The organism is Rhodococcus sp. 06-235-1A (genome assembly GCF_002258785.1).
Taxonomy (GTDB): Bacteria; Actinomycetota; Actinomycetes; order Mycobacteriales; family Mycobacteriaceae; genus Rhodococcoides.
Genome location: NZ_NOYI01000008.1, coordinates 57,672 through 113,559, shown reverse-complemented (window position 1 = coordinate 113,559; position 55,888 = coordinate 57,672). Strand labels below are relative to the sequence as shown.

Annotated in this window: 60 protein-coding genes (2 of these 60 only partly in view); 24 read left to right on the top strand and 36 right to left on the bottom strand. The window is 63.3% G+C overall.

Annotation, left to right across the window (positions count from 1 at the left end; translation table 11 throughout):
* The 4 genes in view from CH275_RS05555 to CH275_RS05540 are tightly spaced (at most 11 nt apart) and all read left to right on the top strand, a layout consistent with a single transcriptional unit that may run on beyond the window.
* Positions 1–1,090: the 3' portion of a cytochrome P450 gene (locus tag CH275_RS05555; protein WP_094676375.1), read on the top strand. 113 nt of this gene lie to the left of the window's left edge; the window shows 1,090 of its 1,203 coding nt (coding positions 114–1,203); the start codon falls outside the window, past its left edge; its stop codon occupies positions 1,088–1,090.
* A complete protein-coding gene (locus CH275_RS05550; protein WP_094676004.1) occupies positions 1,087–1,284 on the top strand; it encodes a ferredoxin in 198 nt (65 codons plus the stop codon). Before CH275_RS05555 ends, CH275_RS05550 begins: the two co-directional genes overlap by 4 nt.
* Entirely contained in the window at positions 1,281–2,423 is a 1,143-nt protein-coding gene (locus tag CH275_RS05545; protein WP_094676002.1) for an NAD(P)/FAD-dependent oxidoreductase, read from the top strand. Before CH275_RS05550 ends, CH275_RS05545 begins: the two co-directional genes overlap by 4 nt.
* Before the next feature lie 11 nt (positions 2,424–2,434).
* Positions 2,435–2,815, top strand: coding sequence for a hypothetical protein (locus CH275_RS05540; protein WP_094676000.1), 381 nt, complete (start codon positions 2,435–2,437; stop codon positions 2,813–2,815).
* Between the two features lie 21 nt (positions 2,816–2,836).
* On the opposite strand, the gene CH275_RS05535 is transcribed toward CH275_RS05540, so the two are convergent.
* Positions 2,837–4,141, bottom strand: coding sequence for a carboxylesterase family protein (locus CH275_RS05535; RefSeq protein WP_256990866.1), 1,305 nt, complete (start codon positions 4,139–4,141; stop codon positions 2,837–2,839).
* Between the two features lie 95 nt (positions 4,142–4,236).
* Between CH275_RS05535 and CH275_RS05530 the strand changes: the two genes are divergently transcribed.
* The 3 genes from CH275_RS05530 to CH275_RS05520 all read left to right on the top strand — a co-directional run bounded on the left by CH275_RS05530 (position 4,237) and on the right by CH275_RS05520 (position 7,304).
* Positions 4,237–4,788, top strand: a complete 552-nt coding sequence (locus CH275_RS05530; protein WP_179275999.1) for a TetR/AcrR family transcriptional regulator — start codon at positions 4,237–4,239, stop codon at positions 4,786–4,788.
* 102 nt (positions 4,789–4,890) lie between these two features.
* The gene (locus tag CH275_RS05525; RefSeq protein WP_094675998.1) at positions 4,891–6,480 is read left to right on the top strand and encodes a GMC oxidoreductase; all 1,590 of its coding nucleotides are present in this window, start codon (positions 4,891–4,893) and stop codon (positions 6,478–6,480) included.
* Positions 6,481–6,542: 62 nt separating this feature from the next.
* On the top strand, positions 6,543–7,304 hold the full coding sequence (locus CH275_RS05520) for an EAL domain-containing protein (RefSeq protein ID WP_094675996.1): 762 nt from the start codon (positions 6,543–6,545) through the stop codon (positions 7,302–7,304).
* Between the two features lie 137 nt (positions 7,305–7,441).
* Here CH275_RS05520 and CH275_RS05515 read toward each other — a convergent pair whose 3' ends face one another.
* The 5 genes from CH275_RS05515 to CH275_RS05495 all read right to left on the bottom strand — a co-directional run bounded on the left by CH275_RS05515 (position 7,442) and on the right by CH275_RS05495 (position 11,765).
* A complete protein-coding gene (locus CH275_RS05515) occupies positions 7,442–7,861 on the bottom strand; it encodes a DUF4234 domain-containing protein (protein WP_094675994.1) in 420 nt (139 codons plus the stop codon).
* 177 nt (positions 7,862–8,038) lie between these two features.
* Positions 8,039–8,650 (bottom strand): methyltransferase, encoded by a 612-nt coding sequence (locus tag CH275_RS05510; protein ID WP_094675992.1) that lies wholly within the window; start codon positions 8,648–8,650, stop codon positions 8,039–8,041.
* 23 nt (positions 8,651–8,673) lie between these two features.
* Positions 8,674–9,666 (bottom strand): Bug family tripartite tricarboxylate transporter substrate binding protein, encoded by a 993-nt coding sequence (locus tag CH275_RS05505; RefSeq protein WP_094675990.1) that lies wholly within the window; start codon positions 9,664–9,666, stop codon positions 8,674–8,676.
* On the bottom strand, positions 9,663–11,186 hold the full coding sequence (locus tag CH275_RS05500) for a tripartite tricarboxylate transporter permease (protein WP_094675988.1): 1,524 nt from the start codon (positions 11,184–11,186) through the stop codon (positions 9,663–9,665). The genes CH275_RS05505 and CH275_RS05500 overlap by 4 nt, the downstream gene beginning before the upstream one ends.
* A 3-nt stretch (positions 11,187–11,189) precedes the next feature.
* Positions 11,190–11,765 (bottom strand): tripartite tricarboxylate transporter TctB family protein, encoded by a 576-nt coding sequence (locus CH275_RS05495; RefSeq protein ID WP_094675986.1) that lies wholly within the window; start codon positions 11,763–11,765, stop codon positions 11,190–11,192.
* A 142-nt stretch (positions 11,766–11,907) separates the two neighbouring features.
* Here CH275_RS05495 and CH275_RS05490 point away from each other — a divergent pair, with 142 nt between their 5' ends.
* Together CH275_RS05490 and CH275_RS05485 are read left to right on the top strand one after the other, a co-directional pair.
* Positions 11,908–12,747: a MurR/RpiR family transcriptional regulator gene (locus tag CH275_RS05490; RefSeq protein WP_094675984.1), complete on the top strand. Its 840-nt coding sequence runs from the start codon at positions 11,908–11,910 to the stop codon at positions 12,745–12,747.
* Positions 12,747–13,916, top strand: coding sequence for an MFS transporter (locus CH275_RS05485; protein ID WP_094675982.1), 1,170 nt, complete (start codon positions 12,747–12,749; stop codon positions 13,914–13,916). Before CH275_RS05490 ends, CH275_RS05485 begins: the two co-directional genes overlap by 1 nt.
* A gap of 1 nt (position 13,917) precedes the next feature.
* On the opposite strand, the gene CH275_RS05480 is transcribed toward CH275_RS05485, so the two are convergent.
* The 8 genes from CH275_RS05480 to CH275_RS05445 form a co-directional block, all read right to left on the bottom strand.
* Positions 13,918–14,352, bottom strand: coding sequence for a GNAT family N-acetyltransferase (locus CH275_RS05480; protein ID WP_094675980.1), 435 nt, complete (start codon positions 14,350–14,352; stop codon positions 13,918–13,920).
* A 124-nt stretch (positions 14,353–14,476) separates the two neighbouring features.
* Positions 14,477–14,935: a hypothetical protein gene (locus CH275_RS05475; protein ID WP_256990865.1), complete on the bottom strand. Its 459-nt coding sequence runs from the start codon at positions 14,933–14,935 to the stop codon at positions 14,477–14,479.
* Positions 14,936–15,116: 181 nt separating this feature from the next.
* Positions 15,117–15,848, bottom strand: coding sequence for a TetR family transcriptional regulator (locus tag CH275_RS05470; RefSeq protein WP_094675976.1), 732 nt, complete (start codon positions 15,846–15,848; stop codon positions 15,117–15,119).
* A 46-nt stretch (positions 15,849–15,894) separates the two neighbouring features.
* A complete protein-coding gene (locus CH275_RS05465; protein WP_094675974.1) occupies positions 15,895–16,680 on the bottom strand; it encodes an SDR family NAD(P)-dependent oxidoreductase in 786 nt (261 codons plus the stop codon).
* Complete coding sequence (locus CH275_RS05460) at positions 16,677–17,669, bottom strand: NmrA family NAD(P)-binding protein (RefSeq protein ID WP_094675972.1); 993 nt, start codon at positions 17,667–17,669, stop codon at positions 16,677–16,679. Before CH275_RS05460 ends, CH275_RS05465 begins: the two co-directional genes overlap by 4 nt.
* A 161-nt stretch (positions 17,670–17,830) precedes the next feature.
* On the bottom strand, positions 17,831–18,691 hold the full coding sequence (locus tag CH275_RS05455) for a hypothetical protein (RefSeq protein ID WP_094675970.1): 861 nt from the start codon (positions 18,689–18,691) through the stop codon (positions 17,831–17,833).
* Between the two features lie 91 nt (positions 18,692–18,782).
* Entirely contained in the window at positions 18,783–19,760 is a 978-nt protein-coding gene (locus CH275_RS05450) for a bile acid:sodium symporter family protein (protein WP_094675968.1), read from the bottom strand.
* Between the two features lie 58 nt (positions 19,761–19,818).
* Positions 19,819–20,871 (bottom strand): YihY/virulence factor BrkB family protein, encoded by a 1,053-nt coding sequence (locus CH275_RS05445; RefSeq protein ID WP_094675966.1) that lies wholly within the window; start codon positions 20,869–20,871, stop codon positions 19,819–19,821.
* A 99-nt stretch (positions 20,872–20,970) separates the two neighbouring features.
* On the opposite strand from CH275_RS05445, the gene CH275_RS05440 reads away from it, so the two are divergent.
* A complete protein-coding gene (locus CH275_RS05440; protein WP_094675964.1) occupies positions 20,971–21,351 on the top strand; it encodes a VOC family protein in 381 nt (126 codons plus the stop codon).
* Positions 21,352–21,355: 4 nt separating this feature from the next.
* On the opposite strand, the gene CH275_RS05435 is transcribed toward CH275_RS05440, so the two are convergent.
* A complete protein-coding gene (locus CH275_RS05435) occupies positions 21,356–21,838 on the bottom strand; it encodes a hypothetical protein (protein WP_256990864.1) in 483 nt (160 codons plus the stop codon).
* Positions 21,839–21,864: 26 nt separating this feature from the next.
* Complete coding sequence (locus tag CH275_RS05430; RefSeq protein ID WP_094675962.1) at positions 21,865–22,545, bottom strand: FadR/GntR family transcriptional regulator; 681 nt, start codon at positions 22,543–22,545, stop codon at positions 21,865–21,867.
* Positions 22,546–22,722: 177 nt separating this feature from the next.
* Between CH275_RS05430 and CH275_RS05425 the strand changes: the two genes are divergently transcribed.
* Positions 22,723–24,483: a 2-isopropylmalate synthase gene (locus CH275_RS05425; protein WP_094675960.1), complete on the top strand. Its 1,761-nt coding sequence runs from the start codon at positions 22,723–22,725 to the stop codon at positions 24,481–24,483.
* On the opposite strand, the gene CH275_RS05420 is transcribed toward CH275_RS05425, so the two are convergent.
* Complete coding sequence (locus CH275_RS05420; RefSeq protein WP_094675958.1) at positions 24,480–25,202, bottom strand: SDR family NAD(P)-dependent oxidoreductase; 723 nt, start codon at positions 25,200–25,202, stop codon at positions 24,480–24,482. The genes CH275_RS05425 and CH275_RS05420 overlap by 4 nt on opposite strands.
* A gap of 73 nt (positions 25,203–25,275) precedes the next feature.
* Here CH275_RS05420 and CH275_RS05415 point away from each other — a divergent pair, with 73 nt between their 5' ends.
* A complete protein-coding gene (locus CH275_RS05415; protein ID WP_094675956.1) occupies positions 25,276–25,818 on the top strand; it encodes a MarR family winged helix-turn-helix transcriptional regulator in 543 nt (180 codons plus the stop codon).
* Positions 25,819–25,832: 14 nt separating this feature from the next.
* Here CH275_RS05415 and CH275_RS05410 read toward each other — a convergent pair whose 3' ends face one another.
* Positions 25,833–26,276 (bottom strand): VOC family protein, encoded by a 444-nt coding sequence (locus CH275_RS05410; RefSeq protein ID WP_094675954.1) that lies wholly within the window; start codon positions 26,274–26,276, stop codon positions 25,833–25,835.
* A 114-nt stretch (positions 26,277–26,390) separates the two neighbouring features.
* On the opposite strand from CH275_RS05410, the gene CH275_RS05405 reads away from it, so the two are divergent.
* Positions 26,391–26,798: a hypothetical protein gene (locus tag CH275_RS05405; RefSeq protein WP_094675952.1), complete on the top strand. Its 408-nt coding sequence runs from the start codon at positions 26,391–26,393 to the stop codon at positions 26,796–26,798.
* 2 nt (positions 26,799–26,800) lie between these two features.
* Here the strand turns inward: CH275_RS05405 and CH275_RS05400 are convergent, their stop codons facing one another.
* Together CH275_RS05400 and CH275_RS05395 are read right to left on the bottom strand one after the other, a co-directional pair.
* Positions 26,801–27,607, bottom strand: a complete 807-nt coding sequence (locus CH275_RS05400) for a hypothetical protein (protein ID WP_143546698.1) — start codon at positions 27,605–27,607, stop codon at positions 26,801–26,803.
* A gap of 242 nt (positions 27,608–27,849) precedes the next feature.
* Entirely contained in the window at positions 27,850–28,251 is a 402-nt protein-coding gene (locus CH275_RS05395) for a hypothetical protein (protein ID WP_179275998.1), read from the bottom strand.
* A gap of 65 nt (positions 28,252–28,316) precedes the next feature.
* On the opposite strand from CH275_RS05395, the gene CH275_RS05390 reads away from it, so the two are divergent.
* Positions 28,317–28,886 (top strand): CGNR zinc finger domain-containing protein, encoded by a 570-nt coding sequence (locus CH275_RS05390; RefSeq protein WP_094675948.1) that lies wholly within the window; start codon positions 28,317–28,319, stop codon positions 28,884–28,886.
* Here CH275_RS05390 and CH275_RS05385 read toward each other — a convergent pair whose 3' ends face one another.
* The 3 genes from CH275_RS05385 to CH275_RS05375 all read right to left on the bottom strand — a co-directional run bounded on the left by CH275_RS05385 (position 28,887) and on the right by CH275_RS05375 (position 31,489).
* On the bottom strand, positions 28,887–30,020 hold the full coding sequence (locus CH275_RS05385; RefSeq protein WP_094675946.1) for an FAD-dependent oxidoreductase: 1,134 nt from the start codon (positions 30,018–30,020) through the stop codon (positions 28,887–28,889).
* A gap of 100 nt (positions 30,021–30,120) precedes the next feature.
* The gene (locus CH275_RS05380) at positions 30,121–30,783 is read right to left on the bottom strand and encodes a TetR/AcrR family transcriptional regulator (protein WP_094675944.1); all 663 of its coding nucleotides are present in this window, start codon (positions 30,781–30,783) and stop codon (positions 30,121–30,123) included.
* Positions 30,784–30,850: 67 nt separating this feature from the next.
* Positions 30,851–31,489 (bottom strand): TetR/AcrR family transcriptional regulator, encoded by a 639-nt coding sequence (locus CH275_RS05375; protein WP_094675942.1) that lies wholly within the window; start codon positions 31,487–31,489, stop codon positions 30,851–30,853.
* Positions 31,490–31,603: 114 nt separating this feature from the next.
* Between CH275_RS05375 and CH275_RS05370 the strand changes: the two genes are divergently transcribed.
* Positions 31,604–32,506, top strand: coding sequence for a zinc-binding dehydrogenase (locus CH275_RS05370; RefSeq protein ID WP_256990863.1), 903 nt, complete (start codon positions 31,604–31,606; stop codon positions 32,504–32,506).
* A gap of 76 nt (positions 32,507–32,582) precedes the next feature.
* Here CH275_RS05370 and CH275_RS05365 read toward each other — a convergent pair whose 3' ends face one another.
* Together CH275_RS05365 and CH275_RS05360 are read right to left on the bottom strand one after the other, a co-directional pair.
* Complete coding sequence (locus CH275_RS05365) at positions 32,583–32,861, bottom strand: hypothetical protein (protein ID WP_094675938.1); 279 nt, start codon at positions 32,859–32,861, stop codon at positions 32,583–32,585.
* Positions 32,862–32,950: 89 nt separating this feature from the next.
* Positions 32,951–33,487 carry a hypothetical protein gene (locus CH275_RS05360; RefSeq protein WP_143546697.1) on the bottom strand — a complete coding sequence of 179 codons (537 nt, stop codon included), beginning with the start codon at positions 33,485–33,487 and terminating at the stop codon, positions 32,951–32,953.
* Between the two features lie 422 nt (positions 33,488–33,909).
* Here CH275_RS05360 and CH275_RS05355 point away from each other — a divergent pair, with 422 nt between their 5' ends.
* Positions 33,910–35,016: a cellulase family glycosylhydrolase gene (locus CH275_RS05355; RefSeq protein WP_143546696.1), complete on the top strand. Its 1,107-nt coding sequence runs from the start codon at positions 33,910–33,912 to the stop codon at positions 35,014–35,016.
* Between the two features lie 173 nt (positions 35,017–35,189).
* Complete coding sequence (locus tag CH275_RS05350) at positions 35,190–36,440, top strand: hypothetical protein (RefSeq protein WP_143546695.1); 1,251 nt, start codon at positions 35,190–35,192, stop codon at positions 36,438–36,440.
* Here CH275_RS05350 and CH275_RS05345 read toward each other — a convergent pair.
* Genes CH275_RS05345 through CH275_RS05320 form a run of 6 tightly spaced genes read right to left on the bottom strand, consistent with a single transcriptional unit; the run spans position 36,437 to position 42,424 of the window.
* Entirely contained in the window at positions 36,437–37,753 is a 1,317-nt protein-coding gene (locus CH275_RS05345) for a polysaccharide biosynthesis tyrosine autokinase (protein ID WP_094675930.1), read from the bottom strand. The genes CH275_RS05350 and CH275_RS05345 overlap by 4 nt on opposite strands.
* A gap of 2 nt (positions 37,754–37,755) precedes the next feature.
* On the bottom strand, positions 37,756–39,138 hold the full coding sequence (locus CH275_RS05340; RefSeq protein WP_094675928.1) for a Wzz/FepE/Etk N-terminal domain-containing protein: 1,383 nt from the start codon (positions 39,136–39,138) through the stop codon (positions 37,756–37,758).
* A gap of 43 nt (positions 39,139–39,181) precedes the next feature.
* Positions 39,182–40,042, bottom strand: coding sequence for an SGNH/GDSL hydrolase family protein (locus CH275_RS05335; RefSeq protein ID WP_143546694.1), 861 nt, complete (start codon positions 40,040–40,042; stop codon positions 39,182–39,184).
* Positions 40,035–40,745 carry an SGNH/GDSL hydrolase family protein gene (locus CH275_RS05330; protein ID WP_179275997.1) on the bottom strand — a complete coding sequence of 237 codons (711 nt, stop codon included), beginning with the start codon at positions 40,743–40,745 and terminating at the stop codon, positions 40,035–40,037. The genes CH275_RS05335 and CH275_RS05330 overlap by 8 nt, the downstream gene beginning before the upstream one ends.
* A complete protein-coding gene (locus tag CH275_RS05325) occupies positions 40,738–41,862 on the bottom strand; it encodes a glycosyltransferase (RefSeq protein WP_094675922.1) in 1,125 nt (374 codons plus the stop codon). Before CH275_RS05325 ends, CH275_RS05330 begins: the two co-directional genes overlap by 8 nt.
* A 1-nt stretch (position 41,863) precedes the next feature.
* Positions 41,864–42,424 carry a colanic acid biosynthesis acetyltransferase gene (locus CH275_RS05320; RefSeq protein ID WP_094675920.1) on the bottom strand — a complete coding sequence of 187 codons (561 nt, stop codon included), beginning with the start codon at positions 42,422–42,424 and terminating at the stop codon, positions 41,864–41,866.
* Between the two features lie 268 nt (positions 42,425–42,692).
* Here CH275_RS05320 and CH275_RS05315 point away from each other — a divergent pair, with 268 nt between their 5' ends.
* Genes CH275_RS05315 through CH275_RS05295 form a run of 5 tightly spaced genes read left to right on the top strand, consistent with a single transcriptional unit; the run spans position 42,693 to position 47,936 of the window.
* A complete protein-coding gene (locus CH275_RS05315) occupies positions 42,693–43,451 on the top strand; it encodes an acyltransferase (RefSeq protein ID WP_143546693.1) in 759 nt (252 codons plus the stop codon).
* Positions 43,451–44,761, top strand: a complete 1,311-nt coding sequence (locus tag CH275_RS05310; RefSeq protein ID WP_094675916.1) for a hypothetical protein — start codon at positions 43,451–43,453, stop codon at positions 44,759–44,761. Before CH275_RS05315 ends, CH275_RS05310 begins: the two co-directional genes overlap by 1 nt.
* Positions 44,758–45,669: a glycosyltransferase family 2 protein gene (locus CH275_RS05305; protein ID WP_094675914.1), complete on the top strand. Its 912-nt coding sequence runs from the start codon at positions 44,758–44,760 to the stop codon at positions 45,667–45,669. Before CH275_RS05310 ends, CH275_RS05305 begins: the two co-directional genes overlap by 4 nt.
* Positions 45,670–45,676: 7 nt before the next feature.
* The gene (locus CH275_RS05300) at positions 45,677–46,492 is read left to right on the top strand and encodes a glycosyltransferase (protein WP_094676367.1); all 816 of its coding nucleotides are present in this window, start codon (positions 45,677–45,679) and stop codon (positions 46,490–46,492) included.
* A complete protein-coding gene (locus CH275_RS05295; RefSeq protein WP_094675912.1) occupies positions 46,482–47,936 on the top strand; it encodes a lipopolysaccharide biosynthesis protein in 1,455 nt (484 codons plus the stop codon). The genes CH275_RS05300 and CH275_RS05295 overlap by 11 nt, the downstream gene beginning before the upstream one ends.
* Here the strand turns inward: CH275_RS05295 and CH275_RS29850 are convergent.
* Genes CH275_RS29850 through CH275_RS05280 form a run of 3 tightly spaced genes read right to left on the bottom strand, consistent with a single transcriptional unit; the run spans position 47,903 to position 51,316 of the window.
* Entirely contained in the window at positions 47,903–48,589 is a 687-nt protein-coding gene (locus CH275_RS29850; RefSeq protein WP_094675910.1) for an acyltransferase, read from the bottom strand. The two genes, CH275_RS05295 and CH275_RS29850, sit on opposite strands and share 34 nt — an antisense overlap.
* Entirely contained in the window at positions 48,586–49,866 is a 1,281-nt protein-coding gene (locus tag CH275_RS05285) for a glycosyltransferase family 4 protein (protein ID WP_094675908.1), read from the bottom strand. Before CH275_RS05285 ends, CH275_RS29850 begins: the two co-directional genes overlap by 4 nt.
* 1 nt (position 49,867) lies before the next feature.
* Positions 49,868–51,316 (bottom strand): sugar transferase, encoded by a 1,449-nt coding sequence (locus CH275_RS05280; protein WP_256990862.1) that lies wholly within the window; start codon positions 51,314–51,316, stop codon positions 49,868–49,870.
* 318 nt (positions 51,317–51,634) lie between these two features.
* Between CH275_RS05280 and CH275_RS05275 the strand changes: the two genes are divergently transcribed.
* Positions 51,635–52,714 (top strand): glycosyl hydrolase, encoded by a 1,080-nt coding sequence (locus tag CH275_RS05275; protein ID WP_094675904.1) that lies wholly within the window; start codon positions 51,635–51,637, stop codon positions 52,712–52,714.
* Here CH275_RS05275 and CH275_RS05270 read toward each other — a convergent pair.
* Positions 52,693–53,316: a serine O-acetyltransferase gene (locus tag CH275_RS05270; protein ID WP_256990861.1), complete on the bottom strand. Its 624-nt coding sequence runs from the start codon at positions 53,314–53,316 to the stop codon at positions 52,693–52,695. The two genes, CH275_RS05275 and CH275_RS05270, sit on opposite strands and share 22 nt — an antisense overlap.
* Positions 53,317–53,357: 41 nt before the next feature.
* Positions 53,358–54,560, bottom strand: coding sequence for a lipase family protein (locus CH275_RS05265; protein WP_179275996.1), 1,203 nt, complete (start codon positions 54,558–54,560; stop codon positions 53,358–53,360).
* A 246-nt stretch (positions 54,561–54,806) separates the two neighbouring features.
* Here CH275_RS05265 and CH275_RS05260 point away from each other — a divergent pair, with 246 nt between their 5' ends.
* A protein-coding gene (locus CH275_RS05260) for a sugar transferase (protein WP_094675898.1) crosses the window boundary here: on the top strand, positions 54,807–55,888 show its 5' portion. Its footprint extends 412 nt past the window's final position; the window shows 1,082 of its 1,494 coding nt (coding positions 1–1,082); it begins with the start codon at positions 54,807–54,809; the stop codon falls past the right edge of the window.

Sequence of the window (55,888 nt, the reverse complement as noted above, 5' to 3'; positions counted from 1 at the left end):
GTTGCCGCGGCAGCAAGTGTTCGCCATCTCGCGCTATGCCGACTGCAAGGCCGTTCTGCTCGACGACGAGACCTTCGTCTCGGGGGACGGAGTCGCACTCAATCCGGTGGCCAACAGGCTCGGACGCGGCACGACGCTCAACAGCGACGGTGAGGAGCACGCGACCAAGCGTGCGGTTCTCGCGCACCGCTTGACCCCGAAGGCTGTGCGAAAGATGAAGGCGGCGGTGGAGGAGAAGGCGGAGAGCATCGTCGACGCGGCCCTGAGCAAGACAATCGTCGACGGTGTCGACGATCTTGCGACGGCGCTGCCGATGTCCGTGGTGCCCGACCTGGTGGGGTGGCCCGAAGACGGGCGCGAGGAGCTACTTCGTTGGGCTGGAGCAACATTCGACTCACTCGGACCCGTCAATCGCCACTCCGTCACCGCGGTGAAGGCCGCCACCGAGATGCTCGCGTTCTCCAAACAGGTAGTGCGGCAGCGATCGGTGATTCCCGGGAGCATGGGCGACGACGTGCTGAAAGCCGCCGACGAGAACAGGATCGACAAGTCTGCATGCCCGGCGTTGATGATCGACTACCTCGGCCCATCACTCGATACGACGATCGGAGCGATCTCCGGTGCGCTCGATCTGTTCGCCCGCCACCCCGAACAGTGGCAGGCCATTCGGCAAGACCCTGATCTGATCCCGAATGCCGTCAACGAGGTCGTCAGGTACGAGTCACCCATCAGGGCGTTCTCTCGCAGAGCAGTGCGCGACGTCGAGATCGATGGATCGCGAATCCCGAAAGGTGCACGCGTGCTGGTCATCTACGCGTCGGCAAACCGGGACGAACGCGAGTGGGACAACCCCGATGCATTCGACGTCACCCGTGACGCCGCTCGGCAACTCGGCTTCGGATCCGGAGTGCACGGGTGTGCGGGTCAGGGTCTGGCACGCCTCGAAGCGCAGACCATGCTCCGGGTACTGGCGCGAAGAGTCGAACGGTTCGTCCCCTCGGGTACGCCGAAACGGGCCGTGAACAACGTCATTCACCGTTACGAACACTTGCCGCTGACACTGGTGGCCACAGAAGGGACACAGAAATGAGAATCGACGTCGACTGGGATCGGTGCGAAGGCCATGGCATCTGCGCCGAGCAGGCTCCGAAGGTGTTCAGCCTGGACGACGAGGGCGAACTGCACTACGCCTTCGACAACGACGAGATACCGGAGGGCCTTGCTTCCGCGGCCCGTTCGGCGATCGGCGTCTGTCCGGTAGCGGCCCTCCGAGAGAGCAAGTGAGCACCGCCCAACGCCGCATCGTCATCGTCGGTGACTCCATCGCAGGCTGCACCGCGGCCCGTGAGCTCCGCGCGCGGGGTCACGATGGCGCTCTGACGATGATCGGTGCGGACCCCGACGGCTACTACGCCAGGCCGCCGTTGTCGAAGCATGTCCTCAAAGGTGATGGGGCCGAGGCAGAGACATGGGATCTGACCGATCTCGACATCATCTCGATCGTCGATCTTGCTGTGTCGGTGAACACCGATCGCCGTACCGTGACAACGGCCGACGGCACCGACGTTCCCTATGACGCCCTCATCGTGGCGACAGGGGCGTCTGCACGGCGTATCGCCGGGGCGGATCAACTGGGCGAGAACGTATTGCGGACGTTCGCCGACGTCCGAGCGCTGCGCACCGAACTGGACACGGCTCGAACAGCAGTCGTCGTCGGGGCAGGCTTCCTCGGCTTGGAAGTTGCGAGTGCCTGCGTGGCTCGCGGCATCGCGGTGACTGTCGTCGATGTCGACCCTCCGTTGCGGCGGCTGCTCGGCCCCTTCCTGTCCGACGCGATCGCAGCACGCGCCGAGGCGGCGTCGGTGCAGTTTCTCCGTGCCGACAGCCCGGTCTCGTTGGTGGGCAGCCCCGTCTCCGGGATCGAGTGCGCGGGTCGCACCCTCGAGGCGGATGTGGTGGTCACCTGCGCGGGCGATGTGCCCGAGACCGGGTGGCTGACCGGCACCGGTATCGCTGATGCTCGGGGTGTCGCTGTCGACGAATGCTGCGCCACAGCAGTTCCCGACGTGTTCGCGGCAGGCGACGTCGCCTACTTGCGAACCGGACCCGGTCGGGCCCCGTTCTGGTCCAATGCCGTCGCGCAGGGCAAAGTGGCTGCTGCGTCCGCGCTCGGCCTCGAGCCGACGTGTGCACCCACCGACGACTATTTCTGGACCGAGATCCTGGGGCTGTCCATCAAAGTTGTTGGCCCCCTTCCGCTCGACGGAGAACCGACCGTTCTCGAAGGGTCCGTGGACGAGGGATCGGCTCTCCTGCAATGGAGTCACAACGACGGCCGCACCACCATCGTGGCCTTCGGCATCAAGAAACCCGTCGGCCTGCTCCGGCGGCTGGCCCGCGACAGCGCCGTCTCGACCAACTAAGGAACACACTCATGGCCATCGGCACCACACTCGTTCGACGCCTTCCCGAGATCGTCGGGTTGGGCCGCGCCGCAATCGGCGTCGCCCACATGATCGCCCCCACGCGGGCCAACGAACTCCTCGCCGGTCCCGAGGCCGCAGTGGCGACCACGCGAGCTGCCGCACGTACCTTCGGAATTCGAGAGATCTACATCGGTGGCGGGCTGTACGCGGCCACCAGGTACGCACCGAAGTTGGTGCGGCCCTTGCTGCGCGCCGGGGTGGTAGTCGATGTCTGGGACACCGGCGCCTTCGCTCTCACCGCGTATCTGCCGCAACGGACGCGCGTGGCAGGCTGCGCCATCGCCGGAGGTTTTGTTGTTGCCGGTGTGCTTGCCGACACGCAGCTCTGACGATCGGAGAGGGTGGGCCGATCAGAACACCATCGAGCGCCCGGGCAGCCCGGCCACTCCTTCTCTGGCGAACGCGGCCCATGTCTGCCGCACCGTGGCGGCCAACGCCTCCGGTGGAGTATTGCCGGCCAACATCGGCGCGTCCCACCACGCGTCACCGAACAGCAACGGCAATTCGATGCTGTGGCAGGCCCCCAACGGTGCGCCTTTCGGTGCCCAATCGATTCGGTACGACGCGACCTGACCGCCGGCGCGGTGCCACATCTTCACCATGCCGTCGACGCCGAACAGCAGGTTGGTGACGAGACGGACGACCGGTGCGGTCAGCGTCGAACTGATGATGCCGAACCTGTTCAACCGCAACGTGTTCGATACGACATTCACGAACGGTGAAGCATCGTCTCTGGTGTGACCGATCAGAAGTTCGACGCGAGGTGCAGTTCTGCGTAGGGCGGCCTCGGGGTCACCGGACAGGGGCTCGAGGTGAGCAACCGGCCCGAACGGCATTCCGCCTGCAGCACCGAACCTGCGCACGGCCTTCGTCACGGCACGCTCTGCATCGAGGACATCCGTCGCGGGAGCGGTGGCCGGGTCGGTACGAAAGTGTGCTGCGAAAGCCTTTCGGGCCGTGTCGTACAGAGCCGAACGGCCCGAACGCAACCCGAGAGGCGCGCTCTGCACGATTGCCCTCGAGAACAACCCTGCAGCCGACTCGCACGCCATCAGCGCGAGGACGGCATCGCCGCCCGCAGACTGCCCGAACAACGTCACGTTGTGCGGGTCACCGCCGAATCGAGCGATGTTGGTCGACACCCAGCGCAGTGCTGCGATCTGATCCTGCATACCGATGTTGCTGTCCCCTGAGCCTTTCGGGGTCAGGTAACCGAATCCGCCGAGCCGGAAGGTGACACTGACCACCACGACACCCTCCCGAACGAGGTGGTCGGCGTCGAATCTCTCGGCTTCCCCGCCACCGGAGACGTAGCCACCGCCGTGCAGCCACACCATCACCGGAAGTCCTTCTGCCTCGGTGGGAGCGGTCACCGACAACACGAGGCAGTCCTCGCTCTGTTCGAGCCCGTCGACCATCGGGCCCGTGACATTGTCGAGCCGGGAGGGCAGTTGGATGCACACCGGGCCGCGTCGGGTGGCGTCGCGCGTCGTGCCCGGGGTGTCGACCGGTTCGGGCCTACGAAATCGCGTGGCGGTGGCGTAGGGAATTCCCCGAGCGTGGATGAGGCCGTCGGCGTCGACCGCTTCGAGGTCTCCGCTGGTGGTACCGGTGATCGTTCGTCGCCCCGCCCCGGCTGTCGTTTCGTCGTTCACGTGTGACCCCCCATCTGTTGAACACGCGCGAGCTTATCGTCTCCGGCCCGTCGTCGGATGAGGTCGCAACGGTGGGGTGCCGTCATAATCGGACCATGCGGTCCAAGCAGAAGATTCTCGACGCAACGCTCGGGCTCATTGCCGAGGGCGGATTCGAGGACGTCACGATAGCCGCGGCCGCGCGTGCTGCTGGGGTGACGCGGCAGACGGTGTATTCGATCTTCACCACCCGTGAGGACATGATCTCCGAGGCGATGGTGGGCCTGGTCGTCGATGTGTTGGGTGCCATCAGGGAGAAGGCCGATCAGGCCGAAACGCCTGCGGAGTTCGTTGTCGAGACAGTGGTCGCTGCGCGCCATCTCATACGGCGAGAACCGGTTCTGAACTCGTTGCTGCGCTCGGGTAACGCGAACCCACTGTTCGACGCGGACGTGATGGAACGTGCCGAACCGGTGGTACGTCAATTCCTCGACAGATACATCGAGCGAAATCCCGGCTTCGATTCCACACAGTTCCACAATATCGATGCCGTCCTCGTGCGGGTGGCGCTGTCGGTCATCCTGTTCGACGACCCGTCGATCCACGACGACGACGGGTTGCGTCGCTATCTCGAGCGCTGGTTGATTCCCGTCCTGCCGTTCTCGTAGTGTCCAAAACTTGACACTTGATCCCTCCTCTGTCTAGTTTTGCACGGCATGTGCGCGTGACACAGGTCTCGATGCACGCTGCCGCACACCATTGGGGGGTACGTGGGGAACTTGAATCGGCGGTCGTTTCTGGGCGCCACCGCGGTTGCAGGCCTCGCCGCAGTGTCGGGTACCGGCGTTGCCCGAGCAGCCACCGGTGCCAGAGCGCAGGTTCCGCTCACCCGCGAGGATCATCGCGTGATCGTCATCGGATCGGGTTTCGGTGGTGGCGTCGCGGCGCTCCGCCTGGCCGAGGCCGGCATTTCCGTCCTGGTGCTCGAGCGCGGAAAGCGTTGGATCACAGGGCCGAATGCAGATACTTTCCCCAACGCGACCGCGCCGGACAAGCGGATGCTGTGGTACGGCTCGAGTCCAAACCTGTTCGGTAGGCCGGTTCCGTTCGATCCGTACGTCGGCTTGCTCGAGGCGGTGCCCGGAGACAACATGACGGCGCTGTGCGCTGCCGGCGTGGGTGGCGGATCCCTGATTTACCAGGGAATGACGCTGCAGCCCTCGCAGGCGGTGTTCGAGGAGCACTTTCCGGCCGGACTGGATTGGTCTGTTCTGAACCGTGTGCACTATCCACGAGTGGCGCGAATGCTGCAGCTCGAGCAGGCTCCCGACGAGTTGATCGCCACGCCCAATTACCGAGCGGCGCGGGTGTTCGCAGACAGTGCGCGCCGGGCGGGGCTGCCGGTGTCGAAGATTCCGATGCCGATCGACTGGAATTACGCCCTCGACGAGACGCGGGGGGTCATGAAGCCGTCGTACACCGACGGCTCCGGTGCGTTCGGAGTCAACAACGGCGGCAAGCATTCTGTCGATGTCACCTACATCGCCGCAGCCGAGGCAACCGGGCTGGCCACCGTTGCGACCCAGCACAACGTCACGCACATCGAGCGTGCTGCCGACGGTCGCTGGACCGTCCACGTCGACCGAATCTACTCCGACGGAACGGTGTTGGAGAACAAGATTCTCACCGCAGGTGCACTGATCATGGCCGCCGGCAGTCTGAACACCACCAAGATGCTCGTTCGGGCGAGCGCCACCGGGGCCATTCCCGATCTGCCGGACGAACTCGGGCAGGGCTGGGGAACCAATGCCGATCGCATCTACGTGTGGTCGAGCATCGAGCAACAGTTCGGTACGCCGCAGGGTGGTCCGGTGGTGTTCGGCAGCTTGAACTGGGACGATCCGCGTACCGCTCACACGGTCATTCAGGCATCCATTCCGCCGTTGGGTGTCGATGCCCACAGCACGATGCTCGTCGGCTACGGAGTCAGTGACGGTCGCGGCCACTTCGCCTACGATTCCGCACGCGACCGAGCTCAGTTGTACTGGCCGGCCAACGGCGACTCCATCATTCAGAACGGCTCCATCGATCCGACGGTGCGTCGCATCGCCGGTTCGGGCAGCATCCTCACCGACACCAATGCGCTGTTTCCGTCCACCTGGCATGCGTTGGGTGGGGCGAACATGGGTCCGGTGTGCGATCTGGACGGCCGCGTACACGGCCAGCGCGGACTGTACGTGCTGGACGGCGCATTGATGCCCGGCAACACCGCGGCCTGCAATCCGTCGATGACCATCGCCGCGCTCGCCGAGCGGGCACTGGACAACATCGTTGCCGGCGACGTCGGCTCCGTTATCTGATTCCCTCCGCAGAAAGAGACCGATGCATCTGTATCGCACCATGATCGGAGCCACCGCAGCGCATGCCGATCCCGTCGACTAGGGCCGCGTCCACACCGCTGCGCTCGACGTTGTTGCGGTCGAGGCGGCGGGTGGAGGCGGTGATCGCCGGCGGTGGGCCGAGTATCGTCTTCCAACCGATCGTGCGTGCGTGCGACGGCGAGATCGAGGGATACGAGGCCCTGTCTCGCTTTCCGGCCGGCGGCGGTGCCACCGAAGCGTGGTTCGCCGACGCGGCGCAGTGCGGCCTCGGGCCTGCTCTGGACCGATCGGCCGCCGTCAAGGCCTTGGACGAAGCCACTCGTCTGCCGGTCGGACCTTTCGTTGCGGTGAACCTCAGCGCGGCAACGCTGTTGGCCGATGCTGCACTGGTGGAGTTGCTTCGCGACGTCGCGACACGTCGGCCACTGGTCGTCGAGATCACCGAGCATGCCGCCCTCGACGACGAGGACGCGGTGCTGGCCGTAGTGGGCGAACTCCGACGGGGCGGGGTCGCGATAGCGGTCGACGATGTGGGATCCGGGTACGCGGGAATGCGTCACCTCGTTCTGCTCGAACCGGAGATCGTCAAGCTCGACGCCTTCGTCGTCCGCGACATGAGGAACAACAGAGCGAAGTCGGCCCTGGCCGAACTGGTACTCGAGTTCGCACGAAAGACCGAGGCTCGGTGCGTGTTCGAGGGCATCGAGACCGACGACGATCTCGAGGCGGCCACGTCGATCGGGGCAGACTTGCTGCAGGGCTACCGATTGGGCCGCCCTGCAGCGGTGGATCTGCTGGTCTGAGGCGGTGTTCAGCGGCTGCGGGCCGAGAAGTTCTGTCGTTCCGGCGCCTCGCACCCGCGGGGTCGGGGCTCAGCAAGTTCTGCTCCACTCGACGCCCCGGGATCTACACGAGGTGTGACCGAAGCCTGAGGAGTAGGTCAGACCGCCAGCGGCACTACGGTTCCCGGCTCGACATCGTTGTAGCGCGCCGTGATCTTGTTCAGCTCCATCTGGTAGTAGAGGCTCTGCAGTCCGAAGACGAAGGTGAGCAGAAGCCCCACGATCGAGCTGCACGTCGGCTGGAGGCCGGCCGCGCGTTGGGCGTCGGCGATGCGGTTTCCGGTGTTGTAGTAGCTGATCAGTGGCGCGATGATGGTCCAGCTCAGGAGCAGGATCACCAGTAGCGGCCCGGCGACGGGTGCATTCACCTTGCGACGGTCGAAGTCCGCCATCTCACGGTGAATGAGGTAGTACCAGACGAGGTGGTAGATGCCCAAGGTGATGAGGGGCAACAGGATCCAGACGACAACGGGGTTGCGCCGCTTCATCGCGCTTCCCTGGGCAACGGGGTTGGTCATGATGCTCCCAGCACTCGTCGAGTGCAACCTTTGCGCACTCATGGACCCGGCGATTCTGCCACGGCGACCGGTGTTGTGTCCTGGATTGTTTGCTCCACTCGACGGCCCTGGTTGCGGGGATCCCGCAACCAGGGCTCCGGAGTGGAGCAAAATTCGCCCATCCGGGATTCGACTTGTCTAGCGCATACCGGACGAGAAGCTCTCCCGCTTCGAGGCCTCACGTGCCACCACGTCCTCGGCCGCGACGATGACGTCGTCCACATCGACGCTCTTGACCACGACCACCCCGTCTGCGTCGGCGACGATGACGTCACCGGGGCAGACGACGACACCTCCCAGTGCGACAGGCTCGTTCAGGCGACCCGGTCCATTCTTGTAGGGCCCGGCCGGTGTGACGCTTCGGGCGAAGACGGGTAGTCCCAGTTCGGCCAACGCGTCGGCGTCGCGAACGGCACCGTCGATGACGAAGCCCGCGATACCCAGTGATTTCGCACGGATACCGATCAGATCTCCGATGAGGGCGCGGGTGTCGTCACCCGAACCGTTGACGACGATGACGTCGCCGGGGCGGGCGTCGTCGAGAGCCTTGTGGATATAGAGGTTGTCGCCCGACCGGGTCCATACGGTGTAGGCGCGGCCGGTGACCGCTGCGCCTGCCCAGATGGGGCGGAGCCCGGCGATGATGCCGAAGCGTTCCTGGGCGTCGCCGACGTTGGCGGCGGGCACACGAGAGAAGCGTTCGATCATATCGTCGGATACGGCAGTGGTGGAATAGGTTTCGGTACTCATAAGATCAATGCCTTTCTGGAGACTTATTGCTGGTCGGCGAGCAGTTCGGCGATGATCGGCTCGATCTCGGTTTCCCGCTGTTCCCACAGGGTCGCGACGTCGGCCCCGGAGACCCAATCGGGTTGTGTCGCTGCGCCGGTGAGCTTCTCGGCAACGGTCGGGTCGGCCAGTGCGGTCTCGAGGGCATTCTGCAGCGTGGTCATCGTCGCGTCTGGGGTACCTGCGGGGGCGCTGATGGCGAAGTTGTTGGTCATGAACGGGGCGTCGTATCCCTCGCTCGCCAGCGTCGGTACGTCGGGGATGAGCTTGTTTCGCTCCTCGGTGAGTACCGAGAGGATGTTCACCTCACCCGAGGCGAACTGGCCGTAGAAGCTGGATACTCCGCCGAGCGCGAAATCGGTTTCGCCGGAGACCAGTGCCGAGATCTTGTCCGCACCACTGTTGTAGTGAACGATGTTGAAGTCCAGGCCCAGAGTGTCTTCGAGGGTGCGCAGGTTGACGTGGTCGTCGCCCGCGCGGGAGTCGGTGCCCACCGTGATGGTGCCCGGGTTGGCCTTCACCGCATCGAACAGTTCGCCGATGTCCGCGTAGGGGCTGGACTTGTTGACCCCGATCACGATGTCGTTCGACGCGAACGAGCCGATGGGCGAGAAGCTTTCGCGATCGAACCCGGCCTTCTTGCTCGGGTCCAGGTATCGCCCGAGGATCGACGGGATGTTTGTGAAGCCGATGGTCTCGCCGTCCGGTTTCGCGTTGGCCAGGTAGTTCAGGCCGACGACCTGGCTGCCGCCCTCCTTGTTGACGACTTTCACCGGCACGCCCAGTTCGGCCTCCATGGCCGGTGCCATGATGCGGGCCAGGATGTCATTGCCTGCGCCTGCGGCGGACGGGACGACCCATTCGACCGTGGCACCGTCGCGTGGGAACGGTGCCCCCGAATCGGTTGTACTCGAGCTGCATCCGGCAATCAGCGCGGCGGTGGAGATGGCCGCGACGAGGATGGGCAGTGTTCTCATGAGACGGACTCCTTGATGGGGTGGTTCGCGGTGGCGCGGCGGGAGAGGATGCGAGCCAGGACGGGGCGCAGCATTCCGAACAGAACGGCTGCGATGAAGACGAGCAGAAGAACCTTGTTGATGGGGCCTTCGACGAAAACGCCGTAGTCACCGCGGGCCAGTGACAGTGAGCGTTGGAAGTTCTCTTCCAGCAGTGGTCCGAGGATCAACGCCAGGACGAGAGGAGTGAGCGGAATCTTGGTGAGGTGGAACAGGTATCCGATGACGCCTGCGCCGAGCATGATGAAGATGTCGAAGACGCTGCCGTTGATGCTGTAGACGCCCAGGAACATGAAGGCCAGGATCATCGCCATCAGGTAGTGGAAAGGGATCTTCAGTACCGCGATCCACAGGCGCACCAGTGGCACGTTGAGGATCAGCAGAATGATGTTGCCGACGAGGAAGCTGGCGATGATGGTCCAGGCGACCTCGGGGTTGTCGCGGAACAACAGTGGGCCGGGGATCAGTCCGTTGATGGTGAAGGCGCTGGCCATGATTGCGACCGTGGCGGAAGTGGGGATACCGAGCGTGAACAGTGGAATCATCGACGACAGTGCGAGTGCGTTGTTGGCCGATTCCGGTCCGGCGACACCCTCCACGGCTCCCTTACCGAATTGTCCCGGCCGCTTGGTGAGCTTCTTCTCCATCGCGTAGGACGCGAGTGAGGTTGCGGCACCGGGGGATCCGGGCAACAGTCCCATGAAGAAGCCGATGATCGAGCCTCGCATCGTCGGCCCCGCTGACCTGCTGAGGTCCGTCTTGGTGGGCAGCAGCTTGCCGACGGCGAGTGGTCGTCGGCCGGCACCGCCCGCCGAGCGGGCTTGGATGAGGATTTCGGTGAGGCCGAAGCAGCCCATCACGACGGCCACGAGTGCTACGCCGTCGAACAGTTCCGGCATGCCGAACGTGAATCGCTGGATGCCTTGGCCGGAGTCGATGCCCACCGACGCGATGGCCAGTCCGAGTCCGACGCTGATCAGGGCCTTCGCGGGGTTGTTGCCCGAGAAGCTGGTGATCAGGGCCATGCCGAGCAGGGCGACGAGAAACAGTTCGGGTGCACCGAATTCGAGTGCGAATCGGCTGAACGGTGCGACGACGACGAATCCGACGACGCCGACGAGTCCGCCGACGAACGAGGCGAGGGCGGCGACCACGAGGGCAGGGCCACCGCGTCCGCTCTTGGCCATCTCGTAGCCGTCGAGGGTGGTCGCGATGGACGAGGCCTCACCGGGAATGCGCAGCAGCACAGCGGTGACGGTGCCACCGAACGCTGCGCCGTACAGGATGGCGGCGAGCATGATCAGAGCTGTGGTGGCGTCGAGCCCGAAGGTGATCGGGATCAGCAGTGACACCGCGGCGGCTGGGCCGAAGCCGGGCAGCACACCGACGAGCATGCCCAGCACGCAACCGAGAAGTGCGAACAGCAGATGCGTCGGAGTGAGGACGTTGACGAAGCCTGCCATCAGATCAGGAAAACCCATGGCTCACATCCCCCAATCGGCGAGGAACGGAATGGAGGAGGCAGGCAGGGCCGTACCGAGCCAGACGTCGAACACCAGTCGGGTGGCCAACGTGGTGGCCACTGCGACGCCGATGGCGACCACTGGGGTGCGCTTGCCCACGAACATCAGGACGACGGCGAGCATCAGTGCCATGGACAGGGTGTAACCGAGGGTGGGTAGGACCAGCGCCGCTCCGGCGATCGCTGCGACCACGACTCCGATTCTGATCCAGCCCGCGCGGTCGGGAAGCTCGGTCTCGTCGGCGTCCTCCTCGTTGTCGCTGGAGAGGAAGGCGACGGCTGCCGAGGTTGCGGGTTCGAGCTCCAGCTCCGGCTCGATGGCCGTAGTCCGCGGTGCTCGGACGAGCTGTATCGCCCACATCGCGCCGCCGAGGATCATGCCGAGTCCGCCGACCAGCGGCAGGAACCCCGCGCCGACGCCGGGGTCGGCAGCGACGCCGTAGCCGGTTGCCATGGTGACCGTCGCCAAGCCGACGACCAGTGTCGCGCCGAGCACGATCCATTCGATCGTGTGTTGTGTGCCGAGCAGTGTCTTCACGGCCGGCCGCCTTTCTGACGATAAGTTCGGATGTGGCCTGGAGGGTCGGCCGGATTGCTGTGCTGTGGATCACTTGCAATCTTGCACAGGTTTACAGGATTGTGGTTGAGTGTGTCAACAGACACAGTGGAAAGTGGAGGGTATGAGCTTCCGAACAGTGGTTGCCAGCAGCGGAAAGTCGCTCAGTGCGTCCGAAAAACGCGTCGTCGCGGTGCTTCTCGGCGAGCCCGATCCGTCGACTCTGCGTGCGGCTCCGGTTGCGGCCCGCGCGCAGACACATGAGTCGACCGTCGTGCGGTTGGCGCAGAAGCTCGGCTACAGCGGGTTTCCGGACCTGCGCGCCGATCTCGAACGCGACAACCCCGTACCCATCGCCTCGTCTGCTCTGATGCGCAGCGATACCGGTCACGAGCTGGCCGTCTTCGCCCGTGACGAGGCGCGTGCACTGGAGCGATTGTCGAGCTTCATTCCGCAGGAGCAGCTGGTGGACGTAGCGACCTCCATTCATCGGTCGCGGGTGGTGTACCTGTTCTCCAAGGCCGACGAGCGTCCTGCCCTTGACATGCTCGCACGCCGTCTCCGCAGACTCGGCCTGGTCGTCGTCGAGCTCGGTCTCGGGGGAAAGGACCTCGCCGAGCGGTTCGTCAGCTTCACCGAGGACTCCATCCTCATCGCATTCGCACTGCGCGAGGCACCGTCTCAGCTGCCTGCTCTGGTTCGTGAGGCGGAGCGACGGGGCGGTACGTCGATCCTCATCAGCGATGCGCCCGGATATCACTTCAGGCCCGCGCCGACGCATCTCCTCGTCGCGCAACGAGGCGACGATTCCGAATACAACACTCTCATCATTCCCATCGCGATTGCGTATGCCTTGCAGCTGGCGATCTTCCACCTCGATCCCGATCGGTACGGTGCCGTGCGCGACGACATCAACGATGTGTCGCGGCTCGTGGGGGGAACCGACGAAATACCCTTGCGCTGATGGCCTCTCGCGACTCGATTGCTCTGACCGTACAGGCGACGACGGCGCAGGCCGGATGGGTCGGTGTCCGGTTGATGATCGGCTATCGGGCGATCGCCGAGGGTGCCGACACTCGAACGCTGGCGGTGATCGCGGCACTGTTCGCTGCGCCCGCAGTATTGGCGGCTCTGCCGATCGGGCGCATCGCCGACAGGTTCGGCGGGCCGGTGGTGATCGTATCGGGAATTGTATTGTGCTCGATCGCAACCGGTGTACTCGTTGCGTTTTCGGCAATGTGGGCATTGCTCGCGTGTACGGCTGCGTTCGGTCTTGGCAATCTGCTCATCATGATCGGACAGCAGGCGTTCGTCGCGCACGTGCACGTCGACGGCAAGAACGAAAGTGCCTTCGGTGCACTGACTGCCGCGGCCTCGATGGGCCAGCTGGTGGGGCCGCTCGCTGTGACGGCCATTGCGTCGAGGTTCGGCGGTGCGAGCGTCGAGAGCCCCAATACGACGGCAGGCATCCTCACTGCCGGTGCCTTCACCGCGGTAGCGCTGCCCACCGCATTGTTCTTGATGCTCGGCCGCAACCACATTCGGGCGCAGAAGCCCGCGGAGGGGGAGGCGTCGGGGCTCAAATTGCTGAAGCTGCCGGGCATGTGGCAATCGTTGACGGTCAGCGGCGCAGTGCTGGTGACCGTCGATCTGCTGTACGCGTTCGTTCCTGCGTGGGCCGTCGAGCGTGGAGTATCGGTGACGACGGTGGGGTGGTTGCTGGCGTTGCGTGCCGGAGTATCGGTGGTGAGCCGCGTCGGTCTCGGACGGCTGGACGCGAAGTTCGGTCGCACTGTGTTGCTCAATGTTTCGCTCGCGGCCGGCGCTGTGGCTCTCGCGGTACTGCCGTTCGTGCAGGCCGTGGGTGCCATCGGCGTCATGATCGCGCTCGGAATCGCGCTCGGTATTCCGCAGCCTCTGACGATGTCGTGGGTGGTGTCGATCGTGCCGAAATCCACGCAGGGGGAGGCGCTGGGATTGCGTATGTCGGCCAACAGATCTGCGCAGATCCTCATTCCGCTGACTGTCGGCGCCATCGCCGGGCCGTTCGGGGTGACGGGCATTCTGCTGGGCAATGCGCTCGTGCTCGGGGGATCGATCGTTGCAGCCTCGCACCCGAGGAGTCGGCCGTGACTCAACCGGCGCGGGTCAGCATCTTCACGTGCGGGATTCCCGCTTCCAGGTACGACTCTCCCACTCGAACGAATCCGAAGCGCCCGTACCACTTTTCGAGGTGCGCTTGCGCGGAGATTTCGACCACCCCGGGGTATGCCTTCAGTGCCGCCTCGACGAGTTCACCGGCATAGCCGCGTCCACGACCCTCGACCGCGGTCGCGACCCGGCCTATGTGGACGGTGTCGTCGACGAGGACGCGGAGGGTGGCCAGCACGTCGCCGCGTTCGTCCTGTATCCAGAACAACTCCGTCGTAGCGAGTAGGTCCGCGCCGTCGAGTTCGACCTCGTCCACGATTTTCTGCTCGTGCACGAACACTTCGACCCGAAGCGCCATGATGCGGTAGAGGGTGCTCGGGTCTACGCGCGTAAGCGGAGCATGGTGGAGATTCGGCACGGAGGTCCACTTTCATCTGGGGAGCCGCGTGGTCCCGGCGGTTGACGTCTTGTGCGACGGGACAATTCTCGCGCGAGGGTCGGATCGGCTACGACCCGGGACTGTATTTCGTAGCTTCGCCAGATCACACTTGCCGGGGCGCTTGTCGATCGACGTCGTAGCGGTGAGTTCGGCGAAAGTCAGGTTGCAGTGCTGAGACGATGGAAGCAATGATTGCTCCGGGAAGAGCGCCGACAAGCAACAGAACCCAGAACCCCGTCCAGTTCAGCAAGCCGTAGACGGCAAAGACTGCCAACGCGATGGTTGCCAGCCACGACGCACGCTTGTTCAAGACGGTGCCCGCAACGATGAACGGGGCAGCGAGCAGAACCGCGAGCAACACGAGCGGCACCGCACCGACAGCAGTGAAAAGTGAGTCAGTACAGGAAATTTCAGCTCGAGCCATGTCCACGCCGGGCTCACCGATCTTCCCACACGACATCGACACACCTGCGACAGGTGAGAGGCCCGAGGAGACGGCATGAGCCACCGCCAGCGCGGCGAGTAGGAACCATACCCCGCGAAACATCATCCGAGATCTCACCGACCGAGCATATGGGAAGCCAGGCGACAGCGGACCTGCAGTCCTCGACGATGGACGACGTCGATCAGCTCCAGGCCGGTCGACGTGCTTCGTCGACCGCCGGCTTCAGGCGTTCACGGGTACCGTGCTCGACCATCGGTCCGAGGGTCGAACTGCGGGTTCGTGTCGTCCACGCGTGTGTTCATCCCGCCGACTGCGATCGAGGCGGGATCAGGAGGTGAACCCTCTCGACGAGGCTCAGCGCAGTATCGGCATCCACGCCCTCGAATACCGCCGTATGTACACCGCGCATTGCACCGGTGAGTATGCGTGCTGCAGCGACTACGTCTGTGCCGCTGTCGATTTGGCCTGCGCTTGCGGCCGCCCGAAGCAGTTGGGCTATCGCGTCGACGAAACTGTCGTGCCAGCGTTCTGCCGAGCCCTCGGATCTCGGTACACCTAGATTGCGGAACAGTACGTGGGTGCGCGGGGTGTCGTAGATGCTTGCTGCCGCGATGCGAAGAAATGTCTGTAGCTGTTCGAGTGGACTGTCCGGCCAGGTGGCGGCTGTCGATTTCTCGTGGATGCGGTCTATGAGCACGGTGGCGGCGTCGTCGACGGCGGCCTGGAAGAGTTCGCGTTTGGTGGGGAAGTGGTGGAACGCAGTTCTCGAAGCGAGACCGCATCGGAGAGCGACGCTTTCGATCGTGATGTCGGCGTAGTCGGCGTGCCGCAGCAGTTCCTGGGTGGCCTCGATCAGTCGGGCCGTTGCGGGCCCGGGTTCGTCGGTGACCGAAGATCCGGCCCATCGGTAGAGCGTCGTGGTGTGGATGCCCAGTGAGGTCGCCACGGTCGCCGGACTCTCGGAACCGCCGAAAGCACGTGCGACCGCTTCCTGCCGATCGGCGAGTGTGAATCTGGAGACCCTGGCCATGTTGGTGACACTACATTCCTCGTCAGGTGCCGCGTTCGGCTCGAACCTAGTGGAGCATCCGTGCGAGGGTGGGCAGTAGAACTCGGGCGGGAACGAGACCTGCCGCAACGGCCTGAACGGTGTTTCGCCGGCCCGAGATCACCTGCGGGCGAGACCGTCTGGCGTCGAGTGTGCGCATCGCAGTGGCGACAACCTCGGTCGGTGTTTGGTAGCTGCCGGCCGCTGCGGCGGTGTCTCCGATGACGTCGAAGAATTCGGTACGCGTCGGGCCGGGATTGAGCGCGAACACTCTGACTCCGTGCTGTGCCGATTCGTACCACAGGGACTGGCTGAAGCTGAGCACGAAGGCTTTGGCGGCCGCGTACACCGCCAGTGACGGGACGGGCTGGAACGCAGTGGTGCTGGCGACGTTGACGATGGTGCCGCTCCTGCGGTCGATCATGTCGGGGAGGAAGGCCGAGCAGATGTCCACGACAGCGCGGATGTCGACGGCGATGAGGCGCTCGAAGTCGTCGGCATCGCCGTCTGCGAACGGTCCCTGTACGGCGAACCCTGCGTTGTTGACGACGAGATCGATACGCTCGGGTACGACCTCGCGCAGTCGACGTCCGCTCGCGTCCTGCGAGAGGTCCCACGCCACTGTGCGGCAATGGATTCCATGGATTTGCTCGAGCTCCTCCGCCAACGTGGTCAGGCGGTCTTCGCGTCGTGCGACGAGTACGAGATCGGAGCCTCGGGCGGCCAGCGCTCGGGCGAACTCGGCACCGATGCCGGAACTCGCACCGGTGATCAAGGAGCGGCCGGGCCGGTAGCGAGAACCTAAGAAGTTCATCGGTCTGATCCGGCGGGCATGCGCCCGAGCTCAGCCGCCGAGCGCCGTGCGAACTCCTCGTACGACGTCGGTGTGCGCCCGAGCAGAGTCGGAAGAACCGTCAGGTCTCCGGCCGGTAGGCCGTGGCCGTCGTAGTGGGTCATCATCGTGCGGTACGCATCTCGTGCATCGGCGGGCCAATTCTTCATGTCACGAGGGTTCGACGCGGCCTTGGCACCACGAACGAGGTGGCCGATGGAGCTCAGTTTCGTCGATTGCACTGCATGCCCGACGACCGAGGCGAGTGCAGGCAGCACGTTCAGCGAGTTCGTCAACGACGACGGCGGGATCCGAATGGCGGTGACCCGGTGGCCGAGTACCTCGGACCAGATCTGCGCCATCTCGTGTCGTGTCAGTTCCACGGTGGACAGGTCGTAGACCCGCCCGGTGTGCGGCGATGGGTCGATGAGGACGTTGGCGGCTGCTTCGGCGACGTCGGCTACATCGACAACGCCCATGACGCTGTCCGGCGAAACCGGGTAGGGCATGACTCCGGCCTGCAGGAATTCCCACACTTCCAGGTAGTTCTGCATGTAGTGCGACGGTCGGAGCACCGTAGTGGGGATGCCGCTGCTGCGCAGCATTCGTTCGGCGATGTCCTTCTGATGATGGTGCGTCAGCTGATGCAGGTCCGGATGAATCACGGAGTGAAAAACGATGTGTTGCAACCCGTTTGCCGGTCCCAATTCGATCAGGTGATCGATGATGGGTTTTTCGTCGATGATCTGGGTCGGTGCCGCGTGGTACAGGACGTCAGCCCCGGCCAGGGCGGTGTTCAGTGTGTCTTCCGATCTGAGGTCACCGACGACGACCTCGACGGCCCCGTCCCTGCGGGTGGTCTCGGCTTGCGCCGCGTTCTTGACCACCGCCCGAACCGGCACTTCCTGCCTGGCGAGCTGTCGAACGAGCAAGCGGCCGACGCCACCCGCGGCGCTGGTCACGGTAATCATGGGGCCTCCTCGACGGTGAGCTCGGCGGATGCAAAGCGTTGTTGCGAATATTGCATAGCGAATGCACATAACGCAAGGGCTCGAGTTCGGGGTGCCGTAGATGCACACAGGGGTCAGCGCCGACAGGGCCGGAGAGTGGAGCAGGAGTCGCCGGGGTTGCGCTACGAGAAAGACGCCAGGAGGGCGGCCGATGCCTGAAGCGGCGCATAGCCGTCCGGAATGACACGGTGGCATCCGTCGAGCTCGATGGTCAGTTGTCGCCGAGAGTACGTGTCATCGGAGAACTGAGCTGTCACCACTGTGGAAGCGGATGACGGGCAGTCGGGTGCGAATGAAAGCGAATCGAATTGGACCGGCATATCGCTCGAGGTGGTGCCGTCGAATGTCGTCGAGTCGAATCGACAGAACGTGGTTCCCGTCGACAGCCCGGTCGGCCTACCGATCCCAGCATTCGGCGGCCGGTACACCGCTGAGCACGAGTACATGTCTTCGATCTGTTGATCCGCCAACACGATTCGATGCTCGGTCGTGGAGGCCTGGGTCAGCGTCATGATTTCGGCGAGGCCACCTGGCTTCGGCAATCCGCATGAGTCCACGGGAAAGCCGGCACGAACCGCGCGGCCGTGATCGTCGAGCAGCCAGAATCGTTCCAGATCTGCGAGGAGATAGGTGGACGTGTCGCAACTGCTCTCGAACCACGCTGGGTGCTCCGAATGTCGATTGAGAAGCTCGATCGATCGGGAGAAGTCGCCTTCCCAGCGACGTTCGAGGTACCCGACGGACCGGTCTGCAGCTACCGTCTCGCTCAGGTGTGGGCTGCACGTTATCGCAGCGGTCGGAACGAAGTCGTCCGGAACCCTGGCCAGCGGGTCGGCAGATCTCTGACCGATCGGGTAGGGAACGGGGCACTCGAGTGAGTCGGCTGCAACGATGGCGGCGACCGGCCGATCGGGGGTGGTGATGTTCCACCATGCCGCGCCGAGGATCACGACAACGATCAGCGCGAGCCACTTGCGGAGCATTCGCCCACGGTAGTCGCTCGGATGTCGCAGCAGAACGTTGCAATCGGGTGCAGCTGACCGCGCTCACCGCGGTCAGCTGCACCCGACTTCTTCACTTCGGAGTCGTTGTTGCGGACTCCACCGCGCGGTCGGCCTGCTTCGGTTCGATCGAACGCCGAGACCAGTAGCTGGCGAGCAGTGAGCCCGAGACGTTGTGCCACACCGAGAAGATGGCCGCGGGCAAAGCCGCTGCGGGGCTGAAATGGACCGACGCGAGTGCAGCGGCCAGGCCGGAATTTTGCATTCCCACCTCGATGCTGATGGCGCGTCGGCTGGCGACGTCGAGTCCGCACGCCTTGCCGATTCCGTAGCCCACGGCGAGTCCGAGCGAATTGTGCAGTATCACGGCCACGACGATGAGTGCACCGATGGACAGCAAGGTCGATGCGCTGGCGGCCACGACGAGAACGACGACGGCGGTGATTCCGGCGACGGAAACGAGCGGCAGACCGTCGAGCATGCGGTTGATGATCTTCGGGAAGAGCAGGCGCAGAACAACTCCCAGTACGACGGGTACCAGCACGATCTGCAGGATCGAGACGAACAGTCCACCGGCGTCGACCGGGAGGTATTCACCGGCGAGCCAGAGCACCAACAGCGGCGTGAGAATCGGGGCGAGCAAGGTGGACACCGACGTCATAGCCACCGCCAGTTCGGTGTCGCCCTTGGCCAGATAGACCATCACATTGGACGCGGTACCGCCCGGTGCGGAGCCGACCAACACCATTCCGGCAGTGAGCGCAGCGGAGAGGCCGAGCACGTTGGCGATACCCAGTCCGAGTAGAGGCATCGCGATGAACTGCGCGGCAACACCGAGCAGCAGTGCCCATGGTCGACGGGCCACCACGGCGAAGTCGGAGAGCTGCAACGTCATTCCCATACCGAGCATGATGATCGACAGCAGCCACGGAACGGCCGGTGTGCCGCCGCTGAACGTGTCGGGAGTGATCAGGGCCAGCGCTCCCGCCGCCACGACGATCAGGGCGAACCACTTGCCGGTGAATTCGCTGACGGTCTTCAGCTCGGGCATGTGGAGACTCCAAAGGTGGTTGGGCACGGCGTCGCGTAGTCTAGCCCTTTCGCTGAGCTCACTGTTTCGGGTTGTGTTCCTCCCGCAGCTTGCGGCCCTGCTCGACGGCCTGTGCATCCTTCTCGTCGTTCTTGTTCGACACGCGGGTGTCCCGGGGCGGCAATTGCAGGCGCTTCTCGGCGACGATGCCCGCCTGGAGTTGACGGCCACGTTCGAGTTCGGAGTCCAGCTCGGCTCCGAACAGCAAGGCCAAGTTGGTGATCCAAAGCCACAGCAGGAACACGATGGCTCCGGCGAGTGAGCCGTAGGTCTTGTTGTAGCTGGAGAAGTTCGCGACGTAGAAGCCGAATGCGACGGTGGCGAGAATCCACACGATGATGCCGACGGCGGCACCGGAACTGATCCATTTGAACTTGGGCTGCTGCACATTCGGTGTTGCGTAGTACAGAATCGCGACCGCGAGCACTACAACGATCAGCACCAGCGGCCAGCGCGCGATGTTCCAGACCGTCAATGCGGTGTCACCGAGGCCGACGGCGTCGCCCACAGCCTTCGCTACGGGTCCGCTGATCGCCAGCATGACGGCGGCGAGCGCGATGAGTACGAGAGCGACGAGCGTGACCAGAAGCATCACCGGACGTAGCTTCCAGATGGGCCTACCCTCGTCCACCTCGTACATGCGGTTCATCGCGCGACCGAATGCGCCGACGTAGCCGGACGCAGACCACAGCGCTCCGGCGATACCGATGATCAACGCGAAGCCCGCGGTAGGTGCCTGGACCAGCTGTTCGATCGGCTCGCGCAGGGAATCGACCGCCGATTGGGGTCCGAGATCGCCGACGATCTGCAGTACCCCGTCGACAGTGGCCTGCCCTTGACCGAACACGCCCAGCAACGACACAATGGCCAGAATTGCGGGGAAGAGCGACAGTACGGCGTAGTAGGTGAGTGCGGCTGCGAGGTCGGTGCACTGATCCCGAGAGAACTCACGGACGGTCTTCCTCAGTACGTAGATCCACGACGGCTTGGTCAGATCAGCAGGTGAATCCGCCTTACGGGGATCGTCGGGATCTGCCTCGGTGGGCGCGGGATCGGTAGCGTGTTCGGCCATCAAGGGCGCATACCCGGGCAATTCCGATGAAAACAAAAGTGTTTGGCGGGTCGGCCGTCAACGCACTTTTCGGCCCTGTGCCAGGTGTAGATTCGCGCCATGGCATGCCGAATCAGTGAACTTGTGCTCGATTGTCGCGATCCCGAGGCCTTGGCCACCTTCTGGTGTGAGGTGTTGGACTTCTTCGTATTGGACAGGGAGGACGACGGTTCCGTGGAGATCGGTGCGCGCGACGGGTTCGGAGGGTCGCAGCCGACCATTATCTTCAGTCGCAACGAGAACCCCGAAAAGGCGAAGCCTCGCTTGCACATCGACGTGAGCGCAACCGATCGGGATCAGGACGCCGAACTCGAGCGACTTCTTACCCTCGGCGCACGACGAGTGGAGATCGGTCAGACCGGCCGGGAGTCGTGGCACGTGCTCGCCGATCCTGAAGGTAACGAATTCTGTTTGCTGCGAACACGACTCAGCCCTGTGTGAAACCTCAGGGAAGGCAGAGGGATCCGATATCGGCCACCACGGTGTTGTCGTGCGGATCTATCCATCGCGGGCCGTTCGAGTCGGCGCATGGCTTCATCAAGTGCTTGCCGTGGCTCGGCCACTGCACGAATTCGTATCCGGCCAACTCCGTTTGTACTGTCTCGGCCACCCACACGGCCGCGTCGTGGTATGTCGAATCCATCGACATACCGTCGCCTCGGCCGAAACCACCGATGCCCTTGGACCCGGCCCACCCGATGATCACGCAGTATTGGGGGGTGATCTCGAACTCCCAGACGAGTGGGCGCAGGTTGACTTCACGCCCGAATCGAAGGCACTCGAGGTCACGTGCAACGGCGTCGAGTGCACGTGTCCACGCAACGGGTGGCTCGAACGCGGGATTGCCCTCAGGGCCAATTGTTCCCGCGTACAAGGGTAGTCGCCACACCAAGCTGTCGCTCCGCATGTAGTCCCATCCCGGATACACCTTGTTCCTCCTTTCCCGCCGGCCCGTCACGTCGACGGGTCCATCGACTCGGACAATTCCAGCAGGTGCGCGCGAGTCAGGGTGTGAGCCCGGTGCGCATCGTGTGCCGCGATTGCCTCGACGACGTCGGTGTGCGTGTCGTGGTCTGCATCGTCGCCGAACGATCCCGCGATCCGCAACATATCGATCATGGCTTCGCGGAGACGTGGTGCCATGGAGTCGAAGAGTCCGAGCAGAATTTCATTGTGCGATGCGACCACGATGGAGCGGTGAAAAGCCATGTCCGCGTTCACCAAATCGACTGCGTCGCCGCGAGCGGTGTTTCGCATGTCGAGTGAGCTGCGCATGGTGTCGAGATCGGTGGGTGTGCGCCTGGTTGCTGCGAGAACGGCGGCCTCACCTTCGATCGCGAGGCGGGCTTCGAGGACTGCTGTGATGTGAACGCGCTGCAGAACCCGGTCCCATTCCGTACGTGCCTCGTCGAGTGCTTCGACGAACACTCCTGAGCCCTGTCGGGTGAGGAGAATTCCGCGCCCCGCCAGTTGCCTGATGGCCTCGCGCATCGTCGATCGACCGACGTCGAACATGGGGGCAAGGGTGGTTTCACCTGGCAGTTTGGTGCCGATCGGCCACTCGCCGGACTGAATTCGGGCAAGCAGCAGTTCGGCTGCCTGATCGGCCAAGGATGTTCGGCGTATCGCGGTCACACCGGAACACTACTCCTCAGCTTGTCTGAGGAGTAGTGCTACATTGCTCGCATGCGCACATTCACGGGCCTTCTCCTTATCGGCCACGACGGGGCATAGCCAGGACCGGCGACCCCGTCGTGGAGCCCGATGTCTGCCGGTTCGCCTCACCGTCCGATCAGAACAGGTACCTCCACCATGTCTGCTTTTCCCACCATGTCCACTCCCGCCGGTCCCGTTCCCTCCGACGCACCCACCTGGAATCGGCAGCGGCACTCCCAGATGCCCTCGCATCGTTACCGTGACGTCTACTCCAAAGTCGACATTCCGCTGACGGAACGTCGCTGGCCGGACCGACGGCTGACCGAGGCACCGCTCTGGGTACCTGTCGATCTCCGCGACGGCAATCAAGCGCTGCCCGAGCCGATGGATCCTGCCCGCAAGAAGCAGTTCTTCGAGTTGATGGTTGCCATGGGCTACAAGGAAATCGAAGTCGGCTACCCGTCGGCATCGCAGACCGATTTCGATTTCGTGCGTCTGCTGGCCTGCACCGACCTAGCACCGGACGACGTCACCGTGGTGGTCTTCACCCCGGCTCGACGAGACCTGATCGAACGAACAGTGGAGTCGGTTCGCGGCATCGCCAACGACGTCGTGATCCACATGTACACCGCCACTGCTCCGACGTGGCGTGAGGTGGTACTCGGCCGCGAGGCCAACGAGCTTCGCTCACTGATACTTTCGGGCGCGGCCGATGTTCTCGAACTTGCCGGCGGCCTGCGCAACGTGAGGTTCGAGTTCTCACCCGAGGTCTTCAATCTCACCGAACCCGACTATGTCCTCGACGTCTGCGATGCCGTCACGACTCTGTGGGACGCGACGCAGCAGCGGCCGGTCATCCTGAATCTGCCTGCCACCGTGGAAGTGGCGACACCGAATGTCTATGCAGACCAGATCGAGTACATGAACGACAACCTTGCGCGGCGAGACAGCGTGATCCTCTCGGTGCATCCGCACAACGACCGCGGCACGGGAATTGCCTGTGCGGAGCTGGCAGTCCTGGCCGGTGCGCAACGGGTGGAGGGTTGTGTGTTCGGCAACGGTGAACGCACCGGAAACGTCGATATTGCCACTCTCGCACTCAATTTGCATGCGCAGGGTATCGACCCCATGATCGATTTCTCCGACATCGACCAGATTCGCCGCACCGTCGAATACTGCAACCAGCTCGAGATCCATCCTCGACATCCCTACGTCGGCGATCTGGTGCACACCGCCTTCAGCGGCACGCACCAGGACGCCATCAAGAAGGGTTTCGCCGAGCACCGCACACGGGCCTCGAGCGAAGGTCGCTCCGAGGGCGAGATCGAATGGCGGGTGCCGTATCTGCCGATCGACCCCAACGACATCGGTCGCTCGTACGACGCTGTCATTCGAGTGAACTCGCAATCCGGCAAGGGCGGAATCGCCTATCTTCTCGAAACCGGCTACGGCATCGAACTCCCGCGTCGCCTTCAGATCGACCTCGCCCGGCATGTGCAGGCCCGCACCGATTCGATCGGTACCGAGTTGTCGGCGGAGCAACTCTGGGACATTTTCCGCGAGGAGTACATCGATATCGACGACGCCGATGTGTCGTTGGTCGGCTTCGACTCTCACGATGACAACGGTTTTGCCGACACCTGCGTCACCCTGAAGATCGACGGCACGTCCTTCAGCACGTCACACGGGGGAGTGGGCCCGGTCGAGGCACTCGTCGAAGCGTTGGCCGCTCACGGCCGTCACGTGGAAATTCTCGGACTGACCCAGACCAGTGTGCGGGCCGGAAACGACAGTGATGCCGTCACGATGCTCGAATATCGCACTGCCGCAGGCTCCGAGTGGGCGGCAGGGATCGATCGCTCCGTCCTGACGGCCACCCTCGACGCGGTTGTTCGAGCCGCCAATACGGTGACCTAGCGAGACGGCCACTCGCCGCCGTTGACGGCAAATGTCTGGGCGGTGATCTGACGGGCGCGATCGGACGCCAGGAATTGCACCATCTCGGCTATGTCTTGCGGTGTCCCGGCGCGTCTGGTCATGGCAGACGCAGCCATACCGTCCTTCGCGTCGTCGGTGAGCACGTCTCTGAAGAACTCGGTGTCGGCAATGTAACCGGGCGCAACAACATTCGCGGTGATGGATCGGGGACCGAGTTGCCGTGCGAGGTCGATGTTCCACGACGCGATGGCGGCTTTGGCTGCTCCGTACGAACCCGATCCTTTGTCTGCGGCGATCGAGCCGATAGTGATCACCGTACCTCCGCCGTTCATTCGGGGAAGGAGGCTGGTGGTCATCAGAACGGTAGTGAGCACGTTGGACTCGAAGTTCGCGCGCCAGGAATCGGCAACGTCGCCCAGGCCGTTCGGCGATGTGCGGTCGAAATCGGTATTGCCGCCGGCATTGTTGACCACTACGTCGACCGGCCCGATCTCTGCTGCGAACGCCGTCACGGCGTCTGCATCCGTTGCGTCGAAGTGGGCCACTTCGACGTTGCCGGCAATGTCTGCGGCGGCGCGATCGAGAGCCGATTGCCGCCGGCCTGTAATGATTACGCGCGCACCATCTTCTGCGAAGCGGGTTGCTATCGCGTGTCCGATGCCGGTGCCGCCTCCGGTTACCACGACTGTTCGTGTCACTTCGGTCTCCTCGACGTTGTAGTCTTGTTTAGACCTAAACAAGACTACATGCCGTGACAGCCGGGAGCGACGAATGCCCGATCTCGACCCGAACGACCCCATCGACGCAATTGCGATCGCGTGGACCAGAGAGCGCCCGGATACTCCGGTCGACTCGATTCCGATCGTCACTCGAATTGCTCACGCAGCCAAACTGTTCGGTGACGATCGGGCTCGCCTGCTGAGGCAGTCCGGAGCCGACTCGGCCATCCTCGACTTGTTGTCGACGCTTCGCCGAGCCGGGCCCCCATACCGGCTCAGCACCCGGGAACTCGCCGACGCAGCGCTCGTCACTGCCGGCGCGATCACCCAACGCGTCGATCGTGCAGTACAGCAGGGCTTGGTCATTCGGCAACCTCGTGTGGATCGATCGCGGCAGGTCGATATCGAACTCACCGAATCAGGCCATCGCACAGTCGAACACCTCGTCGACGAGGTCCTCGGACGTGAGGCGGAACTGCTTCACAATCTCACTGCGGCAGAGCGCGAGCAGCTCGAATCGCTACTGCGACGTCTGCTCGGGGAATTGCACGACGTGCTCGGCAGCGATCGGCGTCCGCCGCACGTCGGTGGGTGATCAGCGCCCGTCGACTAACTTGCTGGTGCTGAGAGCGATTGGGCGAACATCAGAAGAATGTCGCTCGGCCCGCGGAGGTAGGTCAGCTTGTAGACGCCCTCGTAGTTGGCCACGCCTCGCAGGGGAAAGTAACCGTGGCGTGCCGCAATCGCAAGAGCGTCGTCGATGTCGTCGACGGAGAAGGCGATGCGGTGCATTCCGATTTCGTTGGGCAGCGTCGGCGACGTCTCGATGGCGTCGGGATGGATGTACTCGAACAGCTCGATACGCCCGAGGCCGTCCGGGGTTTGCAGGACCGCGATCTTGGCGTGGTTGCCGTCGAGGCCGACGGCGGTGTCGGCCCATTCCGCGCTGACGGTGTCCCGACCGAGAACCGTGAGGCCGAGTTCTGTGAAGAAGCCGATCGTGGCTTCGATGTCGCGGACAGCGATGCCGATATTCTCGAGCTTGATGTTCATCGGGTGCGCCTTTCTCGAATAGAACAAGACCGAACGGCCTCGTTCTGGCAGGATCGACAGCTACGCCGGGGTGCGGCGGCCACGACCGAAGGACGACGAAGACATGACGCCACCGTGAAGAAACTCTCGACGGTGGCGTTGCTGATTCTGCTGGGCGCAGCCGGGACGTTCAATGGAGTGTCGTTGACTTCCGACCCCAGCGGGCGGTCGTTGGGGCTGAACGTCGGAATGCTTCCTTCGTGGCACACCTGGGACTACCGCATCTCCGGGTTGTTCGTGCTGATTTTTCTCGGTATCGTGCCGTTGATCTGCGTGGCTGCCGTGCTCGTCGACGCCTCCGAAGCCGCGGTGTGCGTCGCGTTGGTGGGGTTCGTGACCATTGGGTGGGTGGTGTGGCAGATCGTCGTACTCGACATCTACGCTCCACTTGCCCAAGTTCCCCTCACCTTGTTGGGGGTCGCGTTGACCGTCCTCGCGATCGGCGAGTTCCGCGCGCGGGCCCGCGATCGCAGCCGGCAATAGAGTCATAGGCCAATTGCGCCGAGCAGAGCGGCGCCAGGATCGACGACCGCCACGACGGCCGCGATCGACAGCAGTGCCATCACGATGGTCATCACTGCACCGAGCGGTCCCAGGACGACGAACATCCGACGGTGAGGACCGTCGGTGGCGTCCGCCGATCTGTAGCGTCGGAACGCGATGGCGGTTGCTGTGCCGACGACAGCAATCACCACGACGGTAGCGACGATCACCGCCCAGTTGTAGTGCTTCACCTGTGTGAGCAACTCGAGCAGAGGCGGCCTGGAGTCTCCGCTCTGCACACCGTTTTGGATCAGCGATCGCGCGGTCTGCCCTTGCGCGTTGTCATCGGTGAGCATCGGCAGTAGCGCGACGACTGGTGCAACCGTCGACTGGATGTTGAGCACAGCCAGGAATACCGAAAACAGTGACAGCACAGTCGTAGTGGCCGCAGCGACCACGTAACCTACGCCGGCCGTCAGAGATCGCCGCCACAGAGTCGCCGCGAGCAGACCCAGTACGACGGTCAGCAGCACCGAGATGACGATCTTGATGGCGTGCCAGTCGAACCAGTAGTCCACCATCTCCGCCAAACCGGCAGGGTAGGTGCGGACTCCGCTTTCCCAGTAGTCGACCAAGCCGCGGCCCAGAAGCTCGCCCATGGCGGAGTGATCTTGAAACTGGGGATAGGTTCCGCGCAGCAACGCGGCCGGGCCCAGAACGAACGCGGCTACCAACGCCGCCCCGGCACATGCCAATACGACGATCGACCAGCGGCTTCGGGTGACGGACACACTCATCGAATGACTCACGGAGAGAGAGTCAATCACCGGGTGCATCAGAGCGCATCCATCTCCAGTACTACATGAGACCACCGAAGGCTTGCATAAAACACTCCACTCGACGCCTCGATCGGAGGGAATCCCCGGATGAAGGTGCCTACTCCTTCTCTCGCTCGATGCCCTATCTGGGGTAGATGTCTGGTCTGGCATATTTCGTAACACAGGGTGTGGTTCGTCTGCGTGTGCTGCGCTATGTCCTGCGATCGATACCGTCACGCCGTCGAGGAAGCTGAACCGAGATCGGTGACGGCGATCTGGGCGTCGGCGACGGCGGCTGTCACCGACTGGCAGCGGGCGGAGGCGGTGGCAAGGGCGAGGACCGCAGAGACCAGCGCGGTATCGCGTGCCGTCGTGACCGGACCGGAGTCGTCCGCATCGGAACCACCGGACAGCTGCCCAGCTGCGTCGATGCCGATTCGTTCGATGACGTCGTTGGCGGCGGACGTGCATTGGCCGAGCACTCCGAGAGCCCAGTACAGGTCGGCACCCACCAGAGGTGTTCGAGACGCGGCCGTCGTAGCTCGGCGTAGGTGATCGCGTGCGTCGACGAGTGCGTCGGTGAGGGGATGCCCGTAGCCGTCGGCGGTGGAGCTGCAGTGCTGTCGCGTCGTCATACCGGGATCGTTCGTAAGGGAGTAAAGTGAACTTATTCGGTTACGGTAGCTACAGGAGGTAAGGGGTGCAAGCCCTTTTGGACGATTACATCCAGGGTGCCGCGTTCGCGACCGAACTCGTGAACACGTCGCCGGCGGTGTGGGTGGTGGCCGGCGACCAGTTGCGCGACTCCGAGTCCCTGCATGCCTTCCTCGTCGAGAACGACGTGCAGACAGAAGCGCCCGACGAACACGATCTGGAGCAGGTCCGGGCTCTCCGCGAGCGCCTGCGACCGATCGTCGACGCCTCGTCGCCGGGCGAGTTGGTCGATCTCACGCACGAGCTGCTGTCGACGGTTCCGCATCACGTCGAACTCGTCGAAGTCGAGGGCAACGGATGGCGCTGGCAGGCAACGACCGACGGCGTCGACACGGTCGCGCAAGAATTGACCGTGTTCACGGGCTACGCCCTGCTGAGTGCCCTGCGGATGCTCGGATTCGAGCGATTCCGTGGGTGCGCGTCACCGACGTGCAACGGCGTGTTCGTCGACGTCAGTCGTGGCGGTCGACGGCGCTATTGCATGCCGGATCTGTGCGGCAACCGCATCAACGTGGCCAATCATCGCCAGCGCCGAAATGCACTCGGCAACAAGTGATCACACACCGCTGTTCACGCCGGTGAGCAGGTCGATCAGCCCGACCGGGGATCGATCCCCGAGGCACAGGTCGAGCGTCTCGTGTGCCTGGACAGCTACCGCTTCACTTCGGGCGAACATGGACTTCTCGTACTCCGACAACGCTGCGTCGATGTTGCTGAGGTGATCGGAGATCGCGCGACCGAGTTCGGCACCGTCGAACATCGCCAGATTCGCGCCGTCGCCGGATGGAGGCATCAGGTGTGCGGCGTCGCCGAGGAGTGTCACCCCTGAGGTGTGATTCCAGCGGTGGTCGTTGGGCAGTGTGAAGATCCTGCGGGGAACGAGCGGGGTCGCCCCGTCGGTGATCAACGCCGTCAATTCCGGTGCCCAGCCGTCGAATTCGGCTGCAATGGTTGCAATAGCGGACGCGGTGTCGGTGAAGTCGATCGCGTCGATCCAGTCGGTGCTGCGGTTGAGCTGAACGTACGTGTGCAGGATGTCGCCGGTCTCGCGATGCACGGAGATTCCCTTGCCCGGCGTCATGGCGAACATCGCACCACCACCGACTGCACGGGCTGTGGCGGGGTGGCGTACGTCGACGTCGTGAAGATAGGTCTCGATGAAGACGGTGCCTACGTAGTCGGGTACGGAGTCGGAGAGCAAGGGTCGCACTCGTGACCACGCACCGTCGGCACCGACGAGCAGATCACTGACCGTCGTGGTTCCGTTCTCGAACTCGATCGCGTGTTGCCCGTTGCCCAATGGGCACACCGAGGTGAGCTTGTGCCCCCATCGAACGGTGTCGGCAGGCAGGGACTCGAGCAGGATGCGTCGTAGTTCGCCGCGCAGTACTTCCGGTCGACCTCCGGTGCCGTCATCGGGTTCGTCGAGCAGAGCCGCTCCGTCGGGGCGTAGGACGCGTGTCGCTTCGCCTCCCTCGTGAATGATGGCGCGGAACTGTTCTGTGAGCCCGGCGAAGGCGAGGGCAATTTGCCCGTCGTTCTCGTGAATGTCGAGTTGTCCGCCCTGTGTGCGCGCGTCGGCCGCGGCGTCGGCCTCGTACACCGTGGCGGCGATTCCGTGAACGTGCAGTACCCGCGCCAGCATCAGGCCGCCCAGTCCTGCGCCGATGATCGTGATGGATGAAGTCATGGATGTCTCCGTTGCTTGTTTGGAACAGTGTTCCAAAACAGAATGGAACACTGTTCCAAGACTGTCAAGCGGAGACGGTGATGCGGCGAACGCCTTCGGTTCAGGGATGGTCGATGCCGGCCAAGATGATGTCGATTCCGGCCCGAAACTGCTCCCGGTCGTCATGACCCGCGAACAGCGACGCGATCCGGGTCAGGAACGGATAGTCCCCGGTGTCCGTGACCCCGGAACGCAAAGAGTCGAGAAATGCCACGCGGTCGGTCACGGTTGCGGCCAGTTGCCTCCCGGCATCGCGCTGACTCGCAACGCCCAGAACGTGATACAGAAGCACGGACGCGGTGTCGAACTGCGCATCCTCCGACACTCCACGTGCGTCCAGTTCGGTTCCGATGCGGTCGAACAGATGTAGGACGGCCGGCTGCCACGGAGCGGCGGCGAGTTGCGTGGCCACCCATGGCCGCGTGGTGATCGCGTCGAACACTCTCATCATCACGCCGCGGACGCCTTGTTCTGCCGCCTCGTTCTCGGGCGGGGATTCGAAGACCGAAGCCATGACGGCTTCCGCCGCTGCCGCGAGCAGATCGTCTCTGTTGCTGACGTGGTGGTACAGCGCTCCCGGCCCGGTGGACAGACGCGCGGCGAGAGTGCGAAACGTCAGACTGTCGGTGCCGCCCTCGTCTAGCATCTCGATCGCCGCCTGCACGATGCGGTCCTTGGACAGGGCATCGGAACGTCGAGCGGGTGTCGGCTTCGAGTTCGGCATGCGCAGATCCTGTCACAGCTGGAACGGTGTTCCACCTGCTAGGCCGAATCGCCACGGATCCGATCCGTCAACGATGTCGACCTTGCAGCAGCGAGCTCGCTCCGAGTTGGGGCGAGCTCGGCAACGCCTGGTTGGTCGGCGACGCGTGCAGTCCGTCGATCATCAGGGCCGCAAATCGTCGGGCGGCCTGGACGCGGTGCTCGGTCGAGAGAGTCGAGAGTCCCCGATTGGCGCTGAGGAACAGAACTAGATCGTCGACGACGAAGTCGGATCGCAGTTTCCCCTGCCGCTGCGCGCGTGCCGCGAGTCCGGTGAACCCGCGTAGGGCGTCGTCGCGATGCGTCGAGAGATCGACGGTGCCGGGGTACTCGGCCATGAATGCTTCGGTGAATCCCTGATTCCTCGCATTGAGCTCGCTGAGTTCTTCGATCACACTGCACACCCCGCGCCACGGGTCGGGATCGGCACACCCGCTCGCAACGATGTTGCGGCACAACCGGAATTCTGAGAGGAAAGCCTCGAGGATCAAATCCTTCTTGGTCGGGAAGCGGCGATACAGAGTGGCGGGGCCGACCTCCGCCCGGCGCGCAACCTCACGCATGGACACCGCGAGTCCGTCCGAGGCGAACACCTCGCGCGCAACCTCGAGTATGCGGTCCCGATTGTTCTCGGCGTCCGAGCGCAGACGAGTCAATTCTTCGACCATGGCTCTCACTTTACGTAAACGGACGGGGGTGTCCACTAACGTCGGCGGAACTCGAATCGACCGGAGGCAGATGTGAAAGCAATAGCGATACAGACGTTCGGAAGTTCCGATGGCATGCAGGTCGTGGAGGTGCCGACGCCCATTCCGTCGGCGGGGCAGGTCCAGATTCGCGCAGAGGCAATCGGAGTGGGAGGCGTCGACGCCATCGTTCGCCGCGGCACCCTCGGCACCCTCGGGCTGAGTGCCGGACATATCCCGGGCAGCGAAGTCGCCGGTGTGATCACCGATGTCGGCGAGGGTGTGGACGCGAGCTGGATGGGGCGACGGGTGTGGGCGTTCACCGGCATGGGCGGTGGCTACGCCGAACAGGCGGTCGCCGATCTGGCCGACGTGGTGGCATTGCCCGAGCGCCTATCCAGTATCGACGCCGTGACGCTCGGATCTGCCGGTCCGGTAGCGCATTTCGCACTCGACCGTGCGCGACTCGTCCAAGGTGAGTCGGTACTGGTGCGCGGGGCGGGTGGGAGCATCGGTATTGCCGCGGTGGAGCTGGCCGCCAAAGCGGGAGCGTCGTCGGTGTCGGTCGCGACGTCCTCGGCCGAGCGCGGTGCAAAGCTAAAGTCTTTCGGAGCTACTCACGTGTTGGATCGCGATGGGCACGGCGATGGGCCCGATACGTTCGATGTGATCGTGGACATCGTTGGAGGGCAGCAATTTTCGGACTTCGTGGAACGGCTCGCCGACAACGGACGCCTCGTTGTCGTCGGTGTTGTCGGAGGTCCACCGGCCGAGATCGTCCCCACCTTGATGCGCAACTTTCGCCGATCGTTGACGGTCAGCATGCTGAGCCTCGACACCATCCCCACAGCCGAACGAGACCGGGTGCGAGCAGATCTCTTCGCAGCCGGCCGTCTCCATGCCGTCGTCGACGAGGTTCTACCACTCGACAGGGCAGCAGAGGCTCATCGTCGAATGGACGATGGGCAGGTGTTCGGCCGGATTGTGCTCGTTCCGTGAAGCATCCAGCGCTAGGAACCCCGCACCACATCGAAGGCCGGCTTGGCGCTGAAGTCCGAACGCAGCAGTCTGTACTTCAGTTCGGTGGCGCGCCGGCCGACCGGCTTCGCATCGAGCGCATTATCGTGGCGGCTGCGAGCAGCAGGCCGGCCGCCGACACGAAATCGGACTCCGTGACACCAGTCTGGTAGTCGATCGAGTAGAGCACCCGGCCCTCGATGGGGTGGTTGAAGAACAGCCACAGAATCGAGCTGATCGTCAGTGCGCAGGCAGCGGGCCAACTCGGTTTCGCGAGGCTCCATGCCGCACAGGCGAAGACCGCGTTGAGCAACACCAGCGCGTGAAAGGGATCCATTCATTCATAATTACGCACGAAGCCGGTCGGTGCGCAATCGAAAATAAAAGACGCAACCGTTTGGTTTTGAAGCCCGGCCCCGCGACTATTCAGGTGTTGGCCCAGACCTCGGTAAAACCGGTGATGGAGTCGGTAGTCGATCTGTCTACGTACGGCTCGAAGAACGCGTATCGAGATGCCCACGCCTCGATTCGAGGATCTTGAACTTCTTGCCGGTTTCCGTCGGGTAGATCAATAGTTGCGGTATTGCCACGAATGTCGACTTGTACTTCATGAATTGTATTTCCGTCCTCGGAGAGCGGAGAGTCGAATGTTCCGGCGGCGACAGTAATCAATTCGGCCCCGCCTCCGGATGTTCCGGGCGACACCGAGTAGTTCCAGCCGTCCCGAGTGACGATGAAGTGGAGGGGCATAAGCGGGGACGCGCCGCCCAGTGGGTCTGCAGGTCTGTCGGTGATCGCCATGGCCGCGACGCCGGGTGTGCCCCCGGGTTGAGCCGTGAAAGTCCACTTCATACCCACGGACGTCACTGGCTTGCCGAGATCTCCGGTTCTGAAGTACGCGGCTGCCGGTCCGTCGACGGTGGGAGCAAAGGTCAACTTGCCATTGGCGATTCGAAGGTTCATCGAGGGGTCGGGCACCGGTGCCACCGAGGCCGCCTGGCCAGTCTCGAAAGCGCTCGGAGCGGGGCCGTCCGGCAAAGCTGTGAAATCGCTGTACACCGCGAAGTTCTGAGCCTCGGAGCTCGTCGAGGGAGTCGATGTTCTTTCTGCCGGTATCAAAATAGTATCCGACGACTCGCTTGCGCACGATGCCGATGCCAGAGCGATGGTCGTAAAAATAGCGGCCGCAGAAACTCGTAGATTGTTTTTATGGTCCATTGTCATGCATCTCCAGGTTTCGCTATTTCTGGTGTTTGTTTATTTCCGAGCCTGGTGTACATATATGTCAATGCCCTTCGCTGGCATTCGAATCTTGGCTTTTCCCCTGCTCTTGCGGGCCTGTCCGCAGGGGTTGCACCGGTTCACTCCCGAGTAAGGCATTCGCTGTGAATTCCAGTTTCCGATCCCCCCTGTCGAGTGCGTCGAAGAAGCGGAACGTTCTTCGACGCGCTGTGTCGTCCTCGGTTGCGCTTATCGTGGCGGCGTCCGTTGCCGTGGCGTTGCCGGCACCCGCGTCTGCTGCCTCGGGCCCGATGGGCGCACGCACATTGGGCGTCACAGCCGTTACGTTGGAAACCTCCGATTCCGTGCGGCAAGCGCAGATCAAGTCGATCAAGCAAAATGGCTTCCCCGCCGTGCGCATACCGATCCAGTGGCCACAGGTCGAAGCTGTTCAGGGCGTATTCAATTGGGCAGGCACCGACAAGCTGGTCGTGGACGCATACAACGCTGGTCTCAATATACTGGCCGTACCCACCTATACGCCGACCTGGGCGGCGATCCCCGAGGGCCGGACGTTCCTGCATCCAGGACCTGCTGACCCCGCTACGTACGCCAATTTCACTCGCCTGGCCGCAGAACGCTACCGGGGACTCATTCGAAACTGGGAGATCTGGAACGAGCCCAACGTCGTTCACAGCTTCGCGCCCAAGCCGGACGCTGCGAAGTACAGCCAGATGCTGAAGCTGTCCTATGCCGCAATCAAATCCGTCGATCAGTACTCCGTGGTCATCAGCGGCGGGCTGTCGCCTGCCGTCGACGACGGCACCAACATCAGCCCGGCACGATTCGTCGAGGCTCTGTACGCCAACAACGCGGGTGCGTCGTTGGACGGTATCGGAAATCACCCGTACAGCGCGCCGGATCTACTCAGTGCAGGCACGGACTGGTGGACTCCCAAGAACGGCATCGACATGATCTCGTACCTGATGTACATCAACGGTGATGGTTGGAAGAAGATCTGGACAACCGAGTTCGGGGCGTCCACCAGCACGGGACAGCCTCCATACGGCGTCACCGAGGCTCGGCAGACCGAGATCCTGGTCGATGGCATCAAATACCTGCGTTCGCTGCCGAACGGTGGACCTATCTTCCTCTTCGACTACCGCGACATCAACACCGGAAGTCTGAATCTCGAGGAGAACTACGGGCTCACCAGAACGAACAACACCGCGAAACCGTCGCTGGCGGCCGTCAAGGCGCTGATCAACTGATCGGCCGATCACCCTCAGTCGAATGAATGAATTCACGATTGCAAATTGCCTGGTGTACCAGGTTCGTGCAATCGTGAGGTCGACGCGACGTCATGGCTATTTTGTTCGATTGGAGTAGGTCTTTGCCCCGTACTTCTGGTACCACCTACAGGGTCACGGGTGCGGACCTGTGCATGATCAACAGTCGCTACATCGGCGTTGCCGGCCCGGCACGAGGACTGAGTGCAGATGCAGTCAGGTCGACGCTCCAGGATCTTGCGGATTCCGGGACACACACACGAATCGGCTTGTTGCCGAAGCAGGGAACGGTCTCCTGGGAGGTGTCGGACACCCTCGGTGCCGACGCGGTCCGGGTGGTCGAGCCTTGTTCGACATCGGGGCAACTCGAATCGGCCATCGCGGCCGTGCGTCGCCGTGACGGAGAGCGCCTGCCGCTCGAGGTCACCATCTGCGGCGAGTATCTGTTCATCGACACAGCGCACGGATTGAGCGATGGAAAGCTGTTCGTCGATCTTGTGGAGGCCCTGCATCTCAACGACGTTCACGGCGCGAGCGAGTGGTCTCTCGGCCTGGAATCGAGTCATGTCATTCCGCGAACGCTGTGGCGCTGGTTCGCATTGCACCCGCTGAAGCTCCGCGACTCGTGGCGTGCGCTGAAACGCATGCAGGCTCTGAAGCAGCAGTCTCTCGCAGAGGTAGAGCAGCCCGAAGACAGCGAGACGGTTCCTTGGAGCCCATCGCCGTCCGTGGTTATCAGGCAATCCACCGCGGCCAGCGAAGCCGCGGTCTCTGCATGGCGTAAGAAAAACGCGCCGTCGGCGGGCGCGGCCACTGTGGCCCTCTGGTTGGTGCGATGCGCGATGGAACGAGTCGGTCTCGAGTCCACGCCTGCAGTCACGATCGCCATCAATTGCCGCAGGTATCTGAATGCCAAGACAACGGTCAACGGCAATTTCGCAGTCGGTCTGAATGTGGCGATCTCCGGTGCCCGCCCCATCGAGCCGCAGGCTCAGGTGTTGGACGCGGTATACACCTCCGGTCTCCCGCTGGCAGTGCTCGGTGTTGTTTCGGCAGGTGTGCGGATCAAATCTGCTACCGACCGTACGGCAGTGGATCGGGTGTTGCGCAATCCGAAGGTCAAGCTCATGTACTCGGATCTGGGACGGCCGCCGTCGTGGGCCCGGGTTCCGTGGACCGAGGGGGAGGGCAGCCAGTTCGCAGGCCTGCTCGATCCGTCGGCACCCGATGCCATCACGGTGATGTGCGGCGTCGTCGGCAAGGAACGCACCTACTCGGTGTCGTTCCACGACAACGTGTTCGACCGAGCGAAGATCGAACAAGCAATGGATCTGATCGTGAACGATCCGCTCCTGTTGCTCGATTCGGTCCCCTCCGACCTGGTCGAGCAACAGGAACGCGTCTAGCGCTTGCGGCTCGAACTCGCCAATACCGCGGCGATCGGCCGAGCGTCCGAACTCTGCAACTCCCGTACCGCGGCGGCAACGTCACGATCTCGAGCCAGCTTTGTGTCGATGACCAGCAGTGTTCCGTCGCACAGTCCGGCGAGAACGGCCGCCGAGCCGCTCGAGGACAAAGGCGGAGCATCGATCACCAGGTACGAGTACGACTTTCTGAGCGTCTCCACCAGGTCACGCATCGCGATTGTGGAGAGCATCGGTGTTGCGTCCAACCCGACGCCAACGGGAATGGCGTCGAGGTAGCGGTCGGTCGTGGGTGCTGCAATCTGGTCGGGAGCGTCCGGCTTGTCGGCAGTATCCGCCAGTACCCCTACCAGCCCCGCGGATGCAGGCAGGCTCAATTGCTGGGCGAGTGCGGGACGCGCGGAATCGGTCTCGATCAGCACTGTCCGGTGATCGGATTCTGCCAGTGCCACAGCCAGATCCACGGAGAAGTCGATGGTCGACTCCTTGGCGGAGGAGCTGGTCACCAGAATCACCTGCGGGCCGGTCGGTATCGATTGCAGATGAACTCGAACCTTGCGAAACGCCTCGGCGTCGGGACTGGCCCATTTGTCGAGCTGCGCACGACGACCTTCCGGACTGCGGGTGACCGATGCGACCGGCCCGAGAACCGGTAGCCCCGTAAGCGACTCGGCGTCGGATCGCTTGGAGACCCGTCGATCGAGCGTCGCCACCAGGATTACCAGAAGGATGCCGACCAGGATTCCACCGGTAGCGCCGTAGATGAGGTACGTCGCCAGTTTCGGTGTCGTGGGGCTCGTCGCAGCTTCTGCGCCGTTGACGACGGTCACTGTCGCGCGGGCCTGGTCCTGACCGGTCGGCGTCTCCAACGGGACGATGTAGGCGATGAACTCGTCGGATAGAGTGTTCGCGATCTCGGCTGCCCTGTCGGCGGACGAGTCGGTCACGCTGACGTCCAGCAGTACCGTCTGGGGAACGACGGTGGCAGTGACCTTGCCAGCCACCGCATTTCCGCTCAAGTTCAGTCCCAGTGCGTCTGCCACTCGCTGACCGAGGATTTCGCTGGTCAAGATCTGGGCGTACGACGTCGCGCGCTGCTGGGAGAATTGATCACCCTGGTAGGACTCGGTGGAGCTGGTACCACCGGTGGTCGAGACGAACAGCTGCGCGTTGGAGGTGTACTGCGGCGGGGTGACCAACGTCGCGACGATCGCTGCGCCGATGCCGATCACGAGGGTGGCCGCGACGATCCACCAGCGCTCGAGGAGGATTACAAACGCCCTTTTGATATCCATTGTTAGCGAAGGTCTCCTTGGTTTTCGGGGGCTCGTTCGGGTGCTGGGCGGGCAGCGATCATCGATCGATCGGGGTGTTCCTTCAGGGGAGTGCGGGATCGTCCGATGCTCTCCATATCGGCCGCGGAACAACCGTTGAGGACAACTCCGGCGACCTGCTGACCGGAGAGTGTGAACTGCTGAGCGGTCGCGCGGAGTGCCTCGAATTTCGTCTTCCCTCTTCGGGACACGATCACCAGTGCATCGGCGAAGTGTGAAAGCCGTTGCGCGTCACTGAACTTACTGGTGGGGGCGGAGTCCAGGATCACCCAGCCGTGCAACTGCGCGGCCCGCTCGATCAGCAGAGCTGCTCGGGGGGAGTCGACCACTCGTGCGGCGTTCTCCGAGGCGTGTCCTTGGGGAACGACGGAAATTCCGTCGACCTTGTTGCTCAGGGCGTCGTCGGGTGCCACCAGGTCCTCGACCACATCCACGACCGACACGACGGATTCGTCGGGTGTGCCGCCGGGCTTCGTCCGTACGTCGAAATCGATCAACGCAACGCTTTCCCCCGAATCGCGCAGCGAATCGGCCAATTGCTGTGCGATCGAGGTTGATCCGGTCGAGACGTCCGGCGCGGTCACCAGCACGATGTGCTTACGGTCTGCCGGGAGCACCGCCTGTAGAGCGTCGCGGAGTTGACGCCCGGGTTCGATTCCCGTCGTCTTCGACGTCTGGGCGGGAAATGCGGCGAACAGTGGCAAACCGGTTGCCTCGATCGCGTCCTCCGGCCGTCGGATGCGTGAATCGGCGAGGGCCAGGAGCACCGCCAGGGTGGCTCCGGCGATCAGCCCTGCCGCCGTTGCGGCACCGAGAATCAGAGTGGGAGGGAACCCGCCCGGCAGTTCCGAGCTGGTCGGTGGCTCGACGACGAGCAACTCGGCTCGGGGAGTCAGAGCCCCGGGTATGGCCTCGAGAGAGGCGATTTCGGCCATGAACTCGTCCAGGTAGGCCTGGTTGATGGCCTGGGCCGAGGACGGCGAGCCGGCCGATGTCGAGAGCAGGATCAGTACCGTGCCCGGGACCGGGGTGGCCGTCGTACTGGCGATCAACGCTTCCGGCGTGCTGTCCAACTGCAGATCGGCGATGACCCGTTTGGCCAGATCCTGACTCTGGATCAACGCCGCATAGGACGGGAGGCGCTCCTTGGCGTACAGGTCACCGCGGTAGTAGGTGTCGGAATCGTCGCGCGGAGTCGAGACGAAGACCGTGGATTGTGACTGATACGACTTCGGTTGCAGCAGAAGATAAGTCGCAGCCAGGCCGACCACGACGAGGCACACCACGGCAACCCAACGCCAACGCTCGGTCAGGATGCGGAAGTACTCGGTGAGTGTGCTGTTCATCGGGTCCCGTCGGGTTCGATCAGTACTGGAGTCCGGCCGGGCGTCATTGCAGCTGCCCGAATCCGTCGGCGATCATGGCGGCGGTAAGCTTCTCGGCAATTCGCTTGTGGCCCTCGGGATTCGGGTGGATGCCGTCATCGGCCAGCAGGCCGCTCACGTCTTCGCCGACGAACCACCCGAGGGATCCGGGATCGATGAACGTGACCGCAGCGTTTTCGGGTACCTCCCTGAGCTTGCCCTCGAGGTACGGCCCCACCCTGACGGGTCCTTCGTCCGAATCGAATTCCACATCCGGGTCGTCGATGAACCACGGTGCGATGGCGACTATCCGAGCAGCGGGCCAGGTTTCGCGGGCTCGCTCCACGGTGTAGAGGAACATGTTGCTCAAGTAGATCGGGCCGAACTGGAGGTCGTTGCGGCCGGCGTCGAGGACCACGACGTCGGCATCGAAGTTCTCGCGCAATCGCGGAAGACGCTCGGAGGCATTTAACGACGCAACTTCGAGTGCGCCCAGAACGCGCGGCAACCGATGGTCTGGTCCGCCGCTGATGTACCCGGTTCCGGGCTGGGAGCCAAGGTTGCAATTCCACCCAAGGTTGGTGGCGGTGAGGCAGGGGTAGCCGAAGTCCGGAACGGACGAGGGACCGACGGTGTAGCTGTCGCCCACGAACAGAGCTGACCGCGAAGCACCACGGTCAGCAGTGGGCCCACTCGAGGTGGTGGCCGTGCCTGGGTCGGAGGCCGCTGTATCGTGGCCGAACATCACCGCGGCCACCCCGAGTACGACGACCATCGCCAGCGCGATCACTCCGCCGGTCAGCACGCGTCCACGACGGACGTTGGTCGGCGAGATCCGGCGTGGTTTCGCGCCCGGTGCCGCTGAATGCCGCGATTGCTCAGACAAAGGGAACTCCGGTCTCTTCGAGGGCGGCGACGATTTGCTGGGCGAGTACTCGTTGACCGGCCTCGGTGGGGTGGATTCCGTCTTCCTGGATCATTCCTTCCGCAACCAACCAATCTTCACCCACCACGCTCAGGTACGGCAACCGGAGCATCGACGCGGCGGCGCTCACCGAATCGTCTATGACGGCGGCAGCTTCGGGGACCGGGATCTCGTGCCATATCGGACCCATGACCACGACCTTTGCGCGGGGTGCCCGACGAGCCAGTTCGCCCAGGGTGTCGATGGCGCGCTGCGTGATCAGTTCCGGCGGCTTGCCGACATCGTTGATCCCGCCGACGACGAACACGACGTCCGGGTCGTCGGCCACTGCCGCCTCTATCTGGTCCGCATAGGTGCCGTTGCCGTCGGTCGCGACGTAGCCGGCGCTGAAGATGCTGACGTTGTTCATCGACCATCCGGTGGACTCCGCTGCCAACGTCGGCCACACGACCGAGTCGGGAAGACCTCTGCTGTACGAGTCGCCGACGACCGAAATCTTCAGTGCCCTGTCGACGGCGGTGACGGTGGGAGTCGGGGCGTCGTCTCGGACGACGGCGGCGACCACGAGGGCCACGGCCGCGACGAGGGCCAGGATGACCGCTGCGTTCGCCGATGGGCGCCCGAACCGGAATCGGCTCGACCGGGTCCTCGGACGATCAGGCACGACGACCTCGATCGGCCGTCGCGGCAGCGTAGGTGTCGGTCAACCTGGTTGCCACCGACCGCATGCTCAGTTCACTCCTGGCGGCCGCCCGTCCACGTTCGCCCATCGCCGCAGCGAGGGCGGGGTCGGTCAGCAATGTTTTCATCGCTTCTGCAATCGGGCCTTCGCCCGGAACCGTTACGATTCCGCAGCCCGTGCGTGAAACGAGGGGAGCCAGCCCGCACTCGTCGGTGACCACGACGGGGATGCCGACGGCCATCGCTTCGAGGACCGACATCGGGTAGGGCTCGTTGACCGAGGGCAGTACGTAGATCGCGGCGCGGCGCATGCGGTCGGGGCCCTTGCCCCCGGGCAGTGCCCCCTCCCAGGTGATCTCGGGTCGGCCGGTGATGGACTCCGTCACCTTCTCGGCTTCACCTTCGTCGGGTCCGACCAAGGTGAAGCGGGCCGAAAGTCCGCTGTCCAGAACTTGTTTCGCGGCACCGACGAAGTCCAGTGGACGCTTTCGTGGGTGCAGCCGGGCCAAGTACAGGATTTCGGGTGTTGTATCGGTCGATTCACCCGCTTCGTACTCGGGAACACCGTTGTTCAGCATGTCGATCCGCACTCCGTCACCGGCCACCTCGCAAATGCCCTCCCGCTCTTGGTCTGTGAGGCAGAACACAGTGTGGGCCCGGCGTAGTAGGCGACGTACGAACAGGGCGTCGAGCGCAGGAGCCAGGGGATTGGACTTGGGTGCGAGCATGCCGTGCGATTGCACGACGAACGGCAGGCCCAGGGTGTGCACGGCCGTTGCGAACGGCAACATCACCAGGTCACGGGCGAGGTGAACGTGCACCACGTCGAACTCTGATCGATGCTTCCGTAACCACGTCAGCGACGACGGCGCTGCGAGACCGGCGAAACCGACGCCGGGCACCAGGTTTCGCGCCTTCTTCAGCGTGAGAGAAACTCCCTCTTGCTCGGTCGGGATCGGATCGTAACCGCGAACACCCGCGGTGATCGTCACCTTGTGGCCCGAGTCCTGAAGGGCCGACGCTTGATTGAGGGCGACGCGGACCGGCCCGCCGTATGCCCCGTCGGGGCTGAACAAGGTGACCGCGTGGAGAATTCGCACGTCAGCGAGGACGAATGGGTCGAATGGTCGACGGCGGCGCGAGTGCGAACGACGATGCTGGAACGTCGGCGGACACCAGTGCGGCAGCACCGATTACTGAGTTGGCACCCACCGTGACTCCTCGAAGCACCAGTGCGCGTGCTCCCACCCAGACGCCGTTCTCGATCACGATCGGGCCGTTGTCGTACTCGAAAACCGGCGAACGATGATCGTGGCTGCCGGTGCAGAGAAATGCCTGCTGGGACACACAGACATCCGATCCGATGGTGAGCTGCTCGACGTTGTAGAGGTCGCACCCCACCCCGATCCAGGTGTTGTCGGCGATCTCGAGCTTCCATGGCCACTGGATGCGCACGTCGTGCTTGATCAGTACGCCTGTCCCGATCTTGGCCCCGAAGGCGCGAAGCGCTGCGCAGCGAATGCGGTTGGGACACCACACTTTCGTGAACACCAGAGAAGAGAAGGCCACCCACAGGGCTTGATGGACGAAACCTCGGCCCTTGTCGTACGAGCGCCCGCGTAGCGCGCCGAGGGATCTGACTGATGCAGTGGAGTCGGTCACGCAGGTTGTCCTTTGCGAATCAGGTCATGAGTAGCGGTAGCAATGATGGGATGCGCGTCGACCAGTCCGCCCGTACGGATCGAGGCGTTTGTAACGGTACCGGAGTGGGGCGGCGATGAGGGTGTGAGCAACCTGAGATGCCGAGACCGGGAGTCGTTGCATTGCTACTCTTCAGTGGAACCGAATGTGGGCAGTGTGACGGCCGAAGATCGGCGTGCGCTCGCTCGAACAGACCTTCCATTTCCGTTGCAATCGAAAGGCCCTGTCGATGAGCCTGATCCAGCTTTTCACCTGGTTGTTGCCGCCACTCCGGTTGAAGAACCGACTCTTGAACACGTTCGGTCACGAGATCGCGATGTCCGCGAAAATCGGACCCTGCTTGGTCTCGGGAGTTCGACGCGCGGAACTCGGCGAAAACGTTCTCATCGGTCCGTTCAACACGTTCAAGAATCTGTCCCTGCTGCACCTCGAGAACGAGGCGGGAATCGGTTCGTGGAACTGGATCTCCGCCCATCCGGCCTATCAGGCACTCGATCCGGAGGCCGGCACGCTGGCCCTGGGGTACGGGGCCAGGATCGAGAGCCGCTCCTACCTCGACTGCTCCGGGACCATCGAGGTCGGTGCCTACAGCGCGGTGGGAGGCCAGCGCTGCACGTTGCAGAGCCACGAGCCGAACATGAGAGACATGATTCAGACCGTGGGACGAATCGAGATAGGCCACCACACGTCCGTCGGCAGCAACGTGGTGATCCTCAAAGGGGCGAAGGTTCCCGAATGTTCAGTTCTCGCAGCGCATTCCACGATGACGGGTAAGCCGCTCGCAGATCCCAAGCCCGGTGTGTACGGAGGAACTCCTGCCAAGTTCCTCGCACCCATTTCGGGAAAGTGGTTCGAGCGAACTCAGATTCCCATCACCGATGTTGCTATCGACGGCGTCGTGGGTCTGGACCGGGCCTCGCTGGCGCGGGGCACTGGAGCTACGCAGCAGGAAGCTCTGCGCGTGGTCGAGGCCGACGGCACTGCCTGATGACAGCAATACTCGATCCTCCGAAACCCGCCACGGACGGGTTGTCGTTCGAGGCTCGCCGAGCATTGGGTAAGCGAGTCATCTCGAGCGGTGTGCTGATCATGCTCGGTGCCACGTCGGGAATGCAGGTCATGGGTTTCACCGTCACCGGCTTCTCGGGGCTCTGCCTTCTCGTGGCCCCGGCCCTCTTCCTGACGGCGACCTCGCGCGGCGATCGGTTGATCATCGGGCTGGCCACCGTGGCATTCGCCGGGTTCATCGTGTCCTCACAGCTCAACGACCTGAGTTTCTTCGACGAACGCGTCATCCAGTGGGCCTCGTTCGCGATCTACTTCGTCGGCATCACCGTCATCGCAGGTCGGGATCTCGAGCGACTCTTCTCTCTCGCGGCCGGCGTTGCCCTCGGCTCCTGCCTCTACTTCCTCACGTCGGGTTTGCCTTTCGCCAGCTTGTCCACCTTCGAGGATTTGTGGAAATACGCCTTCGCTCCGTACGTCACGTTGATCGGTCTGTACGTACTCGTCCGGATGAAGGTCCCTGTTCACATTCAAGCGGTATTCCTGGTGCTGCTGGCCGGGGCAAGTCTGGTTCTGAATTTCCGGTCACATGCCCTGGTCTGCCTCGGCAGCGCAGCCGTCCTTCTGGTGACATGGCTTGCCCGTGAGAAGATCTCGAGGTTCACGCAGTTCTTGATCGTCGCCGGGGTCGGTGCAGGTCTCGGGACCTTGATTCCAGCCATCGCGCGGAGTGGAATCGCAGGCGAGGCAGTCAAAGCCAAGACCGAACTACAGGATTCGACGGGTGTGCCTGCCATCTTGGCCGGGCGCACCGAATCGCCTCTGTCCATAGCGGCGATCATCGACAAACCGATCTTCGGCTGGGGAAGTGCCGACAATCTCACCACCGAAGTATTCGCTCGCGGTGAGGAATTCGCGATCGCAATTGGTTTCGACCCCAACCTCCCGTTCTACGGCTTCTGGCATCTGGCGAACGGTGCCACGTCGCTGCACTCGGTTCTCTTCAGCTCGTGGGCCGAGGGCGGCGTGTTCGCCGCGGTCCTTCCGGTGTTTCTGGTCATTGCGGCGCTCACCGTCATCTGGAGCTCGCCGCGGTATGGAATCTGGGCCGCGATGGCAGTGCAGATTTCGGTGCAGGCGGGGTGGGATCTGTTCTTCTCCCCGATGTCGTACAACCTGCTCGCGGCGTTCGCGTTGCTCGCCGCCGTGTTCGCCAGTCGACACTTGACTACACCCGGTAGCCGACGGTCGAGATCGTCCGAGACCGAGCACCATGAGGTGGCCCTCCGATGAAACCCTCTGTCAGCGTAATCATTCCCACCATCGGTCGCAGTTCCCTCGACGCTGCTGTGCGGTCTGCACTTGCGCAGACCTATCCGGTGTCAGAGGTGATCGTGGTGGTCGATTCCGACGTGGAACCCGTTGTGCCGGAAGATGATCGAGTCACAGTAATTCACACCGGCGGCGGCGTAGGGGCCAGCAGGGCGCGTCAGTCGGGGATCGAGAAGAGTGCCGGTGACGTCATCGGTCTGCTCGACGACGACGACGTGTGGTTGCCGAACAAGCTCGAAGTCCAAATGGCCTCGGTACCAACAGATTCTGCGCTGTGGATTGCGTCGTCCCGCTTCCGGACGGTCACCGCTGATGGTGGGTCGGAGTGGCCACTCAGGCTGATCGGTGTTCACCAGCCTGTGGACCAGTACCTGGTTCGCTTCCACTCGCTAAGGTTCGGCGGGGCGAGCGCGCAGACGTCCACGTTGCTGTTTCCCCGTGAGATTGCCGAGACTGTCCCGATGAACCTGCCCCTGGGAGCGGTGCACGACGACCCGTCCTGGTTGATCGATGTGCGTCGACGCTTCCCCGCCATTCCGATCGTTCAGTCAGGTGACGTCCTGGTGGAGTACGACATGACATCGGCGTCTCTGTCGCGAACCGACACCGACGAGAGTGCGGCCTACATCCAGTGGGGCAAGGAGTACTTGGATCCCTCGGATCGACGGAGCAGAGGTGACTACTTCTTGACGAGTCCGCTGTCTTCCGCTGTCAGTGGTCGGTCGGTGCGTGGAGTGATCCGGTCCCTTGCTGCAGGAGTGCGGTACGGACGGCCCGGAAAGTGGGCATGGGGATTTGCCGTGGTGAGCACGCTGCGATTGGTGTTGATGAAGGTCATGGGACTCGTTGCGCGGCTTGCGAAGAGATGAGATGGGCATGTCGTCGAAGATCGAGAAGATATCCGTGGTCACGATCAGTTTTCGTGACCTGGACGGGCTGAAGAAGACTGTCGACAGCGTTCGGGCTCAACAGTGTTCGGTCCCCATCGAGCACGTGGTTCTCGACGGTGGGTCCGGCCCCGAGGTGGAGCAGTACCTGGAGTCGATCAGCGGAGGCCTGCAGTACTGGCGGTCCGAGCGCGACAACGGACGATACGACGCGATGAATCGCGGCATAGCGCAAACCACCGGCGACATCGTCTGGCTCATGCACTCCGGCGACTGCTTCTCCGACCCCGGTGCACTCGAGTACATCGTGGACAATCTTTCGGACCCTCGGGATCAATGGGGATACGCCAAGGTGCGACGCGTCGGTGCCGACGGAATCGATCTGGGGGAGTGGGGTTTCATGCCCTTCGACCTCTACAATTTCACCATCGGAAAAGCGCCCATCCCCCATCAAGGTTCGTTCGTGGGTGCCGATTTTGCGAAACAGCTCGGCCCCTACGACGAAGAGTTCGGGTTGGCAGCCGATCAGCTGTACCTGATGCGAGCGGCACTGATTAAGCCTCCGGTGACGTTCGATCGCGTTGTGTGCGATTTCGACACCACGGGTGCCGGCACGGTCCGGCCGATCAAAGAAAGCTTCGCCGATCTTCGGCGGGCCTGGGACACGCTGGACCACTACCCGTACGGCACTCGTCGACGCTCCCGCCTGCAGTCGAAGGTGATCGAACTGGTGGTTCGGGTGGCATTCCACGGTCGCGAAAGAGTACGTGCGATGTTGGGGAGGGCACCGGCGAATGGCGGGTAGGCACCGCGTCGACCGTGGGCAGAAGGGATTTTCTGCGTCCCATCCGGCCGCGGTCCAGGATGTCGCACCCAACGAGCTGGTGGACACTGCGGCACCGGCGGGTGGACTGTCCTCCCAGGAGCAGAAGGCCGTTCTGTGGGGCACGGTCTTTCGTGTTCTCGGGACGCCGATCATGGCGCTGCTCGGGCTGCTGAACACCGCAATCATCGTGCGCGAGACCGGTGAATCGATCTTCGGTGTCGTGTCGTTGATCGCCACGATGAGCCTGCTCTTCCCGTTTGCGGACCTCGGCATCGGAGCCGTGGTGACCAACGCGAGCTCGCGAGCCGGCAAGTTGTCCGAGGACCCGGTAACGGTGGGAACGATTCAGCGTGCCTACCGAGTACTGTCCATGATCGCCGCCGGTCTGATCGTGGCGTTCGTGCTGATCATGATTTTCGATCAGTGGGGAGCCGTCATCGGTCTCACCACCGGACCCGACGATCGATGGGTGATCACCCTGGCGGCCAGCCTGTTCGCGCTGAGCCTGCCGACGGGGCTGGGCATCCGAATCCTCATCGGCATCAACAAGAATCAGCTCGCTGTGTTGGTGCTGATGTCGAATACGGTGTTCGGCCTGCTGATCACCGTCGGGTTGATGCTCGTCGGCGCTCAGGGAATTTTCTTCGCCATTCCCGGTGTCCTCGGCGCGCTTCTCGGCAACATCGTGGGAACGATTGTTGCCCTACGCATGTCCGGTTTGGGCACGGTGGTGTTCGCTGCGCCCGTGCGGGAGATGGCGCAGGTGAAGCTGCTGGCGGGTTCCCTGTGGATGCTGATTGCCAGCGTGGGGTTGCCTCTCGGCCTGCAGTCCCATCGAGTGATTCTCTCGCACCTGTCGACGCCCGAGGAGCTGTCGAGATACGCACTGATGGCTCAGGTGTACGCCCTGGGATGGTCGGTGTTCTCCACCGCAGGCATGGCCTATTGGCCGGTCTTCGTCAAACGGCGGGGCGATCAGGCGGGCACCATCAAGATGTGGATCAAGATCGTTCTGGTGTTCTTCGGGGTGTCCGTCGTTGCGGCGGTGTTCATCTCGCTGCTCGGGCCCTTCGCGACCAATATCCTCTCCAGTGGCGAAGTGAGGACCGGAACCTGGCTGGCGGTTGCGTTCGGTTGCCTGCTGGTGGTGCAGTGCATCCACCTTCCCGCGGGCGTGCTGCTCACGACGCCGAAGGAGATGCGATTTCAGGCGTTCTGCATCATGGGGATGGGACTGATCAGCGTGGTCGGCGGCATTGTGGTGGCCCCGGAGTACGGGGCCGTCGGAGTGGTATTCGTCGCTGCTGCAGCAGTATTGGTCACTCAGATCGTGCCCGATTTCGCATTCGTTCCACGGTTGGTCAAGCGACGAGACCCGGTGGAGGTCGATCAGGCCGAGTCCTCGGGGGCGGTCTCGGTGTAGCCGAAGGCCGGGTCGGTCCAGGCGACACCTTTGCGCACTACTTTTGCGGGGACACCGCCGATCAGGCAATTGGGTTCGTCGAACGTACCGCGCACCACGGCACCTGCGGCCACTATGCACCCGTCGGCGATCCGCGTCCCTGCGAGAACGGTGGCTCGCGACCCTATCCACACATGGTTTCCGATGTGAATGCCCTTGTCTGCGTGACGGAACGGTGCGTCGGGGGAGGACCGGGTCGGATGGAAGTCGTCGTCGATCAGGTGCACGTCCCACCCGATCATTCCTTCGTTTCCGATGGTGATCTCAGTGGTCGCGACCACGACGGACATCGGCGAGACGGTGGTCGGTCCGTGCATGGTCACGGTGGCGCCCGGCCCGATGTCCCATCGGTTGCCGGACGTGATGGCAACCGAACCGTCCACCTCGAAGCGGCCGCGCACTCGTAGAGATCCGGCCATTCTGTTGTCCGCGAAGCCGTAGTTGTTGATACCGAGGGCGAGGAAGCCGTTGCGGACGGTGATGTTGCCTGCGCCTCGGACGCGAAAGTTACGTCCTACGAGAATTGGCTTGCGGCGCAGAATCATCGGCGCGGTGCGCAGCACTGTCGGACGGAACTCACCGAACAGTAGGCCGAGTTTCGCTCGCAGTGTCATCGATTTCCTTCACGATTGCGGCGGGCCAGGTTGTGTGCGAAGTACCGGAACCCCTCGCGGCCGGCGGACTCACTGTAGCGCGCGCTGCCGAGATCTCGCGCTGCACGGATCAGTCTGTCGACCTCGGCCGGGTTGCCGTCCAGAGTCATCACTGCACGGTTGAGCGATGCTGGGTCGCCCGGTGTGGCGAACAGAGCCGAGGAGTGTTCGTCCAGTACTGAGTGCGAGATGCCACCGGGTTCGGTCGCGGCGACGATCGGCCGGGAGGCTGCGACGTACGACGTCAGCTTGCTGGGAAGTGACATCTCCTTGACGCCAGGGCGCTCGTTGAGCAACAGCACGTCGGCGGCGGCGAGCACAGTGGGGTACGTGTCCTCGTCGACGGGGTCGACGAATTTCATAGTCGGGAGTCCTTCTGCGGCAGAGACGAGTTGGCGACGCTGATTGCCGTCGCCCACCATCACGTAGGTGATCGGCGTCGATTGTTCGTGCGCCAACCGAGCGGCGGCGACCACCGATTCGAGTCCCTGCTTCATACCCATGTTGCCGGTGTGCACCACGACGCGATGGCCTGTGTCGGTCCAGCCGAGACGCGCGCGGGCCTCGCGTGTCGACTCCGTCGATCCCGAGATGTGCGTGAAGATCGGTAGGTCGACGATCTTGGCGGCGTCGACGCCGTTGTCCGTCAACACGTCTCGGAATCGTGGGGTGATGACGCCGATCGAATCTGCGCGCCGGGCCAGCCGGTACTCGAAGGATCCGACCATGCGTCCAGCGGTACCGCCGGTGGTACCGGATTGGGCCGCTGCGTTTCCGCTCAGGTCGTGAACCACCACTCCGAGGGGCCGGCCGCGATGGCCGATGGACGCGGCGAGCATCGCCCCGAGGAGCGGGGTGACGGTGATGACGACGTCCGCGCGGGAGGCACGCACCAATGGGGCGGCCAGGGTGGCGAAGCTCAGTTCCATCCGGGCCCGGCCGACGAGATTGGGCGCGGCAGGCACCGCGTGCCTGACGCGTCGGACTCGGACGTCCCCCATCGTTTCTCGCCATGTGATGCCGCGACGGTAACGGGGGTCCTGAATTGCCCACTGTGGGTAGTGCGGAACTCCGGTGATCAGGTCCACATCCGCGCCCGCACTGCTCAGCGCCTCCACCAAAGCGGTGTTGTACGGAGCACTTCCAGTGGTCTCGGGCGCATAGTGGCACGCCACTACGCAGACGGACAAGCCGCGGAGCGAGAGTGATGCGTCCTGTTCGTCGGGAACGTCTGCCACGTCAGTACGCGCCGTCCGATTTGAGCACAGCGGCAGCGGTACGCCAGATGATCACGAGGTCCTGAACGATCGACCAGTTGTCCACGTAGTAATGATCCAGTCGAATGCGCTCCGACTCGGCCACATCGGACCGACCCGAAACCTGCCACAGCCCGGTGACACCCGGCTTGACGAGGCTGCGGCGTTCGATGAAGTTCTCCACGTCCGCACCTTCGCCGGGAACCAGCGGGCGAGGGCCGACGATGCTCATCTCGCCGGCCAGCACGTTGAACAGCTGCGGAAGCTCGTCGATGCTCAGCTTGCGCAGCACCCGACCGGTCTTGGTGATCCGACTGTCGGTGGCCGACTTGTAGAAAACCGAGGTTTGCTGGTCCGCGTCCTCCCGTGCATCGGCGATGGCCGAGTCTGCATCGACCACCATGGTTCGCAGTTTCCAGATGCGGAACCTTTCGCCCTGCAGGCCTACTCGCTCCTGCCGATAGAAGATCGGCCCACGGTCGCCGATCTTGATGGCGATGGCGGCTGCGGCCAAGACCGGAAACAGCACGATGAGCGCGATGGAGGCGAGGGCAAAGTCGAAGACCGTCTTGCTTCGCCTGGTCGCACCGTCGTATTTCGGGCGGTCGACGTGAAGCAGTGGCAGGTTGTCGATGGGCCGGATCTTGAGCCGAGGCCCGGCGATGTCTGCCACTCCGGGAGCAACCACCAGATCGATCCTGTGCTTGTCGAGCTTCCACGCCAGATCACGCATCCGCTCGTAGCCGAGATGCTCGACGGCAGCGACGGCGACCGTTGTGGCGGACGTCTTCCTGAGCGCGTTGTCGATTGCGGTTTCGTCACCGAGAATCTCGATGGTCCGACCGTTCGCATCGACGGTTGCCCCGGCGGCACCGATGTATCCGGGGATGCACGCACCGATCACGCGGTAGCCGGCGTCGGCCGCGTTGTCGAAGTTTCCGGAAATTCTCTTGATCGACGTGACGTTCCCGATCACGATGACCTCGCTCAGGTAGCGGCCGGCCGAACGCTTCCGGGCGAGGTTCCGTCGCCAGAAGCGGCGTCCGGCCAAGAGGCCGATGAGGCCGATCGGGAGCGCGATGGCCAGGTAGCCGCGGGCGATGCCGGACTGGACGAGAAGGTCTGCGACGGCGATACCGCCGAACAGCCATCCGGTTGCCGAGACGACTCGTCGGTACTCGTCCGCACCGTTGCCGATCAGTTGTGGGTCTCTGGACTGAACGAAGCCGAGCGCGAGCAGCCAGACGATGCCGAGGCAGGCGGAGAAGGCCGTGAAGAAGATCAATGCGCTGAGGGTCTCGGGCGAGTCGGTTGCGGGGGCACCGAACCGGATCAGTTGTGCGCTGACGAGTGCGGCGACGATGACGGCGGCGTCGGTCAGCAGAACCTTGCGCCGGTAGCTGCGCTGCCACTCGGTCCGTTTTGCCGGCACGTAAGCTTCTTCGGAAGACGAGATCAGCTTGGGAAGGTCCGCCGAATCAGAGGTCGACTTAACCGGGTTGTAACCTGATGCGAGTTTGCCGAGGGCGACATTCATGTGCGATCTCCGTGTCTGGCGGTGCTACGAAACAGACTGAGCTTTACTACGAACTGGTTAGAGCTGACCGAATGTGATTCCCCGAGCGCTGCTAAGTATTCGCAGTGGGGCGCGAAAGTGTTACCGGGCACACGTGATTTGTGTCAGGTATCACCGAAAGATGGGTAGGACGACTGAATGCAGGACGTAAGACGCCGACGGTGCCGAACATTGATGGCATCGATCGGGTTGACGTCGCTGCTGTTGACTGCCTGTTCGTCGGCCGATCACGCGGCCGACGAACAGGTGGAATCCAGTCCGACGGCAGCTGCGACGGCCGACGGATGTCAGCCGTCGGTCGGACATCTCGGCGTGACTGCGGTGACTGCGTCGGACTCGAAAGACCTGCTGACGAAACAGAGTTCGCTGATATCGCAGTACGGATTCGGCGCAGTAAGACTGACAATTCACTGGCCCGTCATCGAACCGTATCCCGGTGTTTACGATTGGGCGTCCACCGACGCACAGGTCGAGGCGTTCTCCGATGCCGGTCTCGACATCCTGGGTGTTGCGACGTGGGCACCGTGGTGGGACGTCGACCCGGCCAACAGAAATGTCATGCATCCGAAGCCGTCCGATCCACAAAAGTTCTCCGAGTTTGCAAAATTCGCAGCAAACCGCTACAAAGACCGAATTCGGACGTGGGAAATTTGGAATGAGCCCAATACCGGTGCAACGTTCGGACCCGGTGTGGATTTACGGACTTACGTTCCGATGTTGAAACAGTCCTACGAAAAGATCAAAAGTATCGATCCGTCGATCGAGGTGTTGACCGGAGGAACGTCGCCCACCATCGACAACGACACGGATCTGAGCCCGGCCAGTTTCATCGAAGAACTGTACGCAGCCGGCGCGGGCCCCTTTTTCGACGCGATCGCGATGCATCCCTACAGCGCCCCGGATCCTCTCAGCAAGGCGTCGGCGCAGTCGTACAGCTCCAACACGGCGATCGCGCGGATTCGCGAGACGATGATCGTCAACGGCGATCGAAGCAAGAAGATCTGGTTCACCGAGTTCGGGGCCGCCTCCGGCACGGGACCGGAGAGCGTCTCCGAGGGCAAGCAGGCCGAGCTGTTGGTGGACGGCATCGACTACCTGCGGAGCCTGTCCTACTGCGGCGGGATCTTCCTGTTCGACTTCCGTGACTACGACACCGGCAACCCGGTGGATGAGCTCAACGCTGGTTTGGTCAGGTCGGACTTCAGCCCCAAGCCCGCGCTCGATGCCGTGATTCAGGCCGGCGGTTCCAACTGAGCGCGACGGGTGGCCTTCGCGAGTTCGAGAGTCATGGCCGGCGGTGACACCATGACGGTTCCCGGTGCCACGTCGTGCAGAATCGTGGCGTTCGCGCCGATGGTCACGTCGTTGCCGATGGTGATCGGGCCCAGTACCGCGGCACCCGCTCCCACGCGGACGTTGTCGCCGATGACCGGGCGGCCCTTGGCCGTGTAGCCGAGACTGACGTGCTGATTGATCCAGCAGTTCTTACCGATGTGTTCTGCGGTGATGATCGAGCCCAGGCCGTGTTGGATGAACAGTCCGGGGCCGATGGATCCTGCTTCGAGCGTCAGGGTGGACAGTCCCGGATAGAGCTTCTTCAGTACTAACCGTTGAACCATCCCGATGTGCCTGATGCGGTAGTGCACAAGGGTTCTGAACTCGGGCAGCGCGCCGGCGATGTAGGCGAATCGGCGGTAGGGATCGAGTGCGCTGATGGCCTCGACTTCGAGACATTCGGCCCATTTGGCCACGTCCGCTGCGATGTCGTCGGCCACACCTGCTCGGTGAACTGCCTTCCAGAGTGGATATGCCCAGACGGCCGCTGCGGAGGTGAGGAGGGATGTCTTGTCGGTCACCCGATCCACTGTAGGGGCAAGCGCCGTCAGCGTCGCATCGATCAGGGGCACTCGTTGGGTGCATCATTGCCCGAGAACCGCTCGAGCATCCACTGGTACATCTCGTCCCCTGCGTCGGCGTCGGCGTGGCCTTGCCCGGCCATCTCGCGGTGCACGATTCGGTCGCCGATACGGCATCCGGCGTCGACGGCCTTGGAAACCCATGCGGGCAGGATCAATTCGTCGTCGGATCCGTTGATCACCAGCATCGGTGCCGGTGCTCGTCGCTGGGGGAGTGAGGCCTCGGTGAGCCACTCGGTGAGCCGATCGGTCGCCTCATCCGATTCCGGCTGCACCTGTGATGCGTCGAGTTGGGTGGACAGGGCCGCTTTCTCGGTGTCAGGGAGTGCACACGACGTCAGGCCCGTCAGCTCGCCTGCTGCTGCGCCCCGCAGGTAGTCGCTCTGCTCGAGATCGGGGTGAACCACCGACAAACCGTCGATGATCAACGGCATGAAGGCGGTTTGTGCACCGGTCAAGGTTTCGTCTCGAGCGGCCTCGGCGAAGCCGGTGATGTCGGCTGCGGGCGAGGTGGACACACTACCGACGAGGTTCAGACCGGATCCGTAGTCTGCGCTGTATTCGTTTGCGGCCCATGATGCCTGGCCGCCCTGCGATCCGCCGACGGCCATCCATTTGTCGGAGGTGTCGGGGTATTGGTTACGCACTGCTCGCACGGCGTCGATCATGTTGAATCCGGCGGTGCGCGGCTCGAGGTAGGGGTGCTCGCCCGGCCAGCCCAGCCCTTGGAAGTCCGTCATCGTCACCACGAATCCGGCCTCGGCGATGGCAGCGAGGGTGGGCGCGTAGCCCCGTAGATCCGGGCTGAGCGACGGCCCGCAGTCCTGACCGAGTCCGGTGGTGGGGTGACCGTACGAGATGACGGGCCAGCCGCCGGCCGGCGCTTCTCCGCGCGGCCGGTAGACCGTGGACGCCACCTCGGACATCTGACCGTCGTACGCGGAGACGGAACGATAGACGACGGTGCGCGCCTCACCGAGCTTGTCCGCGAGAGCTGGATCTAGGCCTTCGACCGGGGTGGATTGCACGATGGTTCCACGCTGATCGAGCACCGACTGGGCGATATCTGGAAGCGGTGTATCGAGAACTGCCACCGCGCGCGGTGTCTCCTGGGAGCAACCAGCGAGCGTCAGGATGCCGACTACGGCAAGGGTTCCGACGCGACACGCAGACGAGGCCAACATAAGCGCAAGGTTAGCCTGCGTGCCGGGCATTGCCGTGACGACCGAGGTCGGGCAGGCGCACTACGCCTGCCCGAGGCGGGGACTCGCGTCATGCATTCGACCGACAAGCGTTGACTCTGGGTGGCAACACAGAGCTAATTGAGAACGTGTCCAGTTGCTCGATTCCGAGCCCTCAACAAATATTTCGTTGGTTTTAACAGTTCTACATCTGGTACCAGTCGGTTTGCGTCAGGTCAGGGGGAAGTAGTGCCAGTCGGTGATGTGCGGTCACACGGTTCGGAAGTAGGGCGGCGCTCACGTCGGCTCACGTCGCGTCGAGAATGGGAGTCTCGCTACACGGACGGTCTTCGCGTTACCGACACGATCGTGGTCCTCGGTGCCGTCACGGTCGCGCAAGTCATTCGATTCGGCGACGTCGATTTTCGTGAGCCATGGTCCGTTGCGGGGTATGTGGGCGTCTCGGGCGGGCTCGCAATTCTGTGGCTGACCTTTCTTGCCATCGTCGGCACTCGATCACCGCGCGTGATCGGCAACGGCTCCGAGGAATATCGACGCGTGGTGTCGGCCGCGTTCAGGCTGTTCGGTACCGTCGCGATCGTATCCCTGTTGTTCCGGCTCGAGATCGCTCGCCTGTACCTCGCTATCGCGCTGCCGACGGGTCTGATCGGTTTGCTGCTGAGTCGCTGGATTTGGCGGAAGATTGTTGCACGCAATCGAACTCGCGGTGAATTTCAGACGTCCGTTCTCATCGTCGGAAGCCGCAGCTCCGCGCTGTCTATGGCTCGGTCGTTCGAGCGCTCTCCCGAGGCCGGGTACAGCGTGGTCGGAATTTGCTTGCCCGATTACGAGCCTGGGCACGATGCTTCGTTCACGGTCGACGGAACCCAGATTCCCGTGCTGGGTGATGAGCACAGCGTTGCGGAAGCCATCGAGTATTCCGGCGCAGATACCGTTGCGGTGACGGCAACCGAACACATCGGCCATCACGGTCTGCGAAAGATGGTGTGGGACCTCGAGAAGAAGAACGTCGACCTCGTCGTGTCGCCCGGTGTGGTGGACGTCGCGGGCCCACGTCTGGTGATGCGGCCGGTGGCAAACTTTCCGCTCATTCATGTCGAGAAGCCGCAATACAACGGGGCGAAAAGGTTCGGAAAGACCGCCTTCGACGTGCTCTTCGCCGCTTCCGTTCTGCTGGTGATTGCGCCGATCTTGATCGCCCTGGCCGTCACCGTCAAGCTCACCAGCAAAGGCCCGATCTTCTACAGCTCCGAGCGAGTGGGCATGGATGGCAAGCCCTTCCAGATGGTCAAATTCCGCACCATGGTCCA

Bases quoted from the DNA above. Each gene is read 5' to 3' on its own strand.
- CH275_RS05395 (WP_179275998.1), bottom strand. From the start codon at position 28,251: ATGACGACGCGACAGCACTGCAGCTCCACCGCCGACGGCTACGGGCAT.
- CH275_RS05345 (WP_094675930.1), bottom strand. From the start codon at position 37,753: ATGGATATCAAAAGGGCGTTTGTAATCCTCCTCGAGCGCTGGTGGATC.
- CH275_RS05265 (WP_179275996.1), bottom strand. From the start codon at position 54,560: ATGTTGGCCTCGTCTGCGTGTCGCGTCGGAACCCTTGCCGTAGTCGGC.
- CH275_RS29850 (WP_094675910.1), bottom strand. From the start codon at position 48,589: ATGACACTGCGAGCGAAACTCGGCCTACTGTTCGGTGAGTTCCGTCCG.
- CH275_RS05425 (WP_094675960.1), top strand. From the start codon at position 22,723: ATGTCTGCTTTTCCCACCATGTCCACTCCCGCCGGTCCCGTTCCCTCC.
- CH275_RS05485 (WP_094675982.1), top strand. From the start codon at position 12,747: ATGGCCTCTCGCGACTCGATTGCTCTGACCGTACAGGCGACGACGGCG.
- CH275_RS05370 (WP_256990863.1), top strand. From the start codon at position 31,604: ATGCAGGTCGTGGAGGTGCCGACGCCCATTCCGTCGGCGGGGCAGGTC.
- CH275_RS05540 (WP_094676000.1), top strand. From the start codon at position 2,435: ATGGCCATCGGCACCACACTCGTTCGACGCCTTCCCGAGATCGTCGGG.
- CH275_RS05340 (WP_094675928.1), bottom strand. From the start codon at position 39,138: ATGAACAGCACACTCACCGAGTACTTCCGCATCCTGACCGAGCGTTGG.
- CH275_RS05505 (WP_094675990.1), bottom strand. From the start codon at position 9,666: ATGAGAACACTGCCCATCCTCGTCGCGGCCATCTCCACCGCCGCGCTG.
- CH275_RS05350 (WP_143546695.1), top strand. From the start codon at position 35,190: ATGATCAACAGTCGCTACATCGGCGTTGCCGGCCCGGCACGAGGACTG.
- CH275_RS05490 (WP_094675984.1), top strand. From the start codon at position 11,908: ATGAGCTTCCGAACAGTGGTTGCCAGCAGCGGAAAGTCGCTCAGTGCG.
- CH275_RS05305 (WP_094675914.1), top strand. From the start codon at position 44,758: ATGAAACCCTCTGTCAGCGTAATCATTCCCACCATCGGTCGCAGTTCC.
- CH275_RS05380 (WP_094675944.1), bottom strand. From the start codon at position 30,783: ATGCCGAACTCGAAGCCGACACCCGCTCGACGTTCCGATGCCCTGTCC.
- CH275_RS05455 (WP_094675970.1), bottom strand. From the start codon at position 18,691: ATGCTCCGCAAGTGGCTCGCGCTGATCGTTGTCGTGATCCTCGGCGCG.
- CH275_RS05300 (WP_094676367.1), top strand. From the start codon at position 45,677: ATGTCGTCGAAGATCGAGAAGATATCCGTGGTCACGATCAGTTTTCGT.
- CH275_RS05550 (WP_094676004.1), top strand. From the start codon at position 1,087: ATGAGAATCGACGTCGACTGGGATCGGTGCGAAGGCCATGGCATCTGC.
- CH275_RS05510 (WP_094675992.1), bottom strand. From the start codon at position 8,650: ATGAGTACCGAAACCTATTCCACCACTGCCGTATCCGACGATATGATC.
- CH275_RS05440 (WP_094675964.1), top strand. From the start codon at position 20,971: ATGGCATGCCGAATCAGTGAACTTGTGCTCGATTGTCGCGATCCCGAG.
- CH275_RS05410 (WP_094675954.1), bottom strand. From the start codon at position 26,276: ATGAACATCAAGCTCGAGAATATCGGCATCGCTGTCCGCGACATCGAA.
- CH275_RS05385 (WP_094675946.1), bottom strand. From the start codon at position 30,020: ATGACTTCATCCATCACGATCATCGGCGCAGGACTGGGCGGCCTGATG.
- CH275_RS05450 (WP_094675968.1), bottom strand. From the start codon at position 19,760: ATGCCCGAGCTGAAGACCGTCAGCGAATTCACCGGCAAGTGGTTCGCC.
- CH275_RS05360 (WP_143546697.1), bottom strand. From the start codon at position 33,487: ATGAACCTTCGAATCGCCAATGGCAAGTTGACCTTTGCTCCCACCGTC.
- CH275_RS05520 (WP_094675996.1), top strand. From the start codon at position 6,543: ATGCCGATCCCGTCGACTAGGGCCGCGTCCACACCGCTGCGCTCGACG.
- CH275_RS05275 (WP_094675904.1), top strand. From the start codon at position 51,635: ATGGCATCGATCGGGTTGACGTCGCTGCTGTTGACTGCCTGTTCGTCG.
- CH275_RS05515 (WP_094675994.1), bottom strand. From the start codon at position 7,861: ATGACCAACCCCGTTGCCCAGGGAAGCGCGATGAAGCGGCGCAACCCC.
- CH275_RS05500 (WP_094675988.1), bottom strand. From the start codon at position 11,186: ATGGGTTTTCCTGATCTGATGGCAGGCTTCGTCAACGTCCTCACTCCG.
- CH275_RS05295 (WP_094675912.1), top strand. From the start codon at position 46,482: ATGGCGGGTAGGCACCGCGTCGACCGTGGGCAGAAGGGATTTTCTGCG.
- CH275_RS05315 (WP_143546693.1), top strand. From the start codon at position 42,693: ATGAGCCTGATCCAGCTTTTCACCTGGTTGTTGCCGCCACTCCGGTTG.
- CH275_RS05530 (WP_179275999.1), top strand. From the start codon at position 4,237: ATGCGGTCCAAGCAGAAGATTCTCGACGCAACGCTCGGGCTCATTGCC.
- CH275_RS05365 (WP_094675938.1), bottom strand. From the start codon at position 32,861: ATGGATCCCTTTCACGCGCTGGTGTTGCTCAACGCGGTCTTCGCCTGT.
- CH275_RS05470 (WP_094675976.1), bottom strand. From the start codon at position 15,848: ATGGCCAGGGTCTCCAGATTCACACTCGCCGATCGGCAGGAAGCGGTC.
- CH275_RS05415 (WP_094675956.1), top strand. From the start codon at position 25,276: ATGCCCGATCTCGACCCGAACGACCCCATCGACGCAATTGCGATCGCG.
- CH275_RS05465 (WP_094675974.1), bottom strand. From the start codon at position 16,680: ATGAACTTCTTAGGTTCTCGCTACCGGCCCGGCCGCTCCTTGATCACC.
- CH275_RS05310 (WP_094675916.1), top strand. From the start codon at position 43,451: ATGACAGCAATACTCGATCCTCCGAAACCCGCCACGGACGGGTTGTCG.
- CH275_RS05375 (WP_094675942.1), bottom strand. From the start codon at position 31,489: ATGGTCGAAGAATTGACTCGTCTGCGCTCGGACGCCGAGAACAATCGG.
- CH275_RS05445 (WP_094675966.1), bottom strand. From the start codon at position 20,871: ATGGCCGAACACGCTACCGATCCCGCGCCCACCGAGGCAGATCCCGAC.
- CH275_RS05460 (WP_094675972.1), bottom strand. From the start codon at position 17,669: ATGATTACCGTGACCAGCGCCGCGGGTGGCGTCGGCCGCTTGCTCGTT.